The sequence below is a fragment of the Paenibacillus sp. UNC499MF genome (genome assembly GCF_900107975.1).
Lineage (GTDB): Bacteria > Bacillota > Bacilli > Paenibacillales > NBRC-103111 > Paenibacillus_F.
The window spans coordinates 1,046,251-1,103,921 of sequence record NZ_FNVF01000001.1; the positions used below are offsets into that span (position 1 = coordinate 1,046,251).

The following is a 57,671-nucleotide window of genomic DNA, read 5'->3' on the forward strand; positions in this document are numbered from 1 at the left end:
ATACGTCCATCCGCCTTTATTTATGAATGACTTTTCGTTAAATGTCATATTCGGAGAAGCTGTTCCCGCGAAATTCGTCTATAAAATGTTTCCCGAAGGCCCCATCACCCCTGCTTTAATTCGCGACATGCTGGCCCAGTGGAAAGAAATTTCGGCCCTTATGGAAAAGTTGAACGTGAAGAGCCTGAATTTGCTGAAGTTCATGACAGAGGACAATTATCCCGTGTGGCCGGAAAGCTTATCCCGCCTGGATAAGGAAAACTTTATTCATTTGGATGCGATTCATCAAGAGTACCTGCTGTACATCCGGTATACGTCGCTGTTAATCGATCCTTTTTCCGAGCCGGACCCGCAGGGAAAATACTTCGATTTCTCGGCAGTTCCCTACCGGCGGATTTTCGTTAACCGGGAAGGGGATTGGGACATCCCGCGAATGCCGAAGGAAGATTACTACCGGATCAAAATCATACAAGGCATTGCGAAATATATGGATTGTAGCTGTCCGACCATCGACAAATTCATTACAGCCTACGAGGCGAAAATGAAGGAAACGGCGGAGGGGATGCTAAAGGGCGAGTTGCTGTCGGATGCATTCGCCGTGCAAAGCTTTGAAGAAGACCTGAACATGATTTGCAGTGAAATAGGAACAAGGCTGAGTTCCGGGAACGAATAGAGCGCTGCATACTGGAGGAAAAGTTATGACTGGACTAAAAAACATTGTATTAGCTGCGTTACTCGGTGGCGCTGCCCTCCTGGCAGGCTGTGCCGGCGGAAATGGCGCGAAGACGGAGGCTATGGAACGAAGCAAAGAACTCGTATACGCCACATCGAAGGATATTAACGATATGAATCCCCATTTATATGCAGGCTCGATGCCGGCGCAGGGCATGGTGTACGAATCGCTGGTTGAAAATACGGAAGATGGAATAGAGCCGCTGCTGGCCGAGTCTTGGGAAACTTCAAAGGACGGGAAAACCTACACCTTTCACCTGAGAAAAAACGTGACCTTTCACGACGGGGAGCCGTTTAATGCGGAAGCCGTAAAGAAAAACATCGAGGCCGTTCAGAGAAATGCCGGCAAACATTCCTGGATCAAATTATCGGCCAAAATCGTGAGCTGTACGGTACTGGATGAATATACGGTTGAATTGGCTTTGTCGGAGCCCTATTACCCGGCTTTACTGGAATTGTCGATGACAAGACCGTATGTGTTCATTTCGCCCAAAAGTTTTATAAACGGGGAAACTAAGGATGGCGTGAGCGGGTACAGCGGCACGGGACCTTATAAGCTCACGGACCATAAAACCGACCGGTACGCCGTTTTTGAAGCAAATGACAGCTATTGGGGCGGCGCTCCGAAAGTGAAGAAAGTTACGGCGAAAGTTCTTCCGGCAGGGGAAATGACCTTTTTGGCGCTGCAAAAAGGAGAAGTTAATTTTATTTTCACGGACGACCGGGGTGCAGACAGTATTGATGTGGAAGCGATGAATAAGTTAGTTCAATCCGGTAAATTCCAGATGATCAGAAGTAAAGCGATGAATACGAAAATGATTATTGCCAACAGCGGCAAATCAGGTCATCCCGTTCATGAAACGGCTGTACGTGAAGCGATCGGGTATTCCATTGACCGGGAAACCATTAGCAAACAGATCTTTAACGGGCTGGAGACGCCGGCCGGCACGCTCTTCTCATCCAATGTCCCTTATGCCGACGTCGACTTGAAGAAGCGGGGCTATGATTTGGAAACGGCGAAAACGCTGCTGGACGAAGCGGGCTGGAGACTGGAAAACGGCAGCGAAGTCAGAACGAAAGCCGGAAAACGGTTAGCCATGAAGCTGTACTACGACGTCAATTCTTCTTCGCAAAAAACGCAAGCCGAGTTCATTCAGAGCGCATTGAAGAAGATCGGTTTGGGGCTGGAGCTTATCGGCGAAGAATCCTCTTCCATTGCGAAAAGAAGATCGTCGGGAGATTATGACTTGATGTTCAATCAAACATGGGGGCTGGCCTATGATCCGCAAAGTACAATTGCCGCCTTCACTTCGGAAGCCTCTTACAAACATACCACAAGCGGCATAACGAAAGCGGCCGAGCTGTATAAGAAAATAGATGAAGTGATGGCGTCAACTGACGAGAAGACGCGGAAATCGTTGTATGCGGATATTTTGAAAACGGTCCATGAGGAAAGTGTCTTTATCCCCATCACGAATGGCAGCGTCACCGTCCTGGCTCCCGACAATTTGAAAGGAATCTCGTTTAAGCAGACGCAATTCGAGCTGCCGTTTGAGCGGATGTACTTTGAGTAGTGAAATGAATGCACAGGAATCCTCCTTGGTACCCTGTGCAAAAAGGAGACGGCTATGGGCGGTTATATCCTCAAACGATCTTTAGTATCGCTTCCTTTGCTGGTGACGGTGTCCTTTTTGACGTTTGTCCTGAACAATCTCTCTCCGTTGGACCCGGCCGAAGTGATTTTGCACGCGCAAGGCGTACCGAATATTACCGAAGAATTGATAGCCGAAACGAAGAGAGCGCTCGGGATGGACCGGCCTTTTCTCATTCGTTATTTGAATTGGTTCGTTTCCTGCTTGCAGCTCGATTTCGGCCATTCGTACGTCACGGGAAAACCGGTATGGTCACTGTTGGGACCGGCCTTGCTGAATACATTCAAGCTCACAAGCGTTTCCATGGCGGCCATTATCGTCTTATCGGTAGCCCTGGGCGTGATTTGCGCGTGGAGAGAAGGGAAACCGACGGATAAATCGATTAGAGGCGTCTTGTTTTTTCTGACGGCTATGCCGTCCTACTGGCTTGGGGCGCTGATGGTGTGGTATTTCTCTGTCCATTTGGACCTGCTCCCGACAAGCGGAATGGATTCCTACACCAGCTATCTTTTACCCGCTGCCGTGATCGCAATCAGTTATACAGGGGTTTATTTTCGGATTGTCCGAAGTTCCATGATCAGCAATATGAATGAAGATTATGTGCTGTACGGCAGGGCAAGCGGGCTATCGGAGTGGAACATAACGATCCATCTTCTGAGAAATTCGCTTCAGGTCGCCGTTTCCGTGTTTTGCATGGCCGTCCCCATTCTGCTCGGAAGCACTGTCGTTGTGGAAAACCTCTTTGCCTGGCCCGGGCTGGGTACGCTGAGTATCACATCGATCCGCAGCAGGGATTTCCCGGTCATTCAAGCCTATGTCCTTGTCCTGGCAGCGGCCTTCGTTGTGTTCAATACCTTATCGGACATCATCCAGGCGGTCATGAATCCCAAACTGAGGAAGGGGATTTAAATGAAGCTATTCAAGGATTTATGGAAGGATAAGCTGGCTGCCCTATCACTTTCCGTAATCGCGGTCACCTTGATCGCCGGGATATTTGCCCCTTTGTTTGCGCCGCACGCGCCCGGAGAAGTACATATGGAGCTTCGGTTTGCCGCCCCGTCCATGGAATATTGGTTAGGCAACGATCAACTGGGGCGGTGTATTTTGTCCCGAATCATCTATGGCATCCGGCCCAGCGTGCTCTGGGTCATGGCTGCGTTGTTCCTGACGGTAGGAATCGGCGCGTTTCTGGGTTTTATGGCAGGGTATTTGCGGGGAAAAACAGATGCCGTCGTGATGAGAATTTGCGATGTGATGCTTTCTTTTCCGGGTTATGTCATGATCTTGGCCGTGATCGGGGTTGCGGGAGCGGGTTTTGAGAATATGCTGCTTGCGTTTGTGTGCATGAAATGGGCCTGGTTTGCCCGCGTCATCCGGACGTCTGTCATGCAATATGCGGAAGCGGACTATGTGAAATTTTCGAAAGCGATCGGGGCCGGAAGCCTTCATATTATGGCGAAGCATATGGTGCCCGTGGCGCTTCCCGACATTGCGGTTGCGGCAAGCAGTTCTTTCGGGTCCATGATTTTGCAGGTATCGGGCTTTTCTTTCCTCGGGTTAGGCATTCAAGCTCCTAATGCGGAGTGGGGCATGATGTTAAACGAGGCGAGAGAAGTCATGTTCTCCAGGCCTGAGCTGATGGCTGCCCCAGGTTTGGCGATCGTTATTGTGGTGTCGGCCGTCAACTTTTTGTCGGATGCGCTTCAAACCGCCTTAAACCCCAAATTGATAGCCTCCCAGGTGAAGCCTCATAGTCAGACTGCCGTTTCCGGCGCAGTGATTCAAGGAAATGGGGTGGCTTAATCCGTTGACGACTTGTTTAGAAGTGAAGCAGTTAAAAATTTGGGATGCCCATACCGGACTCGCGATCATTCCGGCTAGCTCCTTTGAGGTGAAACGGGGAAGCTGTGTGGCCATAGTTGGAGAAAGCGGAAGCGGGAAGTCTCTGACGTGCAGAGCCGTTATGAGATTAAATAAAGCGAACCTGCGCCAGAGCGGTGACATCGTGTTCAACGGAATCAACTTAAGCGGGCTGCCGGAGAAAGAAATGAGAAAACGAAGAGGAAAACAGATCTGCATGATTTTGCAAAACGGTATGCGCGCCTTCGATCCTTCTTGTGTGGTCGGGGTTCATTTAAAAGAAACGCTTGCCGGACATTTCGGCTGGAGCCGCGACGAAATCACAGCGAAGATGAAAGCAGCCATGGAAAGCGTCATGCTCAATGATCCGATCGCGGTGATGAATGCGTATCCGCACCAGCTGTCGGGAGGCATGCTTCAGCGCGTCATGATTGCGCTGGCTATCGTGCTGGAACCGGACCTGGTTATCGCGGACGAACCGACGACAGCTCTGGATACGATTTCCCAATACGAGGTGGTCGAACAGTTTGTGCGGCTGCGGAATAACATGGGCTGCGCCATACTGTATATTTCGCACGATCTGGGCATTGTCCGAAAGCTTGCCGATGAGGTGCTGGTTATGAAAGAAGGAGAAATCGTGGAAAGAGGACCGGCCCCGGTCATTTTCTCGGAACCTTCGCACGAATATACCCGCTGCTTGGTCTCCTCGAAGCTGTCGCTGAATCACCATTTCACGAAAATAATGGGAGGCGGCGGCTGTGCTGAAAGTTGAAGGCGTCGGGAAATCGTACCGTAAGGGCAGCTTATTTTCCGCTAACAAACAACATGTATTAAACAACGTCAGCTTCGTATGTAAGCGGGGGGAATGCCTGGGCATCATCGGAGAAAGCGGGAGCGGCAAATCGACCCTGGGCCGCTTGCTGATAGGCATTGAAGAGCCGGATCAAGGAACCGTTTTATTCGAGGGGAAAAGGATCGGGGAGCGAAAAGAGAGACGGGGGAACATTAGCGCTGTTTTCCAAGACTATACTTCTTCCATGAATCCGTTTTATACCGTTGAGCAGGCTATTATGGAACCCTTGAAGCTGAAAAATATACCGCGAAAAGAGGCTTCGGGCAAGATAGACCGGCTGCTGCATCAAGTCGGGCTGGACTCGTCCTATCGGACAAAATACCCCCATGAATTATCGGGCGGGGAGGCTCAAAGGGTGTGCATTGCCAGAGCCGTTTCGACCGAGCCCAAGTGTATTTTGCTGGACGAATCCATCAGCTCGCTGGATGGTTCGGTTCAAATTCAAGTGCTCCAATTGCTCAAAAAATTGAGGGAAATTTACGGCATGGGATACATCTTCATCACCCATGACATTCAGGCGGCCGCCTATATTTGCGACAGGATCATTTTCATGCGACAGGGCAGGATCGAAGAAACGGTGAGCATCGCACACTTAAAAGACGTTCAATCGGCATATGCAAGGAAATTGCTGCACATGATCATTCCCTAGCGACAGGAAGCGGCCGGAGAGAACCGGGAAGGAGCAAGAACGGTGAGAGGAGCTTTGTCCTGGCCTTTTCTGAGGCTGTATCTATTGACTCTCTTGTATTTCAGCGCCAACTCCATATTAAATGTGATCATTCCTTTGAAGGGCGAATCGCTGGGGGCCACGAATACAACGATCGGGATCATTATGGGGGCGTACTTATTTACAACGATGTTTTTCCGGCCCTGGGCGGGTCATATGATTCACAAGTATGGTCCGGTTAAAGTGCTGCGCGCGATTCTTATTATTAATGGATGCGCCCTTATCCTATACACGTTTACCGGGCTCGGGGGATATTTCGCCGCCCGTATGCTGCAGGGGGTCTGTACCGCTTTTTTCTCCATGGCTCTGCAGCTGGGTATTATAGACGCGCTGCCGGACAAGGACCGTTCGCAAGGCATTTCGATGTATTCCTTATGCGCTTCCATGCCGAATATTGTGGGTCCTCTGCTGGCTTTGGGCATGTGGCAAACAGCGGATAGCCGTTATTTTACGGCGGCCATGATCTTGATTGCCCTTCTTACCGGAGTTACGGGCTATAGTGCGAGTATGGAAAAAAAAGAGGCTGAACCCGCCGGGGGTCATCCGGGGTCTGGCGCCGCAATGCTCCATTCCTTCGGTCAACTGGTTAAAAATCCGCATTTATTCAAATGCAGCGTTCTGATGCTGACAGCTTCCCTTGTATTCGGAGCGGTGACAACCTTTATTCCCCTATATGCCATGCAGATCGAAAGCGGCAATGCGGCCGTTTATCTCATGATTCAGGCGACGGCCGTGGTGGCTGCCCGTTTTACGCTGAGGAAGAAGATTCCTTCGGACGGAAAATGGCATTCGTCTTTTATGATGGCGATTATGCTGATGTTAGCCGCAGGAGCGCAGTGTGTAAGCTTGTCCGCAGCCGGCGGAACGGTGTTTTTTTATGCCGGCGCATGTTTGACCGGGATTGCCCAGGCCCTGCTTTATCCGACCTTAACGACGTATTTGACTTTTGTACTGCCGAAATATGATCGAAATGTGTTAGTTGGTATATTTATCGCTTCGGCCGATTTAGGCGTTTCGCTGGGCGGCGTCGTTATGGGCCCCATCGCGGATCTTTCCTCCTATTCGTTTATGTATACGATTTGTGCGGTTTTGGGTGTGTCGATGATCTTTTTTGCCTATGATCGACGAAAGATTGCGCGACCGGGTTTATAGAAGTATAGTACTATTTGCGGACAGTGGACATGTTCATAAGTAAGTTCGGGGAGGTGTATGTTTGGATAAGACGAAATTACTGCAAACAGCCATAAAACAGTATGGATTAAATCCTGACCGACTAATAATTGAAAAAGAACTCCAACCGGATAGTTGGCATGGCGATTTACATTTCAAAATTCATGTGGATCACAAATCTTATTCAGCCAGATTTATTGGAAATGAGCGCTATGAATCAGGCGTATTCATTAACTTGTCTGATGAAGTTCTGACGGAACAAGTGAGATTTTGCAATTTTCTTCTTGATTCCGGCATCCCTTTTATGGAACATGTGTCCACCATGAATGGGCAACCATTTACTATAGTCGAAGAGGCAGATAAACTATGGAGATTCGTGCTTTTTGAGTGGCTGCAAGGTCAACATCTTACCTATTGTACGGATTCCCAGGCAGAAAAATTTGGTGCATTCGCACGAAAGATACATAACATCTCGTCGAAATTCGAAACGGTGGTTTTTCCTAAAGAGTCACATTGTAAAGGTTACGATCATTTTTACCAGTTACTTTGTAACCACGCTGACTCGGCCAAGTTTTCGCCCTCCACAAATGCATTATTAAAAAGTTACTTCAATGAAATTGACTATCATAAAGAGAAAGCAAAAACGGATTCGTATGACTATATCGTTCAATCTGACCTAAACCCCTTAAATATTCTTTGGGATGATAAGGAGGAAATTATCGGCGTCGTTGATTTTGAATCCATCACATATACGGATAGGGTAGAGGGGCTGGCGTGGTTAGTAAAATGGTACTCTCGAACTCATGGAATCGCCTCTCATGAAATGTCGCCAATCCTTGCAAAATCAGTACTACGGGGATATGGGGCAGAAGAATTGCTTGCACAAAGAGATTTTGAGAGACTTCCTTCCTTGTTATGGTTAACCGGTTGTTTGAATTGGAATTTTACTGCCAAGACCATGGAGTTACTAAAGAACCATGAAGATGCTCTTCTGAAAGAACATTTGACTAAGTATGCTAAGCGAGGAGAAATGCTGCTTTCACTCCTACTCTGAAAGAGATAGTAATTGCGAATCGTCAGTCACTGGGTGAATATTTTGGAAAGCAAATATGCTACTTTTATGGTGTATATAACACATTTGAAGCTATATAGATTGGTTAGCACCCGATCGTGAGAAGATGTTAGTCAAAATTGATGGGTTTTATCAACAAGTTATTGTATTTGGTAGGGAATGCAACCATTTTGAGTTGAAAAAAATGTATCGGGATGCAATGGCACAAATCACAGATAGTAAGGAACTGGCCGAAGTGTTTTGCAGACTCCATAATTTTGAAATAGTACCGTACTCGGAAGATGTACAAGTAGCTTTTGTTATTGATACCGACGTTAACATTATCTATGCTCCTTCTTACTAAAACAAGTTGAAACAAAAAGAGCGGCTTGTTTTAGCCGCCCAAGTCATAAGAGCAAATGCCATTTCTGTGGGAATGTTGCACTCCCTCAACTACACACATGTGGAATGCTGTTTACTACTCGTGAGGAAAGATTAATAACAAAATGTATTGGTGCTCAAACCCTTCCTGTGACTGGAAGGGTTTTTCATTTTTAAGTGGAATTTTTATATGGAGTGAACAATTGAGGGGTCTTTATGGAGAGGTAAGAAAATTCGAAGTTATTATTCCATTTCTTAGCTAAAAAATTGCGACATGGTGTTTTGATAATCAAAGGAGACCTTTTTAAGTAAATTGGTGAATTCAATTTTTCCGAGACGAAAAATGAGGTTGATGGAACAATATGAAAACTTTATTTGTACATGTTCGCCATTTGCTATTTTGGTATGGAGTATATGGATTCTGTAAAAAAAGTTGTAATGATGAAATCACACTATACATGGATGAACAGAAAGATAATTTTCTAGGTTACTTTGATGTATTAACACAGCCCTGTCTAATAAATGTATTAAATAATGAACTTGATAAAATTGAGGACAAAGATTTCTGTAGTGAAATTGAAGGGTTTATAAACGGCAACTTGGATGTAGGGTATAGCTATATTTATCCGAGGGATCAGGAGGATATTTCACATCAAGTTACCCACTCTGCTCCAATGAATAACAACGTTCATAAGCCTATCTATATTTATGTTTGGTCAAAGTTGTCAGAGGCTTGGGATATAAGTAGCATGGAGAAAATAGTGAAAATTATAGCTAATGACTTTTTTCGGTTGAATATTGAAGAAGTTAAATTTTTGGAAATACCTACGTATGAAGAAACGAAAGTATCCTATCAGAGGGATTACGAACCTTACATACAAAAATAAAGGTGGAGGCACGGAAGCGTGCCTAAGATAAGCAAGCATGATGTTGTCTTTCCCCCTCAGCGATGAAAGTATTTTCATTAGAACATAGAGGATTGAGCGCCGTTTGTTGTATGATAACGAATAGAGCGACTGCCCCTATAGGCAGTTATTAATAATATAGAACAAGGTGAATACATGTCCTGGAGCAAATTGAAACAAAATCTGGAGAGTTTTCTATGTCCTGCGTTAGAGGGAAGAGTCGAATACCGTGCAACCGGCTACCGTTATTTACCTGATAAAGCTGGAATTTGTTATATTACGGTCGATAAAAAGAACATACTTAACATGAATGATGCAGCTAACTTAATCAGATGGTATCAGACGGAGCTGGAAATTAAGAATGATCCCGATATCCAAATTCCTATCAGCCATGAAGAGATTGAAGCAGTCAGAAAAGAAACGAAAGGGATGGTTCCGGAGGATCGTCTAAAAGTAATTGCAAGAAGCAGAAAAATAGCTGATTATGCAAAGGAACTTTTGTCGGTACAGACGTCATTAAGTAAATCAAATTTTATCGTTGTAGCTAATAAATTTTTATCCACTTCTATAGAGGAAAGCATAGAGAGCCATGATATTTTATTGAATATTCTGGCTTTGGTGGATAGACGAGTTGGAAAAAAGCGGATTTTGAACATGTCCGAGAAGATCAAGTTAAAGCACCCGATTGTGCAGTATTTTTATGAACTGCGGCGTAGTACGTTATGAAAAATGAACGGTTCGTGAGCTTTCGCCTGCTTAATCGCAAGATCTCACCGCTGGACAAATCGATGATGAGTAAAAAAGTAGACGACCTCGAACTTTAGTTAAGCCCGGGGTCGTTTTCTTATGTCCAACAATATGAAGTTAGGCGAGGGTTCCATGAGCTATGTAATCAGAAAATATAGAAGATGAGACCTTTGCCTTCGGCTGCGGTTTGGCTGTAGAAACGTCGGATTTCGTTAAAATGCTGAAGCAAGTAGGCGAAAAACTCGTCCGCATCCTCGTCTGAATGAATGCCAGCCTCAAGAGGATATACCTCTTCCTTGAGCATGACCGGAAAATCATACCGCAAGCGGAGCTGCGCTTCATCCAGCTCAGACATAGCCTGAAGCGCTTCGGCAACTTGCTCGGCACGTAAGGAAAACGCCCCGAAGGAGCCGAAATCGATGCCTTTGTCCGACGTTATCGGCACCACATAGCCAAGAGGGGGCTCACCGTCGGCAATACTTCCACAAAGCAAGAAATGAATCGCCTCCCAGGTTCTATCAATGTCCAGTCCGGGATATTTGTCTATTTTCAAATCCTTCAATGCAATGTCGCCTGCAGCGATTTGCTGCACCAGTTCGTTATCCATAGAAAAGTAATATCCTCTCATTGCCATGCTGTCAGCCTTCTTTCCATTTTTAGTAGGGGTTATACTGCACAATCTAAATGTAACATTCTGGAAGTGAGTATTTCAAGGAACAGTAGACATATGAGTCAAATCTCGGATATCTCAATGTAGTAGATCCGTATGTGTCCAGGCCGAAACAGGCAGCCTTATTCTTTGAGATGTTGCAATGTAAAAGCGGGCATGTTAAGATCGTGCTGACACTTAACGATCGGAGTTGAAGAGGATAATGTAAGTTTTCTTGCCACTGTTTAAAGAATAAAACAAAAAAATGGTTTATTCTTTATCGGCAAGAAAGTTACCTTATTCTTTTCTTTCAAAAAATATCCTTCTCATACCCTGCATAGGGGGGGGAATGTGCCGGTATTTTTTTGAGCTACAAGAAAGGTAACTTTCTTGTGGCTCTTTTTTATTTTGACATTTCCAGGAGGATGAAAGCGATGATGAATGAGGTTGTAGATGATTGTGTGAATCGGTTCCTGATAGATGAAGCGGTTCACAAAAAAACAAATCGGTTGCCGGAGGCTTACCCATCTATCGACAGATGCACATAGCGATCCGTCTGCAAACGTTATGCGCTTTTTCTGCATAGTTGGTTAACGACGTGTCAAAGCGCCATCTGACGGTTGCTTTTATTACGTTTTCTCCGGCAGTAAGGAGAAGACATGAAACTACCCTCTAAATATGAAACGATTCGGCAAATATTGTCCGACTTCAAGCAGCCCGAGTATCGGTATGCTCAGATTATAGATGCGATTTTCAAGAGAAACGTCGGGGAATACGAACGGATGACCATGCTGCCCCAATTTTTGCGCGGCGAGTTGACCCGGATGCTTGGTCCGAACGTCTGCAGTATCGTTCCCGTAAAAGAACTCACGTCGAAACAGGTTAACAAGGTACTGTTTGCGATTGCGGGCGGCGAGCGCGTGGAGGCCGTGCGACTTACTTATGAGCGGGGCTGGAAATCTTACTGTATTTCCACGCAGTGCGGCTGCGGATTCGGGTGCAGATTTTGCGCCACCGGTACCATCGGCCTGAAACGAAATCTGACCGCCGACGAAATTACCGACCAATTGCTGCACTTCCGCTTGCACGGTCACGCCTTAGACAGCGTCTCCTTCATGGGCATGGGGGAGGCGCTCGCCAACCCGCATATTTTTGATGCCATAACGATTTTGACCGATCCGCATCTCTTTGGTTTAGGACATCGGCGAATTACGGTATCCACCATTGGCCTGCTGCCGGGTATCGATAGGCTGACACGTGAGTTTCCGCAAGTCAATCTAACCTTCTCGCTGCACTCGCCGTTCGACGATCAGCGAAGCGAACTGATGCCGATCAACGACCGATTCCCGATCCAAGATGTGTTGAATGCATTGGATCGACATATCCTGCAAACGGGGAGAAAAGTATATATAGCGTATATTCTTCTTCGGGGAGTCAACGACTCGGCGGCGCATGCGGAAGCAGTTGCCGAGTTGTTAACGGGAAGGGGACCTGTGGAACATCTTTACCACGTTAACTTGATTCCGTTCAATTCGACCGAAGTTACGCCGGACAGCTACCGGCAATCTGAACCGGATCGGATTAAAGCGTTTGTTCGGATCTTGAAATCAAAGGGAATCCGTATGACGGTCCGAACTCAGTTCGGATCGGACATTAACGCGGCATGCGGCCAACTGTACCGCTCCGAATAATCGATCAACCGGTCCCCTAAACAGCATTTGGCTTAAGGACGCGTGGGTCATAAATAATAGATGCTCGATATAGGTGATACATCCGAAATAATGAAGCCTGCCTGCCAACGGCAGGCTTCTGACGTTTTAACGCCCTTTAGGCTCCGGCTAACTTACCTCCAGGCAACGAAAAGTCCGGGTTTGAGATCATCTTTTTTACTAATGGTTCCACTTCCTTATCAGGCAGTATTTTATGATCCCCAAAAGATATTTTAATATATGTGACATTGACCCTTGAACGAATAATCGGGATAATTAACATGAAAAAGCAGGAAGGAAGTGGAAGTGATAAACCCTCTGAATTATATTGAATATTTGGGACACAGCAGCGTTTACCCTCCTTTGATCGATCAGCTTTCGAGGGACAAAATAACTTGGCGGCCGAATGTGCGGAGGAATCTGAATACGACCTATTTTGTAAGTGGAGAGGGTCTCGTTCTCCATTTCGATATTGACGCTGAAACCAACGGTATCACCAAGAAAAGCGAGGGTGACTATATATTTGACGAATTAACAATGACGATTATGGAAGAAAATAAGAAACATGGAAAGTATGTCGGTCCGATTCCCTATGGATTGTTACAAAACGATTCAAGAGCCCAGATCGAAGCCAAGCTGGGCACACCCACGAGGAGAGCCGAGGAGTTGGATAACTACTATTTGGATGGCCTCGTATGGACGGCAGCCTTTGAAGGGGAAAGGTTTCAATTTCTGAAGGTGGCTGTTCCAACAAATGGCAAGCGAAAATATGGCCTCTGCCCGTGATGTATTGCAGGGATATTAGTCCATATACATAAAATGCTTGTGCGATTTCTCAAAGATGGATAATCTCCGGCAGTTGGAGTTGAATTCCTTGAAATCGCTGCGGGACATCGAAAATCTGTGGACCGCCAGGCGGATTGAGGTTCCGGGGCTGAAAGAGATTCATACAGCCATTTGGGCAGAAGCCTTTGCTCTCTAGAGGGACATGCTGGGCCTGCGTCACGTTGTGTGTGCATTTGAGGGCACGAAAGGAAGGGATTATAAGCATGAAAGAACCATCAGAACAGCTCATTGAAATGCTTGGACATCCATACAGTCCCAAGAATGTTCAAGCTTTGCTGCAATCATTAGGCGTCAAGCGGATGCCGCCCGCGAACAGCTATTTTAACGACGATATTATCTGGTCTGTGAAAGCATCGCTGCGCATCGATCTTTATCGCGCCCCCAAAATAAATGATCTGACTGGGCTCAATTATACAGATCAAGATGGATGGATCATTGGCGCGATACATTTTCTTGCACCCGGGTCGGATGACAGAATTAAAACTCCGTTTCCCGGAGATCTTCCCAAGGGAATCACGATGCGCTCAACACCGGATGAGCCGATAAAGGCATATGGCCAGCCCGAACTGGATGAAGAATGTGAATGGCCCGGATTTTCCGGCCGGATTTTGGCATGGCGCAAGCCGGGCATAAATATCGCAATTCAATATGCGGACAGTGAGACCGGCAGCAGCATGATAAGCTTCACAGCCTGTTTAATCGGCTGCATAGGCGCCTGGCGAAGCGATAATCCGGAAATCTTTGCTCCCTGATTACAGAGGCGAAATTTTCTCATTGAATAAAAGGCGCGGAGTTGTTCTTCCGGGTCTTTTTTTGCTTCAAGCAGGCTTTCAGTATCTGCCTTCCTTTGAGATAGGTTACCGTATTCAAATTGGATGTGCCTCATCCATTATGATAATGGCAGGGTGTGCATTTTCATGGACTATTTGCTCGGGTCTATACAGATAAGACTTTTATTAATGCATTAAAATATCGTTATATACTAAAAGGATTGGTTGGTGATTTAGTTGATTACAAATCTTTATTTTGTTCGACATGCTCATTCTACTTATTCTGCCGATGAATTAAATAGACCTTTATCAGAACGTGGACAAGAGGATGCTAGCAAAGTTACTAATATACTGAAAAACGAAAGTATAAATGTCCTGATTTCAAGTCCGTATAAAAGAGCAATACAAACTATTGAAGGGTTAACCGGAATAGTTGGTATTGATATAGTCATAGAAGAAGATTTTAAAGAAAGGTTATTATCTGAGAAGCCCCTCAATGACTTTGACAGTGCAATTGCTAAGGTATGGGAGGACTATTCCTTTTCATGGGAGGGGGGAGAATCGAACGTTGTTGCCCAGAATAGGGGAGTTAGAGCGCTCGAAAGAGTATTGGAACGACATGAAGGTAAAAATATTGCAATCGGGACACATGGTAATATCATGGTATTAATTATGAATTACCTGGATAAAAAGTTTGATTTCACATTTTGGAAACAGCTGGATATGCCTGACATTTACAAGTTAAGTTTCGACAATCGGAGACTTATTGAAGTAAAACGCATATGGGACAAGGGACAAGAGAAGCCTGATAATACAAGCCACGTAACCTCTCTTTGACCTTACGTCCCAGCTTGTTTTATGACTCAGGTTGTTCTTGCAGACCTATAAGCATCAGGCTATCAGCCGCCTCTTCATTTGAGCAGATACTATTCCTGTAATTTGTATTCAGTGTCAACTAAACACATGAATGCTGTGTGTGATTGGAGAAGCAACGATTATAAGAAGTCGGAAGACCGCTACTTGTAAAATCATAAAAAGCTTGCGCCGCCTTTGGCTCAAGCTTTTATTTTTTTAACCTTCAATCAGTAAATTTTATTGGTCGAACAGAGCGTAACGTCTGGCTGAAAATGGACTCTGCCGGGAGGCTGGCTTGAACATGGCGAGACACTGAAGGTGCAATTGTAAAGCCGGTCTGGCCCAAGGATTATCCGTGTCGTGTAGTTCCACGCTGGATAAGCGTTACCTCCAGTTGGTGGTTTTCCTCATCCAAATGTATCTGTTCAATTTTCTTGATCAGAATTCGAGCGGCAAGCATGCCCATTTCATAAATAGGCTGAGATACGGTTGATAGTTCAGGGAAAACCATTTCAGCTAACGAAATGCCGTCATAGCCGATAATTTGGACTTGATCCGGCACCCGGATACCAAGCTCCTGCAAGGCCCGGAGCGTACCGATTGCCATCAGGTCATTGCCGGCGAATATTCCATCAATGTCCGGATGCTCCTGGAGAAGCTTTTTCGCAGCTTCAGCGGCTTCTTTTAACTGATAATTCCCATTAGCAATAAGCTTAGGAGTAAACCAGGACATATTTTCAACCAAATCAAGGTAGCCTTGGCACCGCTCTTCCGCAATCCACAAGCCCTTAGGCCCTCTGATATGCGCAATTTTGTTGCATCCTTGCTGCAATAATGCCTGGACGGCTAAGTGGGCCCCTTCACGATTCTTCGAAGTGACGGTAGGGACGACGGGGGAGCTGCTGCGGTCTACAGCGACCATAGGGATATCGAGCTGATCAATTTCCTCCTCCGTTAAAGTATTGGTTGCCATGATGAATCCGTCGATATACTTCTGCTTTAGGTTCTGGATGTATTGCCTTTCGATTTTGGCCGACTCACTGGTGTTGCATAGGATCGTCGTATACCCATACATCTGTGTAACTTTCTCAACGGCAAGCGCAAGCTCGTTAAAGAAAGGGTTGGTAATATCCGGAACGAACAGCGCAATAGTCTTGGTCGACTTCTTGGAGAGGCTGCGCGCGACATCATTCGGTATATAATTTAGCAATTTAATGGCTTTATGAACTTTCTGCAACGTATCCTCGTGAACATAACCTTTCTGATTAATGACACGAGAAACGGTAGCAACGGAAACGCCAGCTAATTTAGAAACATCTCGAATCGTTGCGATGCTCTCATCTCCTATTAAGTAAGGTGTAATCGATTACACAAATAAATATTGATTATCTTACTGTATTGGCATTCGATTGTCAATGCAGGTTTTCCAACGATCTTCTTGTTGACATTGGTTTCGTATTGAATTAACATAAACTCGAAATAGGTAACCGGTTACACATTCCGTAATTATTATTTTGTTAGCTGTTAGGGAAGGATAAACTAAAGGTTTAATTTTCTAATTTGAGAGGATGCTGAGCAGAATGAGCGTAAGAAAAATTCCTATTATTATTGACACGGATCCCGGAATTGACGATGCGGTTGCGATTGGCGTAGCCCTGCATCATGAATCGCTGGACGTCAAGCTGCTGACAACCGTCGCCGGGAATGTATCCGTTGAAAAAACGACCCAAAATGCGCTTAAGCTGATCGAGTTCTTCGGTACAGGCACTCCTGTTGCTAAAGGCGCAAAACAACCGCTCTGCATTCCATATGAGGACAGCAGTCACATTCATGGGGAGTCCGGCATGGGCGGATACGAATTTCCGGAGCCGGCAAGAAGCATTCATCCCGAACACGCCGTCCAAGCAATTCGCGAGACGATTATGAATTGCGAGGAGAAAGTAACGCTCGTACCGATCGGACCGCTGACCAATATCGCTTTGTTCCTGGCGATGTACCCGGAGTATAAATCACGCATTGAACGGATTGTACTGATGGGTGGTTCGGCATCTGCGGGGAATCATACCCAGACGGCAGAGTACAACATTTATGCGGATCCGGAAGCGGCCAAGATGGTTTTTGCTTCAAGCCTGGATATTACCATGGTCGGACTGGATGTAACCAGAAACGCGACTTTGACACCGGATAATGTGGTCCAGATTCGCGATTTGAATGAAACCGGCAACATGCTGTATTCCATGTTCCAGCATTATCGCGGCGGCAGCTTAAAGACCGGGCTGAAAATGCATGATTTATGCGCGATTGCCTATATCGTTAAGCCTGAATTGTTCAAATCCCAGAAATACTTCGTAGACGTGGAGAATGCGGGTACGTACACGGCCGGTACGACGATTGTGGATCGAAATAACCGGTATCAGAAAGAACCGAATGTAAACGTTTGCCTGGACATTGACGTGGATGCATTCCGTGCATGGGCGATCGAATGTATTGCGAAAGCAAAATAAATCTAACATCTTAGAGGGGAGACCTCCACTTGGCAGAACTCATATTTGGCTTAATCGTTGTCGTGCTTGCAGGCTGGATGATTACTAAGAAAGTCAATGCCACCGTTGTTTTGTTCGTTGCAGGAATCGTACTGTTATACGGCGCTGTATTTATGGGGCATAACGTTTTACCTGCGGATGCGGCGACGGGGTCCAGATGGTTTGACCCGATGAAGTCGATTACAAATAATTTTATTAGCAACTTAGGTAATATCGGTATGACGATCATGGTTTTATTCGGTTTCTCATCCTATATGACGAAAATCGGCGCGAACGAAGTAACCGTTCAAACCTTGATGAAACCGTTATCCGGAATCAAATCGGTTTATGTACTCGTCCCTGTCATTTTCGTTGTCGGCAACCTGCTGTCACTTGTGGTTCCAAGCGCTTCGAGCCTTGCCATTCTGCTAATGGCTACGCTGTATCCGGTTTTGAAGCGAATCGGCATGTCCGGATTGACGGCAGGTGCCGTTATTGCGACAACAGCGACTATCATCCCGACGCCGCTCGGCGCGGATAATGTCATTGCCGCTCAGACGCTGGGCATTGATTTAATGGAATACGTCATGAAGTATCATGCCGTCATTTCGATTCCGACGCTTATATTGATGACCATCGCGCATTATTTCTGGCAGAAATATATGGATAAGAAAAATCCCGAAACCGATACAATCGACGAATCGAAGCTTGGAACACTGCGCGAGGATTTGCCGCCAACTTATTATGGCTTACTTCCCATTCTTCCACTCGTTCTGATTACGGTATTCGGTATCTTCGTTAAATCGATCAAAATCGGTCTTGTTGAAATCACTTTTATTTCGCTGATCGTTGCAGTCGTTGTCGAAATGATCCGTAAACGTAAAATTCAGCAGGTGTTCGAAGAACTGATGGTGTTCTTCCGAGGTATGGGGGACGGGCTTGCGATGGTTGTTTCGCTGCTTGTTGCCGCCAGCTTGCTTGTTGACGGCCTAAAAGCGCTCGGCATTGTAGACATGCTGACAGATTCGGTAAAAGATTTGAATGGCGCAGGCATGATCCTGATGTTTGCTTTCTCGGGAATTACGGCCCTTATCGGCCTGATCAGCGGCGGCGGCCTGGCAGTATTCTACGCCTCGGTCGGATTGCTGCCAGACATTGCCCAAAACGTAGGCATTGACGGGGCGATGCTTTCAATTCCGATGCAGTTGATCGCCAACCTTGTGCGCTCGGTTTCTCCGGTGGCTGCATGTATTATTGTCGTTTGCAGCATCATTCAGAAAAGCCCGATGGCAGTTATCAAGCGGACCTCTGTTCCGATTATAGTCGGCATCATAAGTACGCTGGTGCTGTCCTACGTAATGTTCTCTTAAGCGGTAACATGATCGCTGTGTAAGAACACTTAAATAGAGGGTGTTAAAGGATTGGAGTGAGAGAAAAATGAGAAAGATATGCATACTAGGAAGTATTAATATGGATTCCAGCCTGTTGCTGGAAACCCTCCCGCACGAAGGAGAGACCCTATTTGCAGCGGGAAAAATTGTCGGTCCCGGCGGGAAAGGATTTAACCAGGCAGTGTCGGCGGCCCGGCTTGGAGCATCCGTGCACTTTATCGGCCAAGTCGGGGCGGATGAATACGGCAAACAACTCGTCTCTACCTTGCGGCAGGAAGGCATTCACACCGAGCATGTCAGCGTAAATCCGGATTTGCCTACGGGAGAAGCGTTGATTCTATTCAGCAACAGCGGCAGCAATATGATCGTCGTCAGCGCCGGCTCGAATATGGGAATTACAGCGCAGGATGTGGAGGAATCCAGAGAAATTATCAAATTATCCGATGTCGTCGTGGCTCAATTCGAAGTGCCGGTTGAAGTCATTCAGCATGTTTTTGCAATTGCGAAGGAAGAAGGGAAGGTCACGGTGCTGAATCCTGCGCCGGCCAAGGCGATCCCGTCCGCGCTGCTTCAGGTCACGGATTTCCTTATCCCGAACGAAAGCGAGATGCACATGCTCACCGGTTGCGATACGAACTCCGAACAGGATATGGTGCAAGGGGCAGCGGCTCTGCTTGAACAAGGCGTAGGATGCGTGATCGTCACGCTAGGCGATCGGGGCAGCCTTATTTGTCACCCGGACGGCAATTTATCGATTCCCGCCGAAAAGGTTGCCGCGATTGATACTACCGCTGCCGGCGACAGCTTTATAGGATCCTTCTGCACCATGCTGCAAAGGCAGGAACGGAAGAAACTCGGGCATGTCTCGGAAGCGGTCAAGTTTGCCAGCCGGTTCTCGTCGATTGTCGTACAGCGCAAAGGCGCCTTTCAATCCATCCCCTATGCTTACGAACTAGCAGAAATGAGCTGATAACATGAGCATTTTATGGGGGCTTGTAGGCTTAACGGTTATTTTGGGGATTGCCTACTTGATGTCAGACCATAAGAAAAATATTAATTATCGCACGGTTATCGTCGGGCTTGGAATTCAATTGGTATTCGGTTATATCGTACTCAAATGGGATATCGGCAAGCAGGCGCTGGAGGTCGTATCCAGAGGGTTTACGAACTTATTCCACTACGGATACGAAGGTCTCTCCTTCGTGTTCGGAAGCTTGGCGGATAAGACTCAGGCCACGGGTAATATATTCGCCATTCGCGTAGCGATGCTGGCTGTGTTTATTACGCCGCTGATCGGCATTCTATACCGGTTCGGCATCATGCAGTTCTTCATGCGGGTCGTCGGCGGAGGGCTCGGCAAATTGCTGAAGACAAGCCGCGCGGAATCGTTAGCGGCGGCAGGAAATATCTTTCTGGGGCTGCAGGAAATTCCGATCATGATCAAACCGTATATGAAGGTCTTGACTCGTTCAGAGATGTTCGCGATCATGGTCGGCGGCCTCGCCTCCGTCGCGGGCGGAATCATGGTTGCCTATGCTGCATTAGGCATTCCGATAGCCTATTTATTGTCCGCGAGCTTGATGTCGGCTCCAGCGGGTCTCATCGTTGCGAAAATTATGATTCCGGAAACCGATACGCCGATAGAGGCAGGGTCTCGCGAACTTGAAGAAGAAGATTCCGAAACGAAGGATAATCTCATCAATATTATTTCGAAAGGCGCTTCCGCAGGCATGAGGATGGCGGTACAGATTATCGCCATGCTGATCGCGTTTGTTTCTATGGTAGCGCTTCTAAACGGACTGCTTGGTTGGGTCGGAAGCTGGTTCGGGTACGGAGATTTGTCGCTTCAGATGATTCTGGGCTGGGTGTTTGCTCCGCTTGCCTTTGTGATCGGCGTTCCCTGGTCTGAAGCAACGATAACAGGCAGTTTTTTGGGGCAGAAATTCGTCATGAATGAAATGATCGCCTTTGGTTCATTTGCTAAGGAAATGGAACATTTGTCACCCAAGACGATTGCGATCGTAAGCTTCGCGCTTTGCGGTTTTGCGAATATCGGTTCAATGGGGATCCTGTTAGGCTCGATGCGATCGTTAGCTCCTGAACGAAGTAATGAAGTGGGACGTCTTGCTTTTAAAGCAGTGATTGCGGCATCACTGGCGAATCTGTTAAGCGGTACGATCGCCGGCATGTTTATGTAGAAGTAAAGAAATCAACGGAAAGTCAACGAAGCATTGCAATCTCGACATGAGAATCTGCAATGCTTTTGGTTGTGCGCCCGGCAAGCTCACATTTGAGAAAACAGCATTTGCAGGCGCCCAGGTTATATGCATCATGCATCATACTAGGCAGATGAGGTCTTAACCAGCTCTTTGGCAGCCTGCTTGCCTGCCGAGAGAAGATTGTTGCTCAAATCGGGATCGCTGACAGTCCGTGCAAGAACAAGAGAGCCGACCAGGGTACTGAACAGGGCTCTTCCTTTGGATAGCTCAATTTCCGCCAGGTTGGAAATAAAAGCAATCATCCTTTCCACTTCATGGGTGAATACTTGCCTGACTTCTTCCGATGAACGGGATATTTCGGCAGAAAGGGCGGGAATAATGCAGCCCATATCCGTTTTGTCGCGGTGGTGGGGACTTAAATAATAATCGATGACCGTATTGATTTTGGGAGTCCGCTGCTCCTGATCGGCGGCTTTCTGCAAAAGCGCGATAGTATCGGTTATGGCATACCGGCAGGCTTCGGCAACCAGTTGTTCTTTGTTGTCAAAGTGTGCATAAAACCCTCCATGAGTCAATCCGGCCCCCTTCATAATGAACGGAACGCTTACATCTTGAATACCCTTGGTGCGAAAAGCCCGGGCAGCACTTTCAACGATCTTATTGCGCACTTTCGTCTTATGGCCTTTGGGATAAGGCATTGTAGTCACCCCGCTGCTTCAATCTGCTTTCAAAATATTATAAGCATCATAATAATAGCTGTCAATTTAGGGGGCCCGTGTCTGTTAGGCTCAATGACTGTTAAACGCGGCTGTTGACGGTTTTAAAATATGATGACTATAATATATTATGTTCATCATATTTTATGTGACTTTAACTGGAGGGTATCGGAATATGAGTAAGCTTGAATCGGTTGAAACATTGGTAATCGGATCAGGTCCCGGAGGCTACGTGGCGGCGCTGCGCTCTTCACAGCTTGGAATGAAGACGGCGATCGTGGAACGCGGTCAGCTTGGGGGAGTCTGTACGCACGTTGGCTGCATCCCATCCAAAGCGTTAATAGCGGAATCGCATCGCTATGATCTGCTTAGAACGTTTAAACATGCGGATGCGGCAGTCTCATTTGAACATGCTCAGCATTTCAAGCAGGGGATTGTGAATAAGCAGGCAGGTGGAGTCAGCTATTTATTAAAGACTGCCGGTGTGAGCATTCTGGAAGGAGAGGCCCGTTTGGTCGATGAGCATACGGCACTTATCAATCAATCTGGACAGGAACAAACCATTTCTTTTAAAAATGCCATATTGGCAACAGGATCCCGGCCGATTGAACTGCAAGCATTCCCGGTCGGAGGCCGTATTTTGTCTTCTACAGAAGCTCTGTCGCTCCGTGAGGCCCCCGCCAGCCTCATAGTGATAGGAGGTGGATATATCGGTGTCGAACTGGGACAAATGTATGCCAAATTCGGAACAAAAGTGACGATTATGGAGGGAGGAGAACAAGTGCTGCCCGGATTCGAGGCGGAGCTTGCGGGCCCTGTTGTCCGGCAATTGAAATCCGACGGGATCGAGGTCATTACCGGTGCGACAGCTGAGAATGCAGTCCAGAACGCAAATACAATTACACTTCATTATTCAAAAAATGGGATGAAGCATCATGTTACAGCGGAATATGTGCTAGTCACTGTCGGCAGAAAACCGAATACAGACGGCAAGCTGGGACTGGAGCGCATAGGCTTGCCGGTGACGAGCAGGGGATTGATTGAGACGGACGCACAGTGCAGAACGGCTATCCCGCATATTTTCGCCATCGGAGATATTACGGCTGGTCCGGCTCTCGCTCACAAGGCCTCCTATGAAGCCAAAATTGCGGCGGAAGCTATCGCGGGTCTTACGTCCGAGGTGGATTACAAAGCTCTTCCGCTCGTCGTCTTTTCCAGTCCGGAGCTGGCCAGCGTCGGCTTGAGCGAAACGGAAGCAAAGGCCAAAGCCATCCCGGTTGTTATCGGAAAAGCATCTTTCGGCATCAACGGACGAGCGTTGGCATTGAGTGAGCCTGGGGGATTTGTCAAGATTGTGGCGGACCCGGACTCTGGAATCGTGGTTGGTGCACAGATCGTTGGAGTGGAGGCCTCGACACTCATATCGGAGCTTGCTCTTGCTATCGAGATGGGGGCAACTGTGGAGGACTTGGCTATGACGATTCACCCTCATCCCACATTGGGCGAAGTGATTATGGAAGCTGCCGAAAACACGGTCGGAAAAATGACGAAAAAATAAGCCTAATAAGTGTTTGAAAATACCTCAACCAGGATGTAAAATAATAACAATCTGTAAGCGGTGTGTGACTGGCGGAGACATGGAGTACCATGAGGGAGCACACCGACGCTGCTGCAAGATGATCGCGGATTTAAATCCGCGGATTTCTTAAGGCAAACGCCGTACGCCTGGGCAAAGTATCCGATTTCCTATCGGATACTTTTTCTTTTTTCAAGTTTGGGAGAGGACAGGTGGAGAAGGATTGAAAATGGGATTTGTTTTGTTCGACGGTATGACTGCGCTCGATTTTGTCGGTTTTTATGAGGCCGTCACGTGGATAGGCATTTTGAAGGCGAGAGAGGACGTGGCTTGGGAATTTTGTGCGGACAAGTCCGAAGTGACGGACGACCGCGGAATGACGGTCAAGATTCAACGCGTTAAACCCGATTTGTCGGCCTACGACCTCATCTTCGTTCCGGGAGGTTTATCGACCCGCCGGTTGAGAAGTGACACTGATTTTATGAACTGGCTAAAAACAGCCTCCCCGGTTCCGTACAAAGTGTCCGTCTGCACGGGCTCCTTGCTGCTGGGGGCGGCGGGCTTCCTGGAAGGCAGGAGAGCGACGACGAATCCGTCCGCCTACGAGCTGCTCGCTCCATACTGTGCCGAAGTCGTCAAGAGCCGTCTGGTGCGGGACGGGGACATTTTCACGGGCGGAGGGGTGTCGGCTTCGCTTGACCTGGGGCTGTACGTGGTCGAATCGCTGACGGATGCGGCCTTCACGAAAGAGGTGCAGGCGAAGATGCACTATCCCTATTATTGGTCACCTAAGAGACCGATACCATTGGCCGGCTGCGTTAACCAGTCACCTTTAAAAGCCGTTCCCGGGTTAAAGCCTGAGAACGGCTTTGTTGTATTTTCACATGTCAGCAAGTTTCGGAAAGCCCGGACGTTTTCGTTTTCGCCCCTGCCGCATGTTCCCTAAGCTGCTGCCCCCGGTGAAAGAAAGGAAAAGCGGCAAGCGCGAGCAGCATCAAAATGCCGAAGATAACCGGTCCCTGGCCGAATCCCAGCTCTTTAAGGAGCAGCCCGCCGATCCAGGCGCACAGGCTCTGCCCCAGGAATGCGAAGCCGCTGGCTCCGTAATAAGCGCCCCGCAGACGCTCGGGAGCGATTTCACCTATGAGCACGTCTCCGACGACGAAGCATAGAATTTCGCCCATGGTGAACACAATCATCGACAGAAAAAGCAGAGCCGTATTCTCAAAGAGGCCGAATCCGAGAAGCCCCGCTCCGAAAAGGAGGCAGCCCGTTTTTAGCGCCGTCAGGGACTTGTAGCGCTTCATAAACCGGGTCAACGGATACTGCAGGACAAGGACGCATAGCGTGTTGACGACAAACAGGCTGGAGTAAACCGCTACCCGGTCGTGGCCGATGTACTGCGACAGCGTTGTGTCCAGGTGCGAGTAAGCGCCCGCGACGAAAAAATTGCCGAGCAGAAGATACAGGAATACCTTATCGGTAAAAACGATGTTCATCATCTGCTTCACGGCCGCGCCGGGCTCATCCTTGCTCTGGAGCAGGTGCCTGAAAGAGAACATAAACACGACAAGCAGCGCGGCATAGACGGCATAAATAGAGGCGCTGACCAGAAAAGGCAGCAGGGACGATGTGCCTCCGACGCCCAGCTTCAGGCCGATCAAAGGACCGACGGCACCGCCGATATTGATGGCGAAATACCGTGCGTTAAATACGTCCGTGCGGCTTTCGGCAGGTGTCACATCGGCCAGCAGGGCGCGTGCCGCAGGCTCGAAGACGTTGCGGAATAACCCGTTCAGGGCGCTGAGGACAAAAAACAGCCAAGTCGCATCCGCAAAGGCGAAGCCGACAAACACCAGACTCCAGGCGGCCATCGACGCAATCATCACGGGATAACGGCCCAGGCGGTCCGACAGCGCGCCTCCGGCAAAACTGCCCAGCGTGCCCACGAACAAGCTTACGGCCAGGATGGCGCCAATCGTCGCCGGATCGATGCCTTTGACCTTGCCGAGATAAATGCCGAGAAACGGAATGGTCATAAAAAATCCGGTCCTGGACAAGAATGTCCCGATAATGACTCCCCAGGCGACGGGGTGAAAGGAGGGAATGCGGAATATTTTGGCGGTTTTTGCTTTCATGGGGATCATCCTTCTCTTTTGTCGTTATGTTCAGTATAGCTACACAAAAGGGGATGAAAAGTGTATGATTTGATAAAATCAGTTCACCTTTTAGAACGAATTTATCCGAAACGGAGGGCGAAACCATGCAGACCGCACTGCCTTTTTTGGAACTCCGGCTGTTTTTCCGTGACAGGGAGCCGCAGGAGCCTTTCCCCGTTACGATCGACGAGCTGGCCGGCATCTGGCACTGCACGCCCCGCTACGTGAAGCTGATCGTCCGCACCCTGTGCGAGCAGGGATGGATCGACTGGCAGCCCGGGAGGGGGCGCGGAAACAAATCGAAGCTGACTTTCGTGCGGGATTCCGAAGACCTTCTTCTTGAGGAAGTCCGCCGGCGCACGGAACAGGGCGAGCTTCACGAAGCAATGGAGCTGATGAACCGTTTCGGCGGCCCCGCCGTTAGGGACCGGTTTATGGAATGGATCTCCGAAGGCATCGGCTTTTCAACGGAAGGGGTGCCGGATTCTCCGCTGGAGACGCTTTGTATGCCCGTTTTCCGCTCGATTACGACGCTGGATCCGGGGCTTGTCTATTACGCCTTCGACTGTCATATGGCCCGGCAGCTTTTCAACACCCTCGTCGAATATGATGAAGACATGCAGACGGTTATTCCCTGCATCGCGCACTCCTGGGAAAGCAGTCCGGACGCCAGAGAATGGACCTTTTATTTGAGAAAAAACGTTCTCTTCCACCACGGAAGGGAGCTTACGGCGGAAGATGTGATGTTTACGCTTAACCGGCTCAGGAACGAACCGGACCGTTATGACAGCGGATGGATGTTCCGGGACATCGAACGGATGGACGCTCCCGACCGGAAGACCGTCATCATCCGGCTAAGGGAGCCGAATTACCTGTTCCTGAGATTTTTATGTACAATCGCGGCCGCAATCGTGCCGGAAGATGCCGTGAGCCGGGATGAGGCCGGATTCGCCCGGATGCCTGCCGGCACGGGACCCTTCAAGGTTGTATACCGCAATGAAGGCAAATGCGTGCTGGAAGCTTTCCCGGATCATTTTCGGGGCCGGGCCCATCTCGATCGCGTGGAAGTGCTCATATTCCCGCCGGAAGAATCAGGCCGGCTGAAGGAGCCCGACTGGACGTCCATCATGACTTCCCACGGGGAGACTTCCGGAGCTGGACGGGAGGCTCTGGTTAACGGAGGAGGGGGCTGGCGCAGCATGGAAACCCTGCTCAACTGCAGCAGCATGCTCGTGTTTAACCAAAAAACAAGCGGTCCCCACAATCATCCCTTATTCCGGGAAGCGCTCCATCGCATTATCGACAGGGAAGCTTTGATCGCGGATCTGAAAGGCGAACGGGTATGCCCGGCCCGCGGCTTCCATCCGCAGGCGGATACGGGACAGAGGGCGGGAATCGGTTATCCCGCGAACAGACGGTCCGAAATTGAGACGCTTCTGGAGCAAAGCGGATATGCCGGAGAAATACTGGAACTCGTCACGTATTCCTATCATGAAGAAGACGCCCGCTGGATTCAGGAACGCGCCCGTTCGTTCGGTGTTGCTATTGAAATCCTGGTCCGAAACGCGGAGGAATGGTCGGACCGGGCTTCTCTGGAGCGCCATGACTGCCAGTTGTACGGCATTATTCTGGGAGGCGACGAGGTGCGTGAGCTGGAAGTGTACCTTCAGAACAATTATTTTGCCGCTCTCTGGGACAGCGACACAGAGGAGGCCGTCCGCCGGGAGACGGCCGCGATTTTGCGCGAGCCGGGCGAGGCGGAACGAAGGGAGAGATTCGCGCAGCTCGAACGGTGGATTCGTCAAACCCGCGCGATTTTGTTCCTCGTTCATAAAACGACGAACACCGCTTTTCACCAATCCGTCCGCGGAGTCAAAATCAACTCTTACGGGTGGGTTGATTTTTACCACATCTGGTTTAATACGGGGGCGGCCGTTTCGACTTGACGGACTGGCGGATTGCTGCCGATAATACGGGCAGAATGGTTGGTACATATAATGAATACAGGAAGATCAACGATGAAGAAGTTCCGAGGAAAGAGAAGATACTTCCGTCAATTATGGAAGCAGGTTAACGCCTTTTATTTACAGCCAGATAACGAATCCTGGTTTGATTTCTGGCATTTTCACCTTGATTTTTGCGGGATTGGAGAAAATAGCGTAAAGCTCAGAAGAGAGCATATCAAAGCTCATATCGCGTTGTACAAAAGTTTATTAAAAAGATTGGAACGAATCGAAAAACCTTCTCAAAGCTGGATATGCCTTCATGAAGAAGACGCGGGTTTAGATGCCGTATATATTCATACATCAAATCCGAACCGTGACAATTTCCCTCATAAGTTTGATACGATAGATTGGAAATGTAAGATACCGGCTGCGTTTAACGATTTAATTGATCCTGATCTATTCCATGTCGGCTATAATACATCCGATGACGGAGGTATATATTTTATCCAGTCAAAGGAACAAGACATAAAATTATTTTAAGTTTCGGCTTACCCTTGAACGCAAGCGGAAACATATGTAACACTGGATACGCTGGCCACGAACTCGTGAAACAGTGACAGTATGGAACCGGGATTGTGACGTTTTCCCCCAGCGAGTGGGAAGGGCAAGTTTTCGTTACAACCTGCGGAAACAGGCCGGCCAAAGCCTTCTAACATGTTCGAGAGGAGCCTAATAATGAAAAAAATTATGAACACGCCGGAGAACCTTGTTAAAGAGATGTGCAGCGGCTTCGTGCTCGCTCATCCGGGTCTCGAATTTGACCGTAAACATACGATTATCCGCAAAAAGACGATCTCGCCCGGTAAAGTGACGCTGATCAGCGGCGGGGGGAGCGGGCACGAACCGGCGCATGCCGGATTTGTGGGCAAAGGGATGCTTGATGCCGCGGTCTGCGGCGATGTTTTCGCTTCTCCGTCCCAGATTCAGGTGTACCAGGCGATTCGTTCAACCGCCGGCCGGAAGGGAACGCTTCTCCTTATTAAAAATTACAGCGGCGATATCATGAACTTCAGGAACGCGGCTCATCTCGCGGGCGAAGACGGCATACAAGTCGATTACGTGAAAGTGGACGACGATATTGCCGTAGAGGACAGCTTGTACACTGTCGGGAGAAGAGGCGTTGCCGGGACGGTTCTTGTACATAAAATAGCGGGCGCGGCTGCGGAAGCAGGGCTGACCCTGGAGGAGGTAAAGCAGGCGGCACAGAAGGCCGTGAACCGTACGAAAAGCATCGGATTCGCCCTGTCGTCATGCACGGTTCCCGCCAAAGGTACCCCGACTTTCTCGATAAAAGAGAATGAAATGGAGTACGGGGTGGGCATCCACGGCGAACCCGGCATCCGGCGCGAGCCTCTGCTTACGGCCGATGAACTGGCCGGCCGAATGGTTGCCGAGCTATTGCGAAGCCTGCCCGAAGATAGCGGTCATGCGCCGGAAGTGGCCGTGCTGGTCAACGGTTTCGGCGGCACCCCGCTGCAGGAATTGTATCTGCTGAACCATTCCGTTCAAAGGGAGCTGGCCTTGCGGAACGTCGCCGTTTACAAAACGCTTGTCGGCAATTACATGACCAGCATCGATATGGAAGGCGCTTCCCTCACCCTGATGAAGCTGGACGACGAGCTGAAAGAATGGCTTCGCGCGGAATGCGATACACCGGCTCTCACCGTCCGTGAACACGTTGAGCCCGCCAGCTACTCGGAAGTCGTACCTGCGGCGGAGACCCGCGGTGATAAGACCGTTTCCTTCCGCGTTGTGACCCCGGAAGAAAGCGCCGTTGTTCATAACGGCAGGCTGTCCTTGGACAATATGATCTATCTGGTGGATACGATGAGCGAAATCGTTATCGAGAACGAAGTGCCGTTCTGCGAACTGGATGCGCATGCGGGAGACGGCGATTTCGGTATGAGCGTTGCGAAAGGGTTCAAGCGGCTGAAAACGGAATGGGACGAAATAACCGCTTCGGCTGCGGACATCGGGTCGTTCCTGGATGCCTGCTCCCTGATTATAATGGAGCACTGCGGCGGCGCTTCGGGTCCGATCTGGGGGTCCGCTTTCCGGGCGGCAGGCAGAAGCGTCAGCGGCAAAGACGGCCTGGATGCGGCCGATATCGCCGGAATGCTGCAGGCTGCGGTCCGGGGCATTCAGGACACGGGCGAGCGATCGTTCGGCAGGGGAGCGGTAGTCGGTGACAAGACGCTGATTGATGCGCTCGTTCCTTACGCCGACTCCTGGGAAGCGAGCGCCGCCGCAGGCGCGGACTTGAAGTCCGCCGGAGCGGCCGCCGCCGAAGCCGCGGTCCGGGGAGCGAAGGAGACGGAAAACATCGTCGCCCGGATGGGCAGAGCGGGAACCGTCGGCGAGCGGAGCATCGGCTATCCCGATGCGGGAGCGCATGCGCTGGGAGTTATTTTCACGGAACTCGCCAAAGCGCTTAAATATCCCAAGTAAGGACACCATTTGTCCTTACGAAACGTTAAAGAACCGGCCTCTGCAAAGAGGCCGGTTCTTTTGCCGATGCGGCGCAGCTGTTCGCCATGGGGCTGCATCCTATTTTCCGTACAGGGGAGCGATCCGGTCAATACGGTTCGTCCAGATTCCGCCGTTATAAGCGGCAGGCAGGCGTCGGATGTCTTCGGGAGAATCGAATCCGCTGGAAAAATCGCTGCCGTCGCCTCCGACTACAATTACACGGGTGCCTGCCTTGTCCATCCGCTGGAGGAATTTGTCCGGCCAGCCCCATAACCACGGCCCGATTTTCTCCGGAACATGCAGCTGGGTCCGCTCGCAAGCGGAAGGCATATAGCCTGTCCAGCCTGCGGCGATGTAAGGAATGAGGCAGCTTTTCAGCGTGGCTTTCGACATCACCCGGATTCCGGGCAGCTCCGCCTTGAGCGCATCGATCGGCTGGTCTCCTCCGTAAACGGTGAGCCTGCCTGCCTGTTCCTCCGGCCGTTCCGACAGAAATGCGGCAAGCTGGTTTCCTTCGGCGGCGTCGCTGCTTTTGATATGAATCAGAAAGGAGCGGTCCGGGAAATGGTCGAGCACTTCCTTCAAGGAGGGCATAAGCCCGATTCCTTTCCCGCGAAAAGGATACGTCTGCCCGTTATCGGGGGTGTATCCGTAGCCGATATCCAGTTCTTTCAGCTGCGCCATCGTGTAATCAGCGGTTTTACCGGCGGCCGGAGTCCGGCAATCCAGTGTCCAGTCGTGGAAGACGGCAAACTGCCCGTCTTTGGTCGGTTTGATATCCAGTTCCACGCTGTCCGCACCGGCCCCAAAAGCCGCTTCCATGGACGGAATCGTATTTTCCAGATAAGGATGCTCGGGCGGGTAAATCCGTTCGGCGGTACACGTATCGTTAGCGATATTTTCCATGGAAAAGGTTTGGCCCAGACCCCGGTGGGCGAGAAGATAAGGGGCGCCGGCATCCCTTTTGACAAAAAGAGAGCTGTTATTGACGTAAAGGAAGACGAGAAGAACGGCGGCAAAAATAAAAAATTTACTTCGCAGAATGCGTTTGATTTTGTTCATGGAAAGTCCTCTTGTTTGTCGAGATCGGCCTTACCGTGTTCCGGCCGGCTCCAAGGCTCCCTCCGCAGCTTACGCGGTTCGGGCTGTAATCACTTCCCGATAGAGGGTCAACGCGGGACCGGCGGCCGGAAACAGGCCGTTGAATACTTGAAGCGATTGTACATCGAATGCAGCCGTATCCGCAAGGGCCGTACAGCTCGGAGGTAACCGGATAGGGTGCCGTCCCCGTTTCAGGACCTCACTTGGATGAATGGGATGAATTTCGCTGACGGAAACGCATATATACGGGAACAGCGCATACGATTAGCGGAGAAACGGGAAAAAGGAGGATCGGCTATGCCGGCTAACGGGACGCAGTTGACTTCGCTGGTTTCGACGTTTTTGCCGCATGGGGCGCAGCTGGTGACGATAGAGAAACCCGCCCCGCACACCGCGATTCTCTCGGCTGACTTGACAGGGGACGGCATACCGGAAATTGCGGCGGTTTATCGTTTGGACGATGAACTGTATCTGCTTGTTTTGACGTACCGGGAAGGCGTTTGGCAAAAAGCGGCAGCCGCGAAAGGAGCCGGCTACAGGGTAACGCTGCTGTCGTCCGCTCCCGTACTAAGGGCGGGTTACAACAACAACCTTATCGTCGGCTGGCAGATCGGGTCCATCTGGTCGAAGCCGTCGGTTTACGAATGGACGGCCGGGGGATTGAAAGATGCCGCTCCCGCGGACATGAGCTACAGTTATATCGAAGTGGAGGATATGCCCGGTGCTGCGGGGCGTGACGGGCAAGCCGAGGCGGCGCTGTGGATTCATGACACGGGAGAAGCCTACAGTGTGGAGGTGCTGAGGTGGAGCAAGGGAGCATTTGTACCGGCGCCGGATGTGTACCCGTATTATTTTCCGCGTGTAGTCCGGTACTACGAGACGATGACGCGCCGGCATCCGGACTATAAGTTTTACTGGTATTATCTGGCCGACGCCCGGTACCGGGCCGGAATGCCGGAGGCGGCGCTGCCGGCGGTTCGTAAGGCGCTGTCATTCGAAACGCCCTATCCCTCGCGCGAAAAACTGCTGGAGCTCCAGTGGAATATTTTGAAAACACTGGGCGGATCAAACGCGCCTCGGATACCGGCCTTGTATCCCGCTCCGTTGAAAACGGCGTCCGGAGGGAGATTGGGCTACATCGGCCCGGACGGAAACCTGGCGATCCCGCCGGTTTACGAAGAAGCCGCCGATTTCCAGGAGAACGGCCTCGCGGTCGTCGGGCAGAACGGGAAATACGGTCTGATCGACGGGAATGCGCGCTTTGTCGTGCCGCCCGTTTACGAGTCGATCAACCCGTTTTCCGGGCACCGGGCGGTCGTCATCGACAAAGAAGGTTTCAGGCTCATCGACGAGAAGGGACAGGTGCTTACCGGCCGTGCTTATCCGTTCATCGCCAATATGGAGGACGGGAGAGCCGTTTTCTATGTCACCGGCGGCGGTGGAAGCGGCGATCCCGGAAGCAGCAGATACGGCTACCTCGATGCGGGGGGCAGAGAGGTGATTCCTGCCCGGTACGAGGAAGCGAACGATTTTGATGACGGCAAAGCCGTCGTCAAAATCCGGGACAACGACTATGCGCTTATCGCTCCGGACAGCCGCAAGCTGGCGTCCTACCCTTACGCATACGTCGGTCCGCACGGGGATGATCTGCTTGCTTTTCAGCAAAGTTCCGGCGGTAAGTACGGCTATATCGACGAGCGGGGAAAAGTGGCGATTCCGCCGTCTTTTACGATGGGTCTGCCTTTTCATGACGGCCGGGCCATTGTCAATACGGCGGAAGATTACAAGTGGACATACGGCGTCATCGACAAGGCGGGCAGATACGTGATCAAGCCGGCTTACAACGATATTCGCGATTTGGGGGAGAAGCGGTTCGCGCTGGGCAGAGCGGTAGACCCCGAACAGCCTTTCCTCGGTTCGGTTTACGCGATCGTGGACTGGGACGGGGCACTGCTGTCAGATTTTGTTTACGACGAGGTTTCCGATTTCAAGGAAGGTCTGGCTTCTGTGTCCGGAGCCGGGCAGACTTATTTCATCAACCGCAGCGGCAAACCCGCGCCGGGCTACCCGCGTGTGGAAGGAAGCGGCTCGCTGACGCTGGAACCGGGTGGGCTGATCAGGGCTTATACCGATCGGAGGACGGCTTATCTGAACCGGTTCGGGAAGGTCGTCTGGCGGCAGAACACCGTCATTCCCTTAAGACCTCCCTATGCCGTAAAAGAATTGAAATACAAGCCGAACCGGGATTATCTTGTCTACTACCCGCAGGTCGAAGGCATGAAAGATAAGACCGCACAGGGTAAGGTCAACGCCAAATTGAAGGAATTGAGCCGGGTAATACCCGTTCCGGCGGACGTGAAGCTCGATTATTCGTATTCCGGCGATTTTGATGTCGCTTTTTATAAGGAAAAATTACTGGAGCTTGAGTTGAACGGGTATCACTTCCCGTTTGGCGCCGCCCATGGTATGCCGTCCAAAACGTATGCGATCCTTAACCTGGAGAACGGCCGCATGTACGCGCTTAAAGATTTGTTTAAACCAGGAAGCGATTACGTCCAAATCCTTAGCGGCATCGTCGGCAGGCAGATTAAAGAAGATCCGCAATATTCGTACGTGTTCCCGGACAGTTATACGGGCATTAAACCGAATCAGCCGTTTTATGTGACCGAACAGGCTCTTCATCTGTACTTCTTACCGTATGACATCGGCCCATATGCGGCGGGTTTTCCGGTCTTTACCGTACCTTTTTCCGGGATCGGCGCCATTATCGACAAGGAAGGTGAGTTTTGGAAAGCGTTCCATGCCTGAGGCGGAGCGTTTTTCTTTTTTGTTATCATTGATAATCATTATCACTTAAATTAAAATAGAGAGAAGAACCGGAATCCGGCACTTAGGATTATTAATCCCAGATGAGGGGGAATGCAGATGAAGCCGAGCAAATCAGCGGCACGCATCGAGGGCCGCGGAGAGCGCGCAGCGGCCACAAGGCCATACCTGACTGACATCCGGGTATATATGGATACGCATTACCATGAGCCGCTGACCGTCCGGCAGCTTGCCGAACGCGTTCATGTCAGCCCGAAATATTTTGTCGACTTGTTCAAAAAAACGTTCGGCCAGAGCGCCATGGACTATTTGACCGATCTGAGGATAAACCGGGCCAAACGCTATTTGTCCGAGCCGGAACCGCCGCTTCTAAGGGAAATCGCCCAGCGTGTGGGCTATAAAGACGAATACTACTTCAGCCGGAAGTTTAAAAAGGAGGTGGGCATGTCTCCGACGGAGTTCGCGCGCAGCTCGAAGCACCGCATTGCGGCGTGGTCCCCCGACATGACGGGGTATCTGATCGCGCTCGGTCTTACGCCGCTGGCGGCTCCGCTCGATCCCAAATGGACGGCTCACTATTACTACTCGTACCGGAAAAAAATCCGATACGCGCTGAAGCTGACGGCCCCTTACATAACGGGCACCTTCGAGGAAAACGCGGATCAGCTGGCCCGTTTGAGGCCGGACGCCGTCGTGGCCGGGGACGGATTGAGCGCCGGTCAGCAGGATGCGATCCGCAACATCGCTCCGGCTCTTTTTGTCCCGACTTCGCGCGAGCTTGGCTGGCGGGAGTATTTGCGCGAGATCGCGGCTTTTCTGAACCGTACCGACGAGGCGGAACAGTGGATCCTCGGGTATGACAAACTTGCGGAAGAGGCCCGCATTCAGTCAGAAGCGGCGCTTGGGGACGACGGGATTCTGATCGTGCGCCTTTACGGCAAAGGGCTGTATTCCTACAGAAACCGGGGGATGGAGGATGTGCTTTTCAAGGATTTGAACCTGCGCCAGGTCGCAGCGGGCACCCATTCCGCCCCGATCACCCCCGAAGAGATCAAAGCGCTTGATCCCGGCCGGATTCTCGTTCTGGTTTGTCCGGAATCGGAGTCCAGAGCCTACTGGCTGGCTCTTCAGCATTCGCCCGAGTGGAAAACGATCGGAGCGGTCCGTTCGGGAAGCATTTATCCCATCTCCGCCGATCCGTGGCTGGAATACTCTCCGGTCGCCGTCGCGCGGATGCTGGATGAAGCGATGCTGCTGTTTACGGGAAAATGTCCAAACGCCTTTCTGGATCATGTGCATGGCGGAAGCCCCCCGGCTGACTTATAATTCCTGTGAATGAGAATCATTATCATAGGGGGCAGGGTCTTTTTATGCGGAATCAATCTGGTATCATGAATAAAATGTTTACGGTGAAGGTGCTCGCCGTTGTATGCGCCGCTCTGATGCTGAGTGCTTGCGGAGCCAATCCGAACGCCGGGACGGCGGACGGCGAAAAGGCGAAGGCAGGCGCTTCGGCGACACCGGCCGGTACGACAGGCGGGCACGAAAAGACGCTAACGGACGAGCAGGGCCATACCGTGAAAATACCGGCTTCGCCGAAACGGGTTTTTGCTCCTTACCTGGAGGACTCGCTGACAAAGCTGGGAGTGACTCCGATCGCCCAATGGTCGGCGGCCGGACAAGGCAACAGCTACTTGAAGGACAAGCTGAGTCAGGTGCCCAAGCTTGACTTCTCGGGCGGACCCCCTTCTCCGGAAGTCGTGATCGAGCTTCAGCCCGATCTGATTATTTTGCAAACCGAATCGTACGCATCTAACGGAGTGTATGAGAAATATTCCAAAATCGCTCCGACGTATGTATTCAAAAACGCTTCGAGCGACACGGCTTCTTCGCTGGTCAAGCTGGGAGAGCTGCTGGGCAAGACCGATGAAGCGAAGCAAGCTTTGCAGGCCTACGACAAGAAGGTGCAGGAGGCGAAAGCAAAGCTGCAGCAGGCCGCCCCGGGCAAAAAAGCCGCCGTTATCCGTTTCGCGAGCAGAGGCGTGAGCCTGATGGGCGGCAAATATCTGGCCGGTGCCGTCGTCCACGATAAGCTCGGGTTAGGCATGTCCAAGCTGGTGGACGGCAAAAACTCCGCGGCCATCTCGCTTGAAGTGCTGCCGGATCTGGATGTGGATTACATCTTCATGATGAACCAGTACGGCCAGGGGACGGAACGGATGAAAGAAATAACCGATAGCCCTTTCTGGAAAAAGATCCCCGCCGTCCAGGCCGGACACGCTTACGAAGTAAACAGCGAATATTGGCTGGGAAGCGGAATGATTGCGGATGAAATGATGATCGACGATGTGGTCAAGCTGATCGTAAAATAAGGGAAAGAACCGTATCCGGGTACAGCCGGGTACGGTTTTTTTGTACGCTTATTTCGCTAAAAATGGATTTTAACCAAATAAATTCCGGATATCTTCCATGTGCCGGGGAGACAGGAGCCTATATAATTTAAATGAAAATGATTATCAATATCACTAAAATTTCTTTAAATTCATTTAATAGGAGGCCATAAGGAATGGTTTCACGTGTGGGAACACCCCGCAGAGCTTTTCAGGGAGAGACAATGTATGGCGGCGTGGAGATTCCGAACACCGGACAGCATGTGATGCGTTCGTCCAAAACGAATCTTTCCTACCGGATTATGACGGCACTTCCGCCCGGACCGCCTCCGTCGGCGGGTTATCCCGTCTTCTATGTTCTGGACGGCAATTCGGTTTTTGCCACCGCCGTGGAGGCTGTGCGCGTTCAATGCCGCCGCCCCGAGGTGACCGGTGTGAAGGCTGCGCTTGTCGTCGGCATCGGGTATCCGACGGACGAACCGTTTCACCCGCAGCGCTATTACGATTACACACCGGAAAAGACCGCCAAATATACGCGCAAGCCGGACGGAACCGTGCTTCCGGAGCAGGGAGGCGCGGCAGCCTTCCTTGATTTTATTCAGGAAGAGCTGAAACCGGCCATTGAGAGGGAATATCCCGTCGACCGTCTGAATCAGACGATCATGGGACATTCGCTCGGAGGACTGTTCGTGCTGCATGCGCTTTTTACAAGACCGGATTATTTCCGTACCTATATCGCCGGAAGTCCCTCCATCCACTGGAACCGCGAATGGCTGGAGGAGCGGGAGAGGCTGTTTACGTCCGCGCTTGACGCGGGATCCCTGCACGGCCGTGCGGGTGTCCGGGCCCTGATCGCGATGGGCGAACTGGAAAATGCCCATCCATCGGGCAATTACGGGATGGCCAGAGAGATGGCCTCCCGGCTGTCGAAGATGGAGAGCCGCGGCTTAACCGCGCAATGGCATTCGTTCGAAGAGGAAGGGCATGTCTCCGTCCTGCCCGGGTTGATCAGCCGGGGCCTGAGATTTGCTTCCCGTCCGTAACGAGAGCGGCAGGAGAGCTTGACTATTCAGCATTGGAAAGGAGCGAATTGAAGGATGAAAGAAAGCCCGTTTGCAGGCGCGCCATACACGGGAATCTCGGGCAAAGTCGCCGTTGTGACCGGAGCCGCGCAAGGCATCGGTGAAGCGGCGGCAGCCGTTCTTGCGGGACTGGACGCCATAATTGCCGCCGTTGACCTCCAAGGGGATATGGTGGAGCAAACAGCCGGAGCTCTGGCAAACTCGGGCGCTGCCGCCGCAGCCTATACGGCCGACGTGTCGGACAGCCGTAGCGTGGAAGAAGTCATCGCCCGCATCGAGCGGGAGCAGGGCCCCGTCGATATTCTCGTCCATGCGGCAGGAGTGCTGCAGCACGGGGCCGGCGTTTCCCTGGACGATGAGGAATGGGAGCGGACTTTTGCCGTGAACACGACAGGTGCTTTCTATGTGTGCCGTTCCGTTATCAGACGGATGTCGGAGCGGCGGCGGGGATCGATCGTGCTGATCGGCTCCAATGCCGGAACCGTGCCCCGTCACGGCATGAGCGCTTATGCCGCTTCCAAGGCCGCCGCGGCCATGATGCTGAAATGCCTCGGTCTGGAGCATGCCGCGGACGGCATCCGCTGCAACATCGTTTCCCCGGGGTCCACGGACACACCGATGCAGCGGGGGATGTGGAAGGACGACGACGGGGAATTCAAGACCATTTCGGGATCGCCGGAGCTGTACAAGCTGGGCATTCCGCTCGGCAAGCTGGCGACTCCGCTGGATATCGCCTGGGCGGCGGCTTTTCTCTCGTCGGATCAGGCGGGTCATATCACGCTTCACGATATTCGAATCGACGGCGGAGCCACGCTCGGCCGCTGACAGATAAAAAGGAGTGGAAAAAAAGATGATGCTGGGACAAGAGGAAAAAGTGTTATCCCCGGCCGACCTGCTCGATAGGTACCGCGAAGGCACGGCGTTTTATTTCGGATCGCCCCGCCGTACGCTGCTTGCGGAAGGGGAACTTGTGAAACTTTCCGTTGACGGGAAAGGGGAAGAGCTGGAACGGCTGCCACGCCGGGTCGCCGACCTGCTGGCGGGTGTACGCGCGGGAAATGCCGCAGAAGCCCTGATCGTCGGCGCGATTCCTTTCACTGTGAACAGCGGAGTCAGACCGGAGCTGTTCGTACCGCGGCAAACCCGGTGGGCGGGTCCCTTGGCGGAAGCGGAGGAGGCTCTAGCCGATCTTGCGGGTGATACGGACCGTTCTGTTTTTGACGGGGAGACGGACGGCGGTGCCTTCAAGATCGTTTCGTTCCCGACGGAATCCGATTACGAGGCTGCGGTGCGCAAAGGACTGGAACAGCTCCGGTCGGGCAAACTGCGCAAAGTCGTTCTGTCGCGTTCGCTGCGGCTGGAAAATTGCCCGCCCGTTCAAACGGAGCGTCTGCTCCGCCGTCTTGCGGCCGGGAACACACGGGGCTACACGTTTGCCGTTCCTCTGCGGGAGCAGCAGCATTTGGCTGCGGGCAGCGGACAAAGCGCCGGACAGAGCGGAACCACAGCGGCGGCTTCCGCCTCCCGCACTCTAATCGGCGCCAGTCCGGAGCTGCTTGTCGCGCGTTCGGGCCGGCTGGTCACGGCCAACCCCCTGGCCGGTTCGGCGGCACGCAGCAGTGATCCCGCCGAGGACAAGCGGCGTGCAGACGCGCTCCTGCAGTCGGCGAAAGACCGCCACGAGCACGCGGTTGTGGTCGAGGCGGTAGCCTCCGCGCTCCGGCCTTACTGCCGGAAACTCGACGTGCCGGCCGAGCCTTCGGTCATCGGGACTAAGACGATGTGGCATTTGTCCACGAAGGTGACCGGAGAGGTGCTGGAACCGGCGGCAAGCTCCCTTGAGCTGGCCGTCGCCATGCACCCGACGCCGGCGGTGTGCGGCACCCCGACGGGTCCCGCAAGAACCGCCATCCGCGAGCTCGAATCGTTCGACCGGAGGTATTTTACCGGAATGGTCGGCTGGTGCGATGCGGCGGGTGACGGGGAGTGGGCGGTGACGATCCGCTGCGCGGAAATCGGGGAAGATGCCGTGACTTTGTATGCGGGCGCAGGCATTGTCGAAGGCTCGGACCCGGCTGCCGAACTGGCCGAAACCTCCTCGAAGCTCAAAACCCTGCTTCTCGCGATGGGAATGAACCCGGAAACGGCAAGCAACGGCGGCGGGGGAGGAAAAAGCGTATGAGCGAAGATTATCCGTACTGGCCGGACGAGTTCGTCCGGAAATACCGCGAAGCGGGATGCTGGCGCGGTGAAACGTTCGGCGGGATGCTCCGCGAACGCGCCGCGGCTCACGGCGGCCGGACCGCGATTGTCGGCGGTGAGGAGCGTGTAAGCTACGCCGAACTGGATCTGAAAGCCGACCGGCTGGCCGCCGGATTGAAAGGACTCGGAATACGCAAAGGCGATAGGGTCGTCGTTCAGCTTCCGAACGTGCCGGTTTTCTTCGACGTGATTTTTGCGCTGTTCCGGCTGGGCGCACTTCCCGTTTTTGCGCTGCCGCTTCACCGCCGGAGCGAGATTGTCCATATCGCTTCCTATTCGGAAGCCTCGGCATATATCACCATCGACAAATATGGCGGTTTCGATTATCGTACGCTCGCTTCCGAAGTGAAAGCCGAAGTTCCGTGCCTTCGTCATGCTCTCATAGCCGGAAATCCGGGCGATCATCTGAGCCTGGAGGATCTGTATGTTAACGAAATTCCGGCTTTTCCGGATAAGCTGCATCCCTTGTCCTTAAACGCTTCGGAAGACAAGGCGGCAGATTCGGAAGTGCAGCCGGATGCCGGGCCTTCTCCCGGGGACACCGCTTTTCTTCAATTATCGGGCGGCAGCACGGGGCTTCCCAAGCTCATCCCGCGTACGCACGACGATTATATATACAGTCTTCGCCGCAGCGCGGAAGTATGCGGACTGGACGGCGCCAGTGTGTATCTGGCCGCTTTGCCTGTCGCTCATAACTTCCCGCTGAGCTCTCCCGGGGCGCTCGGCACCCTTTATGCCGGAGGCACGGTCGTCCTGGCACGGTCAGGCAGCCCGGACGAAGTGTTTCCGCTGATCAGGCGGGAAAAATGCACCATAGCGGCAGTTGTTCCCCCGCTCGCGCTTCTTTGGCTGGAAGCCGCCCGTACAAGGGGAGAAAACCTTCATCCGCTTCAGGTCCTTCAAGTGGGCGGAGCCAAATTCGGCGAGGAAGCGGCGAAACGCGTTAAACCCGAGCTTGGCTGCACGCTCCAGCAAGTTTTCGGCATGGCCGAAGGTCTCGTCAATTATACCCGGCTGGATGATCCGGAGAGCATCATTACCGCCACACAGGGACGGCCCATGTCGCCGCTGGACGAAGTGCTGATTCTCGATGACGAGGATCGTCCGGCAGAGCGCGGGACGGTCGGCCATCTGCTGACCCGCGGGCCTTATACGATCCGCGGCTATTATAAGGCCCCCGAGCATAATGCGCGGAGCTTTACGCCGGACGGCTTTTACCGGACGGGTGATCTGGCCCGCCTGACACCCGAGGGGTACCTGGTCGTGGAAGGCAGAGCCAAGGATCAGATCAACCGCGGAGGCGACAAAGTAGGCACGGAAGAGGTGGAAAACCACCTGCTGGCCCATCCCGCCGTCCGGGACGCCGCCATCGTGGCGATGCCCGACGAATTTCTGGGCGAGCGTTCCTGCGCGTTTATTTTATCCAGAGAACCTCATACGGGGAGCGACGAGCTGCGTTCCTTCCTGCGGAGCCGCGGCCTGGCCGCTTACAAAATTCCCGACCGGTTCGAATTTATCGATTCGTTTCCCCAGACGGGAGTCGGCAAGGTAAGCAAAAAAGAACTGCGCCAGCGTATCGCGGCTCTGCTTGAACACGAAAACGGAGTTAAAAGCTAGATTCGCACAGCGGGTTATCGGACGACAGCCCCGCTTACTTTATAGAGCCTGACAAGGAGAGGATTATAATGGCAATACCTTCTGTAAAATCATATCCCATGCCTGCGGCGGAGGAGCTGCCGGTTAACCGGGTTTCCTGGACACCGGACCCGTCCCGGGCGGCTTTCCTGATCCATGATATGCAGCAGTATTTTATGGCCTGCTTCGAGCCGGGCCAATCGCCCGCGTCGGAACTGACGGAGCATATCGGTCTGCTCGCGGAGCGCTGCAGAGAACTGGGTGTACCGGTTATTTACTCGGCCCAGCCCGGCGCGCAGACACCCGATCAGCGCAGGCTGCTTCAAGATTTCTGGGGTTCCGGCATCGGACCCGATCCGCGGGAACAGCAAATCATTGCGGAACTGGAGCCCGGTGAGAACGATATCCGGCTGACCAAATGGCGCTACAGCGCATTTCAGAAAACGGATCTGGCGGAACAGATGAAGGCGATGGGACGGGATCAGCTGATCATCGTCGGAATTTATGCCCACATCGGCTGCCTGATGACGGCCTGCGAGGCTTTTATGAGAGATATCGAGGCGTTTATGGTCAGTGATGCCCTTGCGGATTTTTCCCGGGAAAAACACGATCTGGCGCTGCAGTACGCAGCCGAGCGCTGTGCGGTTACGCTGACGACGGAACAATTGCTGAACCAGTGGGCAAAAGAAACTTCCGGCGATGCAAACTCCGGCAAAGCCGGAGGGGATGCGGCTTCAACCGGAACACGAAGCCTAAACGGAGAAGCGGCCGGTATCGCCGAAACCGCAGCGGCCGCCGACGATGGCCCGAAGGACGGCACGGAAGCGATAAGCGCTCCGGATCCTTACGCTTTTGCCTTATCGGCTCTGCGGCAGCAGGTTGCCGGGCTTTTGCGGGAGCGGCCGGATGCGATCGGCGACGAAGATAATCTTCCGGAATATTGGGGACTCGATTCCATCCGCATAATGACACTTGCTGAACGCTGGAGAAGCCTGGGGGCCGAAGTTACGTTCGCGGAGCTTGCCGAAGAACCGACGCTGCTTGCCTGGAGCAGGCTGCTGGCCTCCAGAACCGCAGCTTCCGTCCCGAACCGGGATTACTACGACGCGGCCGCAAGGGGGGAGCGCTGATGATAGGGAGCGCCCTCCGGCTGCCGCTTTCCGGCGCTCAGCAAGGAATCTGGTACGCGCATCATATGGACGTAAACCGTTCCGTTTACAACACAGCCGAATGGCTTGAAATCCGCGGTGACATGAACGAAGAATTTCTGGAGAAAGCGATACGCCTGACGGTGCGGGAAGCGAAATGGCTGCACGCCCGCTTCGGCCAGGACGGGGAAGAACCTTGGCAGGAACTTGGGTCCGAGACGGACTGGACTTTATTGAAGATGGACGTCAGCCGGATGGAGAATCCCCTTGCCGAAGCGGAAGCCTGGATGCGCCACGATTTGCAGAAGCCCGTGGAACTTACGGAAGGCCCCTTGTTTACCCAGGCGCTGATCAGGCTGGGTTCCGACCGCTGGTGCTGGTATCAGCGCATCCATCATATTCTGATCGACGCTTACGGGTATGCGCTTCTGCACCGAAGAGCGGCCCAGGTCTATACCGCACTCGCCGGCGGCGTACCCGTGCCTCCCGTAAATTTCGGTTCACCCGGGCTGGTGCTGCGGGAAGAGGAAGCTTACCGGGCGTCCGAGCAGCTCGGGCGGGACCGGGCGTTTTGGCTGGACAAGCTCGCTGAAGCTCCCGACTCCACCGTTATGGGCAGAGGAGGAAACCGTCCGGACGGCAGCCCCCTCCGGCAGTCGGGACGGCTTGCGGCCGCGGTAAGCCGCAAGCTGATTGAATCCGCCGCGGAGGACGGATTCAGCTGGGCGGAAGCGGTCCTTGCGGCCGCCGCCGCTTACATGCACCGGATAACGGGCTCGGATGCTGTCCGTCTCGGCCTTCCTTTGATGAACCGGCTGGGCAGCTCGGCTCTGAATGTACCCGGTATGGTCATGAACGTTCTGCCGCTGTGCCTGACCGTCAAGCCGGAAATGAGCTGGGGAGATTTAAAGCAGCAGGTTGCCGCGGAACTGCGTCAACTCCGCAGGCATCAGCGCTACCGGCAGCATGATCTGGTGAGAGACCTGGGGCTGCTGGGTGAACGGCGCAGGCTTTACGGACCGATGATTAATATCATTCCGTTCGTCGAAACTCCGTCCTTCGCTTCGGGCGGAACAGTGCGGCACTCGCTATACGCGGGTCCTGCCGATGATCTGTCGCTGCATATTTATGAAGCCTCCGGCGGTGACGGGCTGCAGATCGACTTCGATGCGAATCCCGGCATCTACAGCGAGCAGGAGCTTTCGGGCCACAGGCGCCGTTTTCTCAGCTTCCTGGAATTCGCGGCTTCCGCCGGCCCGGACACACCCGCCGGTCTGCTGGACATGCTGCTGCCTGCGGAGAAGGACCTGCTCCTGAACCGCTGGATCGATACCGCTTGCGGCGTACCGGCAGATTCACCCGCGGAGCTGATCCGCCGGCGTGCGGAGCTTGCGCCTCATGCGCCTGCCGTTCTGTGCGGCGGGCAAACGCTGACGTACGCGGAGCTGGACCGCCGGGCGGCCGTACTTGCCGCAGAGCTGAGGCGCCTCGGAATCGGGCCGGAGTCGATCGTCGCGATTGCGCTTCCGCGGAGCGAGTCGGCCGTCGTTTCCATCCTGGCGGTTCTCCGGCTGGGCGCGGCCTATATGCCGGTCGATCCCGATTATCCGGCGGAACGCATCGCCTATATGCTGGACGACGCGAACCCGGCCTGCCTCCTGACGGATTCCGCGTCGATACGCTCGCTGCCGGATACGGGAAGCGTGCCTCCGCTGCTGCTCGATCAGCTTGAGCGCAATGACGCCTCGGTCCTCGCCGGCTCCCCGCCGGGAACCGGCAGCGGTTTTCCTGCGGATGCCGAATGTCTCCCCCTGCGGCCGTCCCCGCTCAATCCCGCCTACGTGATCTATACCTCCGGCTCCACCGGCAGGCCGAAAGGCGTGCCCGTCACCTACGGCGGCCTCGCCAATCTGCTTCACGCCATGCAGGAGAAGTTCCGTCTGCAGGAAGGAGACAGCTTCTTGTCGGTGACGACCATCGCGTTCGATATTTCCGTGATGGAAATCTTGCTGCCGCTGACCGGAGGCGCCTGCCTGGATATCGCCTCCCGGGAGCTGATTCTCGAACCGGGGGCTTTGGCCCGCAGAATCCGGTCGACAGGCGCTTCTATCATGCAGGCGACGCCGACTTTGTGGCAATCGCTCGTAACGGCAAGACCGGGACGGCTCGACGGCCTGCGTGTTATTGCGGGAGGGGAAGCACTGCCCCTGAGTTTGCAGCTGGCTCTGCAGGAGCTCGGCTGTGAAGTGCATAACCAATACGGCCCGACGGAAACGGCTATCTATTCTACCGCGGCCGCACTCTCTGCCGGTTCGGCGGTCAAGCCTCCGATCGGCCCGCCGATCGCCAATACCCGGACGTATATTTTGGATGCCGGTCTCCAGCCCGTCCCGCCCGGGGCGGAAGGAGAGCTGTACATCGCCGGAGCCGGGGTCGCCCGCGGTTATCTGAACAAGCCCGTTCAAACGGCGGAACGTTTCGTAGCCGATCCATGGGGTGAGCCGGGTTCACGCATGTACCGCACGGGAGATCTGGCCCGCTGGCTTCCCGACGGCAGCGTCGATTATCTTGGGCGGGCGGATCATCAGGTGAAATTGCGCGGCTTCCGGATCGAGCTTGGCGAAATCGAGTCTCGGATCGCGGGACAGCCCGGCATTGCGCAAGCGGTAGTCGTGGTCAGGGAAGACAGGCCCGGGGAGCGGAAGCTCACCGCTTATGTCGTGCCCGAGGAGCTTCATGAACCGGATTACGCCCGATTGAAAAAACAGCTTCAACAGGAGCTGCCCGAATATATGGTTCCGCTTGTCTGGGTTACCCTGGACAGCCTGCCGCTGACGCCGAACAAAAAAGTGGACCGCAAGGCACTGCCCGCACCGCAAATATCCGGCACCGGAACAACGGCTGCCGCACGGACGCCTCACGAGGAACTTCTATGCGGGGTATTTGCGGAGGTGCTCGGGATGTCCTCGGTCGGCATCGACGAAGACTTCTTCCGTCTCGGAGGGCATTCGCTGCTGGCCGGACGCGCGGTTCTGCGCATCCGCGAGACGACGGGAGTGGATGTGCGGTTGTCCGGCATATTCGAAGCGCCGACGGTGCGAGAACTCGCGCAGCTGCTCGGCAGGAAAGGTATGGTTGTCCCGCCGGTCGTTCCGGCCCCCAGGGAAGTACCCGTCCCTCTGTCGAGAGCGCAAAGACGATTGTGGTTTCTGTATCGCCTGGAGGGACCGAGCTCAACTTACAACATCCCGCTGGTATGCTCACTTTCCGGGAAGCTGGACCGTAAGGCGCTTAAGAAGGCTCTTATCGACGTGCTGGGACGTCACGAGCCGCTGCGCACCGTATTTCCGGAAACGCCGGACGGCATGCCTCAGATTCGCATCATGGAGCGTGAAGATGCGGCCGGCAAGTTCGTGTTTCAAGAAGTTCCGGCACACGGCCTGGACGGAGCCCGCTGGCAGGAAGCGCTCGACCGGGAGGTTCGCCACGGATTCGAGCTGTCTTCCGAACTGCCGCTGAAAGCGGTCCTTTTCGAACGGGAAGAAGGGGAATACGTCCTGCTGCTGGTCGTGCATCATATCGCGGCCGATGGCTGGTCGCTCTCGGTCATCGCGTCGGATCTTTCCGCCGCTTACTCGGCGCGGATCGCGGGAAGTGAACCGTCACTCGGCGATACTCCGGTCCGTTACGGCGATTTTACGCTGTGGCAGGAAAAGCTGCTGGAGGAAGAGGCCGAGCCGGATAGCCTGATGGGAAGCCAGCTGGCGTACTGGAAAGAGGCGCTGCGGGGTCTGCCCGAAGAACTGCCGCTGCCGGCCGATCATGCTCGTCCGTCCGTGTCCGGGCAAGCCGGAGGCGTGATTCCGTTCCGGATCGGCGAAGAGCTGCATGCGCAGCTGCTTGAACTGGCGGCCGAAGGGAAAGCCAGTCTGTTCATGGTGATGCACGCGGCGCTGGCGGCGCTGCTGTCCCGGCTGGGCGGCGGCGAGGATATTCCGGTCGGAAGTCCCGCCGCAGGCCGGCCGGATGAGGCCACGGGGGCGCTCGTGGGCATGTTTATCAACACGCTTGTGCTCCGGGCGGATCTTTCCGGACAGCCTACGTTCCGCGAGCTGCTGGCTCGTGTCCGGCAGACGGATCTGGGTGCCTACGAGAACCAGGAGCTGCCGTTCGAGCGACTGGTCGAAGCGCTGAGCCCGGCCCGTTCCCGCTCGCGGCATCCTCTGTTTCAGATCATGCTTGTGCTGCAAAACACACCGGCAGCGAAACTGGAACTGCCGGGAATCGCCTCCAAGCTGGAGCTGCGTGGGACGGGTTCCTCTAAGTTTGATCTTACCTTCGAGCTTACGGAAAACCGCCGGCCTGACGGAGAACCGTGCGGTATTGAAGGCCTGCTGGAATACAGCGCGGATTTATACCTGCCGGAGACGGCAGCGGCACTTACGCGGCGTTTCCTGAAGCTGCTGGAACAGGCTGCGGCGCAGCCCGATGTGCCCGTGGGACGCATAAGCGTGCTTCTGGAGGAAGAGAGACTGGCGCTCACGGCGAAACCGGAATCCCCGGCTGCGAAGCGATCCGCCGCAGACGGCAAACCCTCTTCCGCCGGTCGTACTCTTGCGGAGCGGTTCGAAGGGCAGGCCGCACTGCGTCCGGATGCTCCGGCTGTCGTGTACGGCGCGCAGACGCTGAGCTACCGGCAGCTCAATGAGCGGGCCAACCGGATCGCCCGCCTCCTGATGGAGGAAGGAGCCGGACCCGAGCAGTTCGTCGCCCTGGCTTTGCCGAGATCGGCGGACCTCCCGGCAGCCGTGCTGGGCGTTCTGAAAACGGGCGCGGCTTATCTGCCGCTCGACCCGGATTATCCGGCCGACAGGCTGGCTTACATGCTGGAGGATGCGGGACCGTCGATTCTCGTTACGTCGGCGGACGCCGCCGCAAGTGTACCGGAAAGCGACCGTCTTAAAGTCGTGGTGCTGGGCGATTTTGCGTGCGAGGAGCGTCTGCGGAAGCTGCCGGGTTCCGATCCCGAGCCCGTACTGCGGGAAGGGAAACTCCATCCTCTTCATCCCGCGTATCTCATCTATACGTCGGGCTCGACAGGCCGCCCCAAAGGGGTAGTGATTCCTCACGAGAACGTGATCCGGCTGATGGAATCGACAGAGGCATGGTACGGTTTCGACGAGACGGACACTTGGACGCTTTTCCACTCGTATGCTTTCGACTTCTCGGTATGGGAGCTGTGGGGCGCACTTTTGTACGGAGGAAAGCTTGTGGTCGTGCCGTTCTCCGTAAGCCGGGCGCCTTCCGAATTCTTGAATCTGCTGGAAGAGCAGGGCGTAACGGTGCTCAATCAGACGCCTTCGGCCTTCTATCAGCTGATTCAGGCGGACCGGGAGCAGTCAGAGAGAGCTTCGGATCTTTCGCTCAAGCATGTCATATTCGGCGGGGAAGCGCTCGATCCCGGAAAGCTGGAGGAATGGTACAGCCGCCATCCGGACGATTCCCCCAAACTCGTTAATATGTACGGCATTACGGAAACGACGGTACATGTGAGCTACCACCCGTTAGACCGCCGGAGCGCGGCGGCAGGGTCCGGCAGTGTGATCGGCGTCCCGATTCCGGATTTGGACGTCTACGTGCTGGACGATAACCTGGAACCGATGCCGTTCGGCGTCAGCGGGGAAATGTACGTGTCCGGCGCCGGGCTCGCAAGAGGCTACTGGAACAGGCCTGAGCTGTCTGCCCAGCGTTTTGTCGCCGATCCGTTCGGTCCGCCGGGAAGCCGGATGTACCGGACAGGGGATCTGGCCAAGAGATTTGCCGACGGCTCCCTGGAGTACCTGGGCCGGGCCGACCAGCAGGTGAAGCTGCGCGGATTCCGGATCGAGCCCGGCGAAATCGAAGCCGTGCTGGAGAAGCATCCGGCGGTTGCCCAGGCGGCCGTCGTTCTGCGGGAGGACCAGCCGGGCGACAAAAGGCTGGCGGCTTATATCGTTCCCGCGCAAGCCGGCGAAGCGCCGGACACGGGCATGATCCGTCTTCACGCCTCCGCGGCGCTGCCGGATCATATGGTCCCTTCCGGCATCGTCGTGCTGGACAGTCTGCCGTTAACGGTTAACGGCAAACTGGACCGCAAAGCGCTTCCGGCCCCCGTCTATGCTTCCGTATCCGGAAGCCGCAGTCCCCGGACGCCGCAGGAAGAAGTGCTCTGCGGACTATTCGCGGAAACGCTCGGCCTGGAGGATGTCGGTATCGACGACGGATTTTTCGAACTGGGTGGGCACTCGATGCTGGCCGTCCGTCTTATGAGCCGGATACGGGAAGTATGGGGCAAAGATCCCGGTATCGGCATCCTGTTCGAAACGCCGACCGTTGCCGGACTTGCCGCAAGGCTGGAGGAGGACACGGGCGACGGGGCGCTGGAGATGCTGCTGCCACTGCGGTCCCACGGTTCCGGCGCTCCCCTGTTCTGCGTGCATCCGGCCGGAGGGCTCAGCTGGTGCTACGCCGGCCTGATGAAGCACCTGAATCCCGACGTTCCGATCTACGGGCTTCAGGCGAGAGGCATAGCCGGCCCGGACCGGCTTCCGCAGACGCTGGGGGAGATGACGGAAGATTATATCCGCTGCATCCGCACCGTCCAGCCGGAGGGGCCGTACCGCCTGCTCGGATGGTCGCTGGGAGGCAACGTGGCGCATGCCATGGCCGTCCAGCTTCAGAAGGAAGGCCAGTCGGTCGAGTTTCTGGCCATGCTGGACGCCTATCCGAGCCACTACCTGCCGCTGCGGGGCGAGCCGGATGAGGAAGAGGCGCTGACCGCGCTTCTCGCACTCGGCGGCTACGATCCCGACAGCATCGGCGACGGGCCTCTGACGATGGAAACCGCGATTGAGATTTTGCGCGGAGACAACAGCGCGCTCGCTTCGCTGAGCGTCGAGACGATCCGCCAGCTGCGTGTCACCTACGAGAACTCGGTCAAAATTTTGGCGGCCTACGTGCCGGAGAAATACGAGGGCGATTTGATGTTTTTCCACTCGACGATCATTCCGGACTGGTTTGATCCTATTGATCCCGATATGTGGATTCCATATGTGGGAGGAACAATCGAGCGGCATGATATCGCATGCCGGCATAAGGATCTGTGCCAGCCGGGACCGCTGTCGATCATCGGCCGCATGCTGGCCGGAAAGCTGTCGTCCGTGAAAGCGAAAGAGGAGGAGGGGAGTTTCTATGGCTAATCCGTTTGACGATCCGAGCGGTACTTTCCGGGTTCTGGTCAACGGCGAAGGGCAGTACTCGCTTTGGCCCGCTTTCGTCCGGACGCCGGACGGCTGGACGGCCGTTCTGGAGGAAGGCACACACCAGGAATGTCTGGATTATATCGAGAGCAGTTGGACCGACATGAGACCGGCCAGTCTGCGCGGCTAGCGTGGCGGAGAAATAGGGGGAGAAGCGGAGTTTTCCGATCTCCCGGGCAATCCGGTTGGCCGATTTTCAAAAACAGGAAATTAAAATTGCGGGACGGTTCCGGGCACTATTGCCTGTACACCGTCTTTTTTTTATTCCACTTGTTTAGAAGAATAAGATTACTGCTTGCGGCACCGGGAATGCTTTGCTTTTTGTACGGCATAAACGCGTTACGGTTTTATATAGGTAAAAAACCGCTCTTGGATCAAGAGCGGCCGGAAAGGGGAGGTCATAAAGACCGAAAACCGAACATATCAAGGGAGAATACGTATCGAGAGAATTAGATAGGACATGAGCTTTTATTTGCCGGTCTTGACAAGCCACTCGGCCAATTCTTCGGTTTGGGAAAGGACGGCAAGCGGGTCGTAGTACCAGGAACGTTCTTCCGGCCAAATGTATACTCTCCCGTTTTTAACGGCAGGCAGTGTACTCCAGACCGGATCGGCGCGGAAGTCTTCGATGGTTCTGTTGTTAGCGGTCAAGACGATGTAATCTCCCGCATAGCGTCCCAGCATCTCGGCCGAGATTTCGGCCCATTGCTTTTTGGAGAGCTGATCGGAAATTGCGGCAGGGGGTTTCCGGCCCAGAGCCTGGTAAACCGGCTGACCTCCGCGTCCGAAGTTATCACCGTAAACCCAAATGCTCTTTTCGGAGCTCTCTATGATGGAAAATGAAACGTCCGATGGCAGGACGGCATCGACTTTAGCCTTGGCCCCGGCGATTCGCCGGTCGTAATCCGCCAGCCACGTTTTGGCTTCGGTTTCTTTGCCGAGCAGGGTACCGAAGTATTCCAGCTCCTCGTGCGCATTTTTGAGGGTGCCGTAGGGAATGACCAGGGTAGGAGCGATTTTGCTCAGCTGTTCGTAAGTTTCCGCGTTTCCGGTAATGATCAGATCAGGCTCGAGTCCGGCAATACGCTCTACGGAAGGTTTACCGTAAGTTCCCGTATCCGCAACGCCGTTCAATGCTTTTTTGTAGTAATAATTGTTCAGGGTTAACCCCGGCGCCCCGACGGGTATGACATTGAGGGCGATCAGGCTGCCCAGATATTCCTCGGCGACGATCCGCTGCGGTCGGACGGGAATTGAAATATCTCCTTGAACACTGGAAATTGTTTTGAATTTTTCTTCTTTCCTTGCACCCGATCCGTTCCCCTTCGTATCCGGGGCTTGTACGGCGGCTGGGCTCTCCGCTGCGGTATCGCGGGCAGCCGAGTCCTGACGTACGCCGCACCCGGCAAGAAAAATGGCCGTAAGGAGCAGCAGGGCAGATGATGCCTGCAAGAAATATTTAGAGAATGGCTGCTGAGAAAACATGGTAAGTCCTCCTAAATAAAAATGATAATCATTCTCATTAAATTTACAGCGGAAAGACCCCAAGAACGATACACATACATGATATTGGATCATGTAAATTTGTGATCCGGCGTCAATATGCCGGTCAACACGCGCAGTTGTTCCAGCGAGGAGAGCGGATCGAAGCCGGAGAAGAGCTCCGGCTGATTCAGCAGATAAACCTTCCGCTGACGGACGGCATCGAGCTCAAGCCATTCCTGCGACCGGAACAGCCGCATCAGACGCTGACGCCCTTGAGGATCGCAGGGCAACGCGGTAATAAAAATATGATCGGCGGCATATTGCCCGATGGTTTCTATCGGAGTTTCCACGTATCCGCGATTGAGTAAGCCCTGTTCCAGCATCCGGTCAGGCGGGCGAAACCCGATGTCGTCATATAAGATTTGGCAGCTTCTGCCGTAACTGCTTCCGAACCCGTAAGCTTTGTCTGTGCCGATTTCCCAGACGGCCGCCGTGCCCCGGTTTCCGGGCTGCCGGTCCAGTTGACGGTTAATCGGAACCAGGCGCTTGTCGTAGAGTCTCAGCCACTCTTCCGCCTCCCCGCGTTTGTTAACGATGTCGGCGATGATCCGGAACTGTTCCCGCCAGCTCATCGTTTTGAACGGGAGGTCAAGCACCGGGGCAAGCGGCAGCAGGGAATTGTTTTCTTCTTGCGTGTCGTAGCTGATAATGACGTCCGGACGTGAAGCGGCAACCGTTTCATAGAAACGGGATGGAGTGCAGACGTAAGGATCGAATTTCCGCTCCTCCGGCAGGTCGGAACCCCTCGCGATTTTCTCCGTCCAGCCCGTGTATACGCCGAGTTCGGGAGTAATTCCCAGTGCGGTAAGCGCAGCCGTATAATTTGGGTTAAGCGCGGCGATCCGTTTGGATTGCCCCCTGTAAACGGTAGGAGAGACGCCTACGGATTGTTTGAACTTGCGGCTTAAATACGTGCCTTCTTTGTAGCCTATTTCCTGAGCAAGCGTATTCAAGTCCGGCGAACCGGTCAAAATACGCTTCTGTGCGCCACGAATCCGGAGCAAGGTCAAGTATTCGTTGAAGGTTCGCCCGGTAAACTTGCGGAAGGCACGGGAAAAGTGCTCCGGGCTCACATTCGCTCTTTCGGCCATCTGATCCCGCGTCAGGTCCTCGTCAAAGTGCGCCTGCATAAAACAAACGCTTTGCTTCAGCCAGGGGAAGCCGGGCCTTTGCCTTGAAGCCACCTCTTCATAAAGCCCCTCCATGAGGTCGATGAACAGCCGCTGTACCCGGAAAGGGCCGCTAAGCCGGGGCTCGCGCCATAGTGTTTGAAGTTCGCCGGCCTGTCTCAAGAGCTTATCCGGGCAGTTGTCCAGAGGCAGGGGATATTTCAGGAGGCCGGTTTCCGTGTCTTCCGTGCCCAGACACCGGTACTCGATAAGCACACCTTTCAGCAAGGTGTGAGAGATCAGATCGAACTTTTGAAAAGCATCGCAAAGGTATACGCTTCCCCTGTCAACCTCGCACATCTCATCATGAATACGGAGCACACCGCTTCCGCCAAGTACGATGAAAATACGGGAGCAGCCCGTGCGTTCACTGGATGCAAGGTCTATAGACCGACCGTCCACTTCGGTGATACGAAAAGGGACATAAAAGAGATGGGCCGCCGGAGCGGGTTCTGTATGGAGAGCGGGCATATCGGGCATGAGAATAGGTTTCTCCTTTTGGTGATAATGATTATCAATTACATTACCAGTATAGCAAAAAGATAGACGGTCGGGCACTCGGAATCTGTCCCCTTTTATCTCTACGCCGGAACTTGCCTGCAAAGCGAACAGCAGGTCCGGCAAGACGGGGCGCTACCGCAAGCCCTGATGAGAGGGCGGGAAGCCCGGTAAGGGTCCTGGCAGGTCCGGCGCGGGGTAATCTGTGCCGGCTTATCCAAGCGCTTCTTGGAAGAACTGCATCCTGTTTCGTTTACGCTGAAATAGGCCTTTTTTAAGCAATGGGCCGGCGGCAACATAATTTCTTAACAACGAACGCTCTCCATCCGGGTGGACTTGTTCCGCATCCGATCCTGATCTCATTCCGGCTCGCTTGCCGGGGGAGATTCGACGCTTATGCTCCGGCAAGGGCGGCTTGGAGCCTCTTCATAAAACCTTTAAAATTCGACGAAACGCATGCCGTTGACTTTAAAAATTAAAGCGCTTATTGTTCTAGTTGAATTGGGGCCGGTTTACTGCCGCTCAATTCACAGCGAATTCTTTATTCCGGTTGAGCACAAGGATATCGTTCGGATCTCCTACATAAAGTAAAGTTATAGCGCTTTAATTTATGCGAAGGCAATCCGGGGGGAATGCGTAAGGGAGGTGGCCGGAAGCGGGATAAGATAGGCTGGCAGCGACGTTTACCGAATAACGCGAACGCAATTTTGAGAGGAGAAGGATCTATGAAGAAAAGATTGCTGGAATTAAGCACTTGCGCTTGTCTGTTAGGCAGTTTGATAGCAGGACCGGTGACGGCTTCCGCTCAGGAAAACGTACCGGCTTCATCCATCCAGACCGAACCCGTTTATGAGGGGAGCTCCAACGTTTCGATTACCGCATCCGCGTTGAAGCCGTTTCCTCAGCATGTTTCCTACACCTCCGGCACGATCAAGCCAAACCATTTTACACAGGATCAGATGGACCAGCAGGTAAAGAAAAAATATGACGAATGGAAATCCAGATACCTCGTCAAGCATCCGAAAATTTCGAACCAGTATTATGTTTTTTATAACCGGGAAAAAATCGTGGACGATCCGAAAAATGTGGTGTCCTGCTCAGAAGGCCACGGCTACGGGATGCTCATTACCGCTTATATGGCGGGGCACGACGCCAGTGCGCAAACTTATTTCGACGGCCTGTACCGGTTCTATAAAGCTCATCCGAGTTCGGCCGATCCCGCTTTGATGGCTTGGCAGCAGGCCAAGGACTCATCGGGCAACATCGTGGACAGTTCGGGTTCCTACTCCGCGACTGACGGGGATCTTGACATCGCTTTTGCCCTGCTTCTCGCCGATAAACAGTGGGGCAGTTCCGGGGAAGTCAACTACAAGAGCGAAGCCGTCAAGATGATCAATGCGATTCTGAAGCGGGACGTACATGCCAAACATTTTCATCTTAAGCTGGGCGACTGGGCTTCCGACAGCGATTCGAAGTACGGACCGGGCACGCGTCCGTCGGATTTCATGCTCCATCATCTCAAAGCGTTCAAGGACGCGACAGGTAATGCGGATTGGGACAAAGTAAGTGATACGACCTACAAGATCATCAACTCGGTATATAAAAAATACTCGCCGAAAACGGGGCTGCTTTCGGATTTCGTCGTCCGCAAATCGGACGGAACATACGCACCGGCTCCGGACGAATATCTGGAAGAGCCGACGGATGATGAATACAGCTGGAACTCCTCCCGTACACCGTGGAGAATAGCCACGGATTATCTCGTCAGCGGCGATACTCGCGCTTTGGAGCAGCTCCGCCAGATGAACGGCTGGATTCAGTCCGCAACGGGCGGTAAACCCGCCAAAATCGGTTCGGGCTATGATCTGAAGGGCAACGTGAAAAAATCCGATCACGCCATCGCATTCACGGCGCCGTTTGCGGTAAGCGCGATGATAGACTCGTCCAATCAGCAGTGGCTGAACAAACTGTGGAGCGACATCGTCGATTCGCCTACCTCGGACAACTATTATTTCGATAACAGCATCCGGCTGCTGAGTATGATAGTCGTTTCCGGCAACTGGTGGACACCCGGCGAATAACAAGCAATGAGCGAAAAGCGCCTGCCGTATGCAGGCCCTTTTCTTGTGAACAATAGAGAGGGATGTGGGAGCGGAATGTGTGGAAGCGCCATGCGATTGAGTAAGAAGCTTTATCACGTTTTAAAGGTATTGACGATGTTTACCGTCCTGTTTTCAAGTACGGCGGGCAGTCTGTTTGCCGCTGCTGCGCCGCAGCAGGCGGCAGCGCCTGCCCAACCGATTGCGGAGCAGCGGGGATCGGGGGATGCGCAGCCCGATCAGGGAGTTTTCACCGCTACATACGGAGTAGACCGTCCGTCCCTGGGTCAATGGAATTTCCGGAACGCCGGTGCGGGCGACAACGGAATTTACCGTTCGACGGGCGGAGTTTACGGCACCGCGTCCACGTTCCGCAACTCCGGAGGCGTGTTCGAATACGTGGAAGACGACACGCTGAGCTATCAGGGCTGGGATGAAGGAAACGGGGTCAAGTACTGGCTGGCGGCCGTCCCGACCAAAGGATTCCGCAGCATCACCCTGTCGTCCCAGCAGAACTCTTCCGGTTCGGGACCGCGGAATTTTAAAGTCGAGATCAGCCCGGACAAGCGGACATGGACCCCCGTGGCCGATCTCGTGATGGCCAAATCGTCGTACAACTGCAGCGGAGATTCCTGCAAACTGAACGATCTGCCGCTTCCTTCCGAAGCGGATAACCGGCCTATGCTGTATATCCGCTGGATCGTCAGCTCCGACGAAAAAACGTCCGGCGGACCGGGCATCGGCGGATCGGGTTCGAGCCGGATCCGCGCCGTTGAAGTGAAAGGAGAGCGCATCAGCGGCTCGGATATTTCGGAGCCCACGGTGGCAGTAGCGGAATTTCCGGGAGACAAGTCCGAAGAAATTGCGGCGGACCGGGAAGTGTCCGTGAAATTCAATAAAAAAATCGCTCTGGAAAACGGAAAGCAGGCCACCGTAGCGGACGAGAACGGAAACGCGTCCGAAACCTCTCTCCAAGTATCCGGCGATACGCTGGTAATCAAGCATACCCCTTTGGCGTATGAAAAGACTTACACAGTCCTGGTTCCGAAAGAGCTTGTAAAAGGAGCCGAGGACGGGCATCCGCTTGCCGAGGATATCACCTGGAGCTTCAAGACCCGAACCTCGCCCAAAACGCCGAAGCTGCTGAACATGACGTTTAACGGGGACCCGAAAACATCGATGGGCTTCGCCTGGTATACGCCCCAAGACATTTCGGGAACTGTGGTTCAGGTCATCGAAGCTTCCGAAATGAAAGGCGGCGTGTTCCCGGAAGCGAAAGCTTCCGCATACTCCGGCACCACGGAAGTCATAGAAACTTATTTCGTCAAAAGCGACCGGGATACCGGCAATAAGACGAAATTCGCCAGCCATAAAGTGACGGCCGACAAGCTTAAGCCCGGCACGGCATACAAGTACCGGGCGGGCAACGGCGACCCGGACGGCTGGGGCCCTGTCGGATCGTTTACGACGGACGAAGCGGCCGGCGAAGATTTCCGCTTTATTGTGGGATCGGATTCCCAAGGGTCCAGCAAGTCTTCCTTCGAATTATGGCAGGATACTTTCCGCAAAGCGGTGGACAAAGCCGGACAGCCGAAGTTTTTTATGGTTACGGGGGACCTGGTGGACAACGGGGATTTGGAGCAGCAGTGGCAGTGGCTGCTGGATACGGCCAAGGACGAGCTGGCTCACACGCCTTACGTACCGATCCTCGGCGGGCATGAGGTTCACGACTACGAAGGTGACGAGAATACCGAAAACAACAACTTTTATTATCATTTTAATCTGCCCAAGCAGATCGTCCCGGGTACCCATGAAGGCTCGATCTATTCGTTCGAATACGGTGACGCCTTGTTTATCCAGTTCAACACCCAGTTCGAAGGGGGACTGGATTCCAACGGCCAGGTGGAGTGGGTGGACCCGGAATTCACCGCCCAATTGGAGTGGATGAAGAACGTTGTGGCCCGGACCGACAAGAAATGGAAATTCGTTTCCTTACACAAAGGGCCTTATTCGGCCGGTGACAATGCCGGGGAATGGGAAGGCGAACGGATCGCCTTTTACAAGAAACACTTAATTCCGGCATTGGATCAAATGGGCATTGATGTCGTATTCGAAGCCCACGATCACATGTATATGAGATCTTATCAGATGCTGAACGATGTTCCTGTAAAGGACATCAAGGAAGATGGAGCAGGCAATGCCCTCAATCCGCCGGGAACCGTTTATCTGATGACGAATACGGTCGGAAGCAAATTTTACGAGAAATACAAGGGGTACGACGATTATTTCGCCAAGATCAACGAGCAGCCTTTCAAAAAGATGTTCACCGATGTTTCGGTGTCCAAAGACGTGATGAAATTCACTTCCTACACGGCAGCCAAGGGGGAGGACGTGAAGCCGTATGACGAGTACGGCATTAAACGAACCGACGAGAAACCGGCGAAGGTCGAAAATGCCGCCGTACAAAACGGAAGCGGCGGGGCTGTTCTGTCATGGAACGCTCCGAAGAACTCCAAAGAGCCGGTGAAAGGGTACCGGATTTACGAGAAGGACGATAAAATCCGCCCCTTCTGGAGCGAATATGTGCCGGCCGATGCCAATTCCGGCACCTACAAGCTAGAACTGGGCAAGCTTGATCCGCAGCAAAGCTATA

The 57,671-nt window shown here is 53.2% G+C and carries 41 protein-coding genes, 1 pseudogene and 1 riboswitch (2 of these 43 only partly in view); of the genes and pseudogenes, 35 read left to right on the plus strand and 7 right to left on the minus strand.

The genetic code is table 11. The annotated features are described in order from the left end of the window. The 10 genes from C4S74_RS04740 to C4S74_RS04785 all read left to right on the plus strand — a co-directional run. On the plus strand, positions 1 to 673 hold the 3' portion of the coding sequence (locus tag C4S74_RS04740) for an opine metallophore biosynthesis dehydrogenase (protein WP_103994176.1). The gene continues 644 nt to the left of window position 1, outside the view; only the last 673 of its 1,317 coding nucleotides appear in the window; the start codon falls outside the window, past its left edge; the stop codon is at positions 671 to 673. Between the two features lie 25 nt (positions 674 to 698). After that, positions 699 to 2,306 (plus strand): nickel ABC transporter substrate-binding protein, encoded by a 1,608-nt coding sequence (gene nikA / locus C4S74_RS04745; protein WP_103994177.1) that lies wholly within the window; start codon positions 699 to 701, stop codon positions 2,304 to 2,306. A gap of 54 nt (positions 2,307 to 2,360) precedes the next feature. After that, a complete protein-coding gene (opp1B, locus tag C4S74_RS04750; protein ID WP_103994178.1) occupies positions 2,361 to 3,293 on the plus strand; it encodes a nickel/cobalt ABC transporter permease in 933 nt (310 codons plus the stop codon). Then, positions 3,294 to 4,187 carry a nickel/cobalt ABC transporter permease gene (gene opp1C / locus C4S74_RS04755; RefSeq protein WP_103994179.1) on the plus strand — a complete coding sequence of 298 codons (894 nt, stop codon included), beginning with the start codon at positions 3,294 to 3,296 and terminating at the stop codon, positions 4,185 to 4,187. Beyond that, entirely contained in the window at positions 4,174 to 5,016 is an 843-nt protein-coding gene (locus C4S74_RS04760; protein WP_103994180.1) for an ABC transporter ATP-binding protein, read from the plus strand. The genes opp1C and C4S74_RS04760 overlap by 14 nt, the downstream gene beginning before the upstream one ends. Further along, complete coding sequence (locus C4S74_RS04765) at positions 5,003 to 5,746, plus strand: ABC transporter ATP-binding protein (RefSeq protein WP_103994181.1); 744 nt, start codon at positions 5,003 to 5,005, stop codon at positions 5,744 to 5,746. Before C4S74_RS04760 ends, C4S74_RS04765 begins: the two co-directional genes overlap by 14 nt. A 42-nt stretch (positions 5,747 to 5,788) precedes the next feature. Then, positions 5,789 to 6,976, plus strand: coding sequence for an MFS transporter (locus C4S74_RS04770; protein WP_103994182.1), 1,188 nt, complete (start codon positions 5,789 to 5,791; stop codon positions 6,974 to 6,976). Between the two features lie 61 nt (positions 6,977 to 7,037). Further along, entirely contained in the window at positions 7,038 to 8,048 is a 1,011-nt protein-coding gene (locus tag C4S74_RS04775; RefSeq protein ID WP_258042376.1) for a phosphotransferase enzyme family protein, read from the plus strand. Between the two features lie 740 nt (positions 8,049 to 8,788). After that, the gene (locus C4S74_RS04780; RefSeq protein WP_103994183.1) at positions 8,789 to 9,313 is read left to right on the plus strand and encodes a hypothetical protein; all 525 of its coding nucleotides are present in this window, start codon (positions 8,789 to 8,791) and stop codon (positions 9,311 to 9,313) included. A 174-nt stretch (positions 9,314 to 9,487) separates the two neighbouring features. Beyond that, complete coding sequence (locus tag C4S74_RS04785) at positions 9,488 to 10,057, plus strand: hypothetical protein (RefSeq protein WP_103994184.1); 570 nt, start codon at positions 9,488 to 9,490, stop codon at positions 10,055 to 10,057. A gap of 166 nt (positions 10,058 to 10,223) precedes the next feature. On the opposite strand, the gene C4S74_RS04790 is transcribed toward C4S74_RS04785, so the two are convergent. After that, the gene (locus C4S74_RS04790) at positions 10,224 to 10,712 is read right to left on the minus strand and encodes a YfbM family protein (RefSeq protein WP_103994185.1); all 489 of its coding nucleotides are present in this window, start codon (positions 10,710 to 10,712) and stop codon (positions 10,224 to 10,226) included. Between the two features lie 674 nt (positions 10,713 to 11,386). Here C4S74_RS04790 and C4S74_RS04795 point away from each other — a divergent pair. The 4 genes from C4S74_RS04795 to C4S74_RS04820 all read left to right on the plus strand — a co-directional run bounded on the left by C4S74_RS04795 (position 11,387) and on the right by C4S74_RS04820 (position 14,889). Next, the gene (locus tag C4S74_RS04795; protein WP_103994186.1) at positions 11,387 to 12,418 is read left to right on the plus strand and encodes a Cfr family 23S rRNA (adenine(2503)-C(8))-methyltransferase; all 1,032 of its coding nucleotides are present in this window, start codon (positions 11,387 to 11,389) and stop codon (positions 12,416 to 12,418) included. A 318-nt stretch (positions 12,419 to 12,736) separates the two neighbouring features. Then, on the plus strand, positions 12,737 to 13,222 hold the full coding sequence (locus C4S74_RS04805) for a hypothetical protein (protein ID WP_258042377.1): 486 nt from the start codon (positions 12,737 to 12,739) through the stop codon (positions 13,220 to 13,222). Between the two features lie 263 nt (positions 13,223 to 13,485). Beyond that, positions 13,486 to 14,034 (plus strand): hypothetical protein, encoded by a 549-nt coding sequence (locus C4S74_RS04810; RefSeq protein ID WP_103994187.1) that lies wholly within the window; start codon positions 13,486 to 13,488, stop codon positions 14,032 to 14,034. A gap of 258 nt (positions 14,035 to 14,292) precedes the next feature. Further along, on the plus strand, positions 14,293 to 14,889 hold the full coding sequence (locus C4S74_RS04820) for a histidine phosphatase family protein (protein WP_103994278.1): 597 nt from the start codon (positions 14,293 to 14,295) through the stop codon (positions 14,887 to 14,889). Positions 14,890 to 15,256: 367 nt separating this feature from the next. On the opposite strand, the gene C4S74_RS04825 is transcribed toward C4S74_RS04820, so the two are convergent. Then, positions 15,257 to 16,240: a LacI family DNA-binding transcriptional regulator gene (locus tag C4S74_RS04825; RefSeq protein WP_103994189.1), complete on the minus strand. Its 984-nt coding sequence runs from the start codon at positions 16,238 to 16,240 to the stop codon at positions 15,257 to 15,259. A gap of 247 nt (positions 16,241 to 16,487) precedes the next feature. Here C4S74_RS04825 and rihC point away from each other — a divergent pair, with 247 nt between their 5' ends. From rihC to C4S74_RS04845, 4 genes are all read left to right on the plus strand, one after another. Continuing rightward, complete coding sequence (gene rihC, locus C4S74_RS04830) at positions 16,488 to 17,411, plus strand: ribonucleoside hydrolase RihC (RefSeq protein WP_103994190.1); 924 nt, start codon at positions 16,488 to 16,490, stop codon at positions 17,409 to 17,411. A 29-nt stretch (positions 17,412 to 17,440) separates the two neighbouring features. After that, positions 17,441 to 18,799 (plus strand): C4-dicarboxylate transporter DcuC, encoded by a 1,359-nt coding sequence (gene dcuC, locus C4S74_RS04835; RefSeq protein ID WP_103994191.1) that lies wholly within the window; start codon positions 17,441 to 17,443, stop codon positions 18,797 to 18,799. A 67-nt stretch (positions 18,800 to 18,866) separates the two neighbouring features. Then, positions 18,867 to 19,790: a ribokinase gene (gene rbsK / locus C4S74_RS04840; protein WP_103994192.1), complete on the plus strand. Its 924-nt coding sequence runs from the start codon at positions 18,867 to 18,869 to the stop codon at positions 19,788 to 19,790. Between the two features lie 4 nt (positions 19,791 to 19,794). Beyond that, entirely contained in the window at positions 19,795 to 21,018 is a 1,224-nt protein-coding gene (locus C4S74_RS04845) for a NupC/NupG family nucleoside CNT transporter (protein WP_103994193.1), read from the plus strand. 143 nt (positions 21,019 to 21,161) lie between these two features. Here the strand turns inward: C4S74_RS04845 and C4S74_RS04850 are convergent, their stop codons facing one another. Further along, positions 21,162 to 21,737 (minus strand): TetR/AcrR family transcriptional regulator, encoded by a 576-nt coding sequence (locus C4S74_RS04850; protein ID WP_103994194.1) that lies wholly within the window; start codon positions 21,735 to 21,737, stop codon positions 21,162 to 21,164. A 193-nt stretch (positions 21,738 to 21,930) separates the two neighbouring features. Between C4S74_RS04850 and lpdA the strand changes: the two genes are divergently transcribed. Next, positions 21,931 to 23,313, plus strand: a complete 1,383-nt coding sequence (gene lpdA, locus C4S74_RS04855; RefSeq protein WP_103994195.1) for a dihydrolipoyl dehydrogenase — start codon at positions 21,931 to 21,933, stop codon at positions 23,311 to 23,313. Positions 23,314 to 23,367: 54 nt separating this feature from the next. Continuing rightward, positions 23,368 to 23,493: riboswitch (ZMP/ZTP riboswitch) on the plus strand. A gap of 61 nt (positions 23,494 to 23,554) precedes the next feature. Continuing rightward, positions 23,555 to 24,112, plus strand: a pseudogene (locus C4S74_RS04860) (DJ-1/PfpI family protein); the annotation flags it as partial. A gap of 106 nt (positions 24,113 to 24,218) precedes the next feature. Here C4S74_RS04860 and C4S74_RS04865 read toward each other — a convergent pair. Beyond that, positions 24,219 to 25,469 (minus strand): MFS transporter, encoded by a 1,251-nt coding sequence (locus C4S74_RS04865; RefSeq protein ID WP_103994197.1) that lies wholly within the window; start codon positions 25,467 to 25,469, stop codon positions 24,219 to 24,221. Positions 25,470 to 25,594: 125 nt separating this feature from the next. Here C4S74_RS04865 and C4S74_RS04870 point away from each other — a divergent pair, with 125 nt between their 5' ends. From C4S74_RS04870 to dhaK, 3 genes are all read left to right on the plus strand, one after another. Continuing rightward, a complete protein-coding gene (locus C4S74_RS04870; RefSeq protein ID WP_103994198.1) occupies positions 25,595 to 27,436 on the plus strand; it encodes an SgrR family transcriptional regulator in 1,842 nt (613 codons plus the stop codon). Positions 27,437 to 27,508: 72 nt separating this feature from the next. Next, positions 27,509 to 27,976 carry a hypothetical protein gene (locus tag C4S74_RS04875; protein ID WP_103994199.1) on the plus strand — a complete coding sequence of 156 codons (468 nt, stop codon included), beginning with the start codon at positions 27,509 to 27,511 and terminating at the stop codon, positions 27,974 to 27,976. A 195-nt stretch (positions 27,977 to 28,171) separates the two neighbouring features. Then, positions 28,172 to 29,944: a dihydroxyacetone kinase subunit DhaK gene (gene dhaK, locus C4S74_RS04880; protein WP_103994200.1), complete on the plus strand. Its 1,773-nt coding sequence runs from the start codon at positions 28,172 to 28,174 to the stop codon at positions 29,942 to 29,944. Between the two features lie 99 nt (positions 29,945 to 30,043). On the opposite strand, the gene C4S74_RS04885 is transcribed toward dhaK, so the two are convergent. Next, positions 30,044 to 31,027, minus strand: a complete 984-nt coding sequence (locus C4S74_RS04885; protein ID WP_103994201.1) for a glycerophosphodiester phosphodiesterase family protein — start codon at positions 31,025 to 31,027, stop codon at positions 30,044 to 30,046. A gap of 336 nt (positions 31,028 to 31,363) precedes the next feature. On the opposite strand from C4S74_RS04885, the gene C4S74_RS04890 reads away from it, so the two are divergent. From C4S74_RS04890 to C4S74_RS04935, 10 genes are all read left to right on the plus strand, one after another. Beyond that, complete coding sequence (locus C4S74_RS04890; protein ID WP_103994202.1) at positions 31,364 to 33,874, plus strand: WG repeat-containing protein; 2,511 nt, start codon at positions 31,364 to 31,366, stop codon at positions 33,872 to 33,874. A 117-nt stretch (positions 33,875 to 33,991) separates the two neighbouring features. Further along, complete coding sequence (locus C4S74_RS04895; protein ID WP_103994203.1) at positions 33,992 to 35,218, plus strand: AraC family transcriptional regulator; 1,227 nt, start codon at positions 33,992 to 33,994, stop codon at positions 35,216 to 35,218. A gap of 44 nt (positions 35,219 to 35,262) precedes the next feature. Then, positions 35,263 to 36,264, plus strand: coding sequence for an ABC transporter substrate-binding protein (locus tag C4S74_RS04900; protein WP_103994204.1), 1,002 nt, complete (start codon positions 35,263 to 35,265; stop codon positions 36,262 to 36,264). 194 nt (positions 36,265 to 36,458) lie between these two features. After that, positions 36,459 to 37,325 (plus strand): alpha/beta hydrolase, encoded by an 867-nt coding sequence (locus C4S74_RS04905; RefSeq protein WP_103994205.1) that lies wholly within the window; start codon positions 36,459 to 36,461, stop codon positions 37,323 to 37,325. A 54-nt stretch (positions 37,326 to 37,379) separates the two neighbouring features. Further along, complete coding sequence (locus C4S74_RS04910) at positions 37,380 to 38,189, plus strand: 2,3-dihydro-2,3-dihydroxybenzoate dehydrogenase (RefSeq protein WP_103994206.1); 810 nt, start codon at positions 37,380 to 37,382, stop codon at positions 38,187 to 38,189. A 25-nt stretch (positions 38,190 to 38,214) separates the two neighbouring features. After that, complete coding sequence (gene dhbC / locus C4S74_RS04915; protein WP_103994207.1) at positions 38,215 to 39,546, plus strand: isochorismate synthase DhbC; 1,332 nt, start codon at positions 38,215 to 38,217, stop codon at positions 39,544 to 39,546. Beyond that, positions 39,543 to 41,243, plus strand: coding sequence for a (2,3-dihydroxybenzoyl)adenylate synthase (locus tag C4S74_RS04920; RefSeq protein WP_103994208.1), 1,701 nt, complete (start codon positions 39,543 to 39,545; stop codon positions 41,241 to 41,243). The genes dhbC and C4S74_RS04920 overlap by 4 nt, the downstream gene beginning before the upstream one ends. Positions 41,244 to 41,311: 68 nt before the next feature. Further along, a complete protein-coding gene (locus C4S74_RS04925) occupies positions 41,312 to 42,391 on the plus strand; it encodes an isochorismatase family protein (RefSeq protein WP_103994209.1) in 1,080 nt (359 codons plus the stop codon). Continuing rightward, positions 42,391 to 49,647 carry a non-ribosomal peptide synthetase gene (locus C4S74_RS04930; RefSeq protein WP_103994210.1) on the plus strand — a complete coding sequence of 2,419 codons (7,257 nt, stop codon included), beginning with the start codon at positions 42,391 to 42,393 and terminating at the stop codon, positions 49,645 to 49,647. The genes C4S74_RS04925 and C4S74_RS04930 overlap by 1 nt, the downstream gene beginning before the upstream one ends. Beyond that, on the plus strand, positions 49,640 to 49,837 hold the full coding sequence (locus C4S74_RS04935) for an MbtH family protein (protein WP_103994211.1): 198 nt from the start codon (positions 49,640 to 49,642) through the stop codon (positions 49,835 to 49,837). Before C4S74_RS04930 ends, C4S74_RS04935 begins: the two co-directional genes overlap by 8 nt. Before the next feature lie 338 nt (positions 49,838 to 50,175). Here the strand turns inward: C4S74_RS04935 and C4S74_RS04940 are convergent, their stop codons facing one another. After that, positions 50,176 to 51,192, minus strand: a complete 1,017-nt coding sequence (locus C4S74_RS04940; RefSeq protein ID WP_103994212.1) for an ABC transporter substrate-binding protein — start codon at positions 51,190 to 51,192, stop codon at positions 50,176 to 50,178. 89 nt (positions 51,193 to 51,281) lie between these two features. Then, a complete protein-coding gene (locus C4S74_RS04945; RefSeq protein WP_103994213.1) occupies positions 51,282 to 52,901 on the minus strand; it encodes an ABC transporter substrate-binding protein in 1,620 nt (539 codons plus the stop codon). Positions 52,902 to 53,644: 743 nt separating this feature from the next. On the opposite strand from C4S74_RS04945, the gene C4S74_RS04950 reads away from it, so the two are divergent. Together C4S74_RS04950 and C4S74_RS04955 are read left to right on the plus strand one after the other, a co-directional pair. Next, a complete protein-coding gene (locus C4S74_RS04950; protein WP_103994214.1) occupies positions 53,645 to 55,000 on the plus strand; it encodes a glycosyl hydrolase family 8 in 1,356 nt (451 codons plus the stop codon). A 96-nt stretch (positions 55,001 to 55,096) separates the two neighbouring features. Beyond that, positions 55,097 to 57,671, plus strand: the 5' portion of a protein-coding gene (locus tag C4S74_RS04955; protein WP_103994215.1) for an S-layer homology domain-containing protein. The gene runs 761 nt beyond the window's last position; 2,575 of the gene's 3,336 nt are visible here — the first part of the coding sequence; the start codon lies at positions 55,097 to 55,099; the stop codon falls past the right edge of the window.

What these genes read in the sequence shown, in the direction of transcription:
- opp1B (WP_103994178.1), top strand. Translation starts at nt 2,361, where the DNA reads ATGGGCGGTTATATCCTCAAACGATCTTTAGTATCGCTTCCTTTGCTG.
- C4S74_RS04910 (WP_103994206.1), top strand. Translation starts at nt 37,380, where the DNA reads ATGAAAGAAAGCCCGTTTGCAGGCGCGCCATACACGGGAATCTCGGGC.
- C4S74_RS04785 (WP_103994184.1), top strand. Translation starts at nt 9,488, where the DNA reads ATGTCCTGGAGCAAATTGAAACAAAATCTGGAGAGTTTTCTATGTCCT.
- dhbC (WP_103994207.1), top strand. Translation starts at nt 38,215, where the DNA reads ATGATGCTGGGACAAGAGGAAAAAGTGTTATCCCCGGCCGACCTGCTC.
- C4S74_RS04920 (WP_103994208.1), top strand. Translation starts at nt 39,543, where the DNA reads ATGAGCGAAGATTATCCGTACTGGCCGGACGAGTTCGTCCGGAAATAC.
- rihC (WP_103994190.1), top strand. Translation starts at nt 16,488, where the DNA reads ATGAGCGTAAGAAAAATTCCTATTATTATTGACACGGATCCCGGAATT.
- C4S74_RS04760 (WP_103994180.1), top strand. Translation starts at nt 4,174, where the DNA reads ATGGGGTGGCTTAATCCGTTGACGACTTGTTTAGAAGTGAAGCAGTTA.
- C4S74_RS04845 (WP_103994193.1), top strand. Translation starts at nt 19,795, where the DNA reads ATGAGCATTTTATGGGGGCTTGTAGGCTTAACGGTTATTTTGGGGATT.
- C4S74_RS04780 (WP_103994183.1), top strand. Translation starts at nt 8,789, where the DNA reads ATGAAAACTTTATTTGTACATGTTCGCCATTTGCTATTTTGGTATGGA.
- C4S74_RS04790 (WP_103994185.1), bottom strand. Translation starts at nt 10,712, where the DNA reads ATGGCAATGAGAGGATATTACTTTTCTATGGATAACGAACTGGTGCAG.
- C4S74_RS04885 (WP_103994201.1), bottom strand. Translation starts at nt 31,027, where the DNA reads ATGAACAAAATCAAACGCATTCTGCGAAGTAAATTTTTTATTTTTGCC.
- C4S74_RS04850 (WP_103994194.1), bottom strand. Translation starts at nt 21,737, where the DNA reads ATGCCTTATCCCAAAGGCCATAAGACGAAAGTGCGCAATAAGATCGTT.
- C4S74_RS04950 (WP_103994214.1), top strand. Translation starts at nt 53,645, where the DNA reads ATGAAGAAAAGATTGCTGGAATTAAGCACTTGCGCTTGTCTGTTAGGC.
- C4S74_RS04795 (WP_103994186.1), top strand. Translation starts at nt 11,387, where the DNA reads ATGAAACTACCCTCTAAATATGAAACGATTCGGCAAATATTGTCCGAC.
- dhaK (WP_103994200.1), top strand. Translation starts at nt 28,172, where the DNA reads ATGAAAAAAATTATGAACACGCCGGAGAACCTTGTTAAAGAGATGTGC.
- lpdA (WP_103994195.1), top strand. Translation starts at nt 21,931, where the DNA reads ATGAGTAAGCTTGAATCGGTTGAAACATTGGTAATCGGATCAGGTCCC.
- C4S74_RS04930 (WP_103994210.1), top strand. Translation starts at nt 42,391, where the DNA reads ATGATAGGGAGCGCCCTCCGGCTGCCGCTTTCCGGCGCTCAGCAAGGA.
- C4S74_RS04895 (WP_103994203.1), top strand. Translation starts at nt 33,992, where the DNA reads ATGAAGCCGAGCAAATCAGCGGCACGCATCGAGGGCCGCGGAGAGCGC.
- C4S74_RS04940 (WP_103994212.1), bottom strand. Translation starts at nt 51,192, where the DNA reads ATGTTTTCTCAGCAGCCATTCTCTAAATATTTCTTGCAGGCATCATCT.
- C4S74_RS04905 (WP_103994205.1), top strand. Translation starts at nt 36,459, where the DNA reads ATGGTTTCACGTGTGGGAACACCCCGCAGAGCTTTTCAGGGAGAGACA.
- nikA (WP_103994177.1), top strand. Translation starts at nt 699, where the DNA reads ATGACTGGACTAAAAAACATTGTATTAGCTGCGTTACTCGGTGGCGCT.
- C4S74_RS04945 (WP_103994213.1), bottom strand. Translation starts at nt 52,901, where the DNA reads ATGCCCGATATGCCCGCTCTCCATACAGAACCCGCTCCGGCGGCCCAT.
- C4S74_RS04810 (WP_103994187.1), top strand. Translation starts at nt 13,486, where the DNA reads ATGAAAGAACCATCAGAACAGCTCATTGAAATGCTTGGACATCCATAC.
- opp1C (WP_103994179.1), top strand. Translation starts at nt 3,294, where the DNA reads ATGAAGCTATTCAAGGATTTATGGAAGGATAAGCTGGCTGCCCTATCA.
- C4S74_RS04925 (WP_103994209.1), top strand. Translation starts at nt 41,312, where the DNA reads ATGGCAATACCTTCTGTAAAATCATATCCCATGCCTGCGGCGGAGGAG.
- C4S74_RS04890 (WP_103994202.1), top strand. Translation starts at nt 31,364, where the DNA reads ATGCCGGCTAACGGGACGCAGTTGACTTCGCTGGTTTCGACGTTTTTG.
- rbsK (WP_103994192.1), top strand. Translation starts at nt 18,867, where the DNA reads ATGAGAAAGATATGCATACTAGGAAGTATTAATATGGATTCCAGCCTG.
- C4S74_RS04900 (WP_103994204.1), top strand. Translation starts at nt 35,263, where the DNA reads ATGCGGAATCAATCTGGTATCATGAATAAAATGTTTACGGTGAAGGTG.
- C4S74_RS04865 (WP_103994197.1), bottom strand. Translation starts at nt 25,469, where the DNA reads ATGAAAGCAAAAACCGCCAAAATATTCCGCATTCCCTCCTTTCACCCC.
- C4S74_RS04935 (WP_103994211.1), top strand. Translation starts at nt 49,640, where the DNA reads ATGGCTAATCCGTTTGACGATCCGAGCGGTACTTTCCGGGTTCTGGTC.
- C4S74_RS04875 (WP_103994199.1), top strand. Translation starts at nt 27,509, where the DNA reads ATGAAGAAGTTCCGAGGAAAGAGAAGATACTTCCGTCAATTATGGAAG.
- C4S74_RS04870 (WP_103994198.1), top strand. Translation starts at nt 25,595, where the DNA reads ATGCAGACCGCACTGCCTTTTTTGGAACTCCGGCTGTTTTTCCGTGAC.